This window comes from Streptomyces sp. NPDC001532 (assembly GCF_040298625.1).
Classification (GTDB): Bacteria; Actinomycetota; Actinomycetes; order Streptomycetales; family Streptomycetaceae; genus Streptomyces.
In genome coordinates this window covers 57,123-113,932 of the sequence record NZ_JBEPAL010000008.1, presented here as the reverse complement: position 1 = coordinate 113,932, position 56,810 = coordinate 57,123, and the positions used below count along the sequence as shown (strand labels likewise).

Here is a 56,810-nt window from a genome sequence, read left to right as displayed (position 1 = left end):
GCGGTGGCCTGCGTGTTGTAGCGGCGGCCGCGGATCAGCTGGGCGTAGAGCGTGCGCAGCAGCTCGGGGTCGGCCTTGGCCGCCGCCTCGGTGCCGAGGACGCGGTACGGCTCCGCGTCGGGCAGCAGCGGCGCGGGGTCGGTACGGGGCTGCCAGGCGGGCGGCGGTGTGGGCCGGTACGCGCTCCGCTGCTCCATGACCGTCATGACGGCACCTCCTCGTGGGAGTGGCTTGGAGAGGCGCGGCATCTGTGATGCGCCTCACCTACCGATTGTTCGGTCGTCGGCACATTTTGGCTACAGGCGGCACGAGGCTGTGGACAAACGGTTCTGCACAGCCTGAGATGGACGCAGTACGTCCATGGTAGGGAGGCGGGGGGACATGGCACCTGAACAAATGGCCGAGGCCGTCGAAACCGGTGTCCCGCTGCCGCCGCCCCGGCCGCTCGACGCGATCGACCAGGACATCCTGCGGATGCTCCAGGCGGACGGCCGCGCCTCGATACGGTCGGTCGCCGAACGGGTGCACGTCTCACGCGCCAACGCCTACGCGCGCATCAACCGGCTCGTCGAGGACGGCGTGATCCGCGGCTTCGGGGCGCGCGTCGACCATGAACGCGCCGGGCAGGGCACCTCGGCCTACATCACGCTGAAGATCGTCCAGAACTCCTGGCGCACGGTACGCGAACAGCTCAGGCAGCTGCCCGGCGCCTCGCACATCGCCCTGGTGGGCGGCGACTTCGACGTCCTGCTGCTGGTGCACACCCCGGACAACCGGGCGCTGCGCGAGCTGGTGCTCACCCGGCTCCAGGCGATCCCCGAGGTGCTCTCCTCACGGACGCTGCTGGTGTTCGAGGAGGAGGACCTGGAGCCGCAGGGCTGACGGCGTGCCGACGCCGCGCGGGGCGTCAGCCCGCGGCCGTCGCCGCGCCGAGCAGGATCGCGAACAGCACCGGGAGCAGCGCGCACCCGAGCCCCGTGCAGCCCGCCGCGATCCGCACGCTCCGCAGGGACCGCCGGTGCGGCACCAGCCAGGCGACCGCCAGGAAACCGGTCGCCCAGTAGAGGATGCCGCCGAACGCGCCCGGCCCGTCGTTCGCGGCGAACCAGGCGTACTCCCACACGAGGAGCGGCAGTCCGATCAGGGAGACCACCAGGGGCGCCCGCCACCACGTGCGGTGGGCGTCGGAGGAGGTCGGCGCGTCGTTCTCAGGCATGCCCCCACCCCATCAGTCCCGGCCGGCCGGGACATCGGGGCGCGTACTCACCCCCGCCACGCGCGCGTACTCACGCCACCGGGACGTCTCAGGCCCGCCGCAGCCCCTCGAACACCAGCCGCGCCACCGCGTCGGCCACCTCGCGCTCCCCGGCGCCGCGCCCGTCCGGCCGGTACCACTCCACAATGGAGTTGATCATCCCGAAGACCAGCCGGGTCGCCAGGCGCACCTCCACGTCGCCGCGCACGTCCCCGTCGGCCGCCGCCGCCTTCAGCAGCTCGGCGACCCGGTGGTCGAAGTCGCGGCGGCGCTCCAGGGCCCACCGCTCGGTGTCCGTGTTGCCGCGCACCCGCAGCAGCAGGGTCACGTACGGCAGTTCGGTGATCAGCACCTCGACCATCCGCCGGACCACGTACTGGAGCCGGTCGGCGGCGCCCCCCACGCACGCGTGCTCCTCGTCGAGGATCCCGAAGAGCCCGTCCAGCGCCCGGCTGACGGCGCGGCGCAGCAGCTCCTCCTTGCCGGCGACATGGTGGTAGATCGACGACTTGGAGATGCCCGCCGCCTTGGACAGGTGCTCCATGGAGGTCCCGTCGTAGCCGCGCTCGTTGAAGACCCGCACGGCGACCGACAGCAGGGTCTCCGGGGTGTACGTGTCGCGCTTGGCGGTGGTCATGACGTGCTGCCCTCCCGCTTGTCGGTGGCGTACGCGTGGCGGTACAGCGCGAGGGACGGCGCGTAGCGGCCGCTGGGGTCGCGCAGGTGCAGGTCGTCGAGGAGGCCGTAGGCCCAGGTGCGGCCGAGCCGGCGGCTCCATTCGAAGGGGCCCAGCGGGTAGTTGACACCCAGGCGCATCGCGGTGTCGATGTCCTCCTCGGTGGCCACGCCCTTGGCGACCGCGTCGTGCGCCAGGTCGACGATCCTGGCCACCGCGCGGGCCACGATCATGCCCGGGACGTCGCCGAGGACGCTGACCTTCTTGCCGAGCGCCTGGAACAGGCCGATGGCCTCGGCGAGCGTCCTCGGGGAGGTGTCCTGGGAGGCCGACAGGGCGATCCGGGTCGCCTTGCGGTAGTCGAGGGCGAGGTCGAAGTAGACGACGTCGCGGAACTCCACCGAGGTCTGGCCGTCGGCGAGCACCAGCTGGCCGCCGCTCGGCAGCACCAGGCGGGTGCCGTGGTCCTCGTCCTCCGCGCGGACCTCGATGCCCGCCTCGCGGAGCATCGGCAGCAGCTCGGCGGCGGGGCCGAGGCCGCCTTCGGCGACGACGTACGCGGGCGGCTCGGCGGCCTCCGCGGTGTGCGGCTCGGGGCGCTCGGCGCCGTCGCGGTAGTCGTACCAGCCGTGCCCGCTCTTGCGGCCGAGCCGGCCGGACTCGACCAGGCGGCGCTGGGCGAGCGACGGGGTGAAGCGCACGTCCTGGAAGAAGGACTGCCACACGGAGCGGGTGACGGACTCGTTGACGTCCTGCCCGATCAGGTCGGTCAGTTCGAAGGCGCCCATCCTGAACCCGCCCGACTCGCGCAGCACCGCGTCGATGGTGGCGGGATCGGCGCCCTGGGCCTCGTAGACCGCGAAGGCCTCGGCGTAGAAGGGCCGGGCGATGCGGTTGACGATGAAGCCGGGGGTGTCCGCGCAGGCGACCGGCGTCTTGCCCCAGGCGCGGGCCGTCTCGTACGCGCGCGTGGCGGAGGTGACGTCGGTGGCGAACCCGGAGACCACCTCGACCAGCGGCAGCAGCGGGGCCGGGTTGAAGAAGTGCAGGCCCACGAAGCGGCCCGGCAGCCGCAGGGCGCCGCCGATCGCCGTCACCGACAGGGAGGAGGTGTTGGTGGCGAGCAGACAGTCGTCGGCGACGACGTCCTCCAGTTCGCCGAAGAGCGCCTGCTTGACGTCCAGTCGCTCCACGATCGCCTCCACGACCAGCGCGCAGTCCGCGAGGTCGGCGAGGCTGTCCGCGGGCCGCAGCCGGGAGCGGGCGGCGTCCCGGTCGGCAGCGGTGAGCCGGTCCTTCTCGACGAGCCGGTCGAGGCGGGCGCCGATCGCGGCGGCGGCGTCCTGGGCGCGCCCGGGAACGGCGTCGTACAGCCGTACGGGATGCCCCGCGACCAGCGCCACCTGGGCGATGCCCTGGCCCATGGTGCCGGTTCCGACGACGGCCACGGGGCTGCTGAGGTCGAGTGCTGTCATGGACGCGATCCTCCCGCACGGAGTTTTCCACAGATGCGGCGGACCCCCTTGTCCCGACCGATCGTTCGGTTACTCTAACTCTGTCTGCCTGTTCCTGCCCATGTCTTTGTCCAGGTCATGAGCTCAACGGAGAGCTCTAGAGACGAGGAGTTGGTCCCGCATGGCCGCCGAACTCACCGCGCACCAGCTGATCGCCCAGCATCGGCCCACCCTCGACCAGGCGCTCGAGGCGATCCGCACCCGCGCGTACTGGTCGCCGCATCCCGAACATCCCAAGGCCTACGGGGAGAACGGCAGCCTGGACGCGGCGGCGGGCAAGGCCGCCTTCGACGCTGTCCTCGGCACCCGCCTCGACCTCGGCCAGCCCGGCACCGACGACTGGGTGGGCGGCGAGGTCTCGCCGTACGGCATCGAGCTGGGCGTCGAGTACCCGCACGCCGACCTCGACGTGCTGCTGCCCGCCATGAAGGCCGGCCAGCGCGCCTGGCGCGACGCGGGCGCGGAGCTGCGCGCGGTGGTGTGCCTGGAGATCCTCAAGCGCATCAGCGACCGGACGCACGAGTTCGCGCACGCCGTCATGCACACCTCCGGCCAGGCCTTCATGATGGCGCTCCAGGCCGGCGGCCCGCACGCCCAGGACCGCGGCCTCGAAGCGGTGGCCTACGCGTACGTGGAGCAGGCCCGCACCCCCGACACCGCCGAGTGGACCAAGCCGCAGGGCAAGCGCGACCCGCTCGCCCTCACCAAGCGGTTCACGCCGGTCCCGCGCGGCATCGGGCTGGTCATCGGCTGCAACACCTTCCCGACCTGGAACGGCTACCCGGGCCTGTTCGCCTCCCTCGCCACCGGCAACGCGGTCCTGGTCAAGCCGCACCCCCGCGCGGTGCTGCCGCTCGCGCTCACCGTGCAGATCGCCCGCCAGGTGCTCACCGAGGCGGGTCACGACCCGAACCTGGTCGCGCTCGCCGCCGAGCGGCCCGGCGAGGGCATCGCGAAGACCCTCGCCACCCGCCCCGAGATCCGGATCATCGACTACACCGGCTCCACGGCCTTCGGCGACTGGCTGGAGGCCAACGCCCGCCAGGCGCAGGTCTACACCGAGAAGGCCGGCGTCAACACCGTCCTGGTGGAGTCGACCGACGACTACAAGGGCATGCTGTCCAACCTGGCGTTCTCGCTGTCGCTGTACAGCGGCCAGATGTGCACCACCCCGCAGAACCTGCTCGTCCCGCGCGACGGCATCGGCACCGACGAGGGCCCGAAGACCTACGACGAGGTGGTCGCCGACCTCGCCCGCGCGGTGGACGGCCTGCTCGGCGACGACGCCCGCGCGAACGCCCTGCTCGGCGCCATCGTCAACCCGGACGTCAAGGCCCGCCTGGAGGCCGCCGCCGGTCTCGGCGAGGTGGCGCTGGCGTCCCGCGAGGTCAGCCACCCGGAGTTCCCGGCCGCCGTCGTACGCACTCCCGTCATCGTGAAGCTGGACGGCGCGCGCAAGTACTGGGAAGGCGCGGACGACGAGCCCGCCTACCTGAGCGAGTGCTTCGGCCCGGTCTCCTTCGCGGTCGCCGTCGACTCGCCGGCCGACGCGGCGGAGCTGCTGCGCCGCACCATCCGCGAGAAGGGCGCCATGACGGTCGGCGCCTACACCACCGACGAGGAGGTCGAGCGGACCGTCCAGGAGGTCTGCCTGGAGGAGGCCGCCCAGCTGTCCCTCAACCTCACCGGCGGGGTGTACGTCAACCAGACCGCCGCGTTCTCCGACTTCCACGGCTCGGGCGGCAACCCGGCGGCCAACGCCGCCCTCACCGACGGGGCGTTCGTGGCGAACCGCTTCCGCGTGGTGGAGATCCGGCGCGAGTCCTAGAGAGTGCCGTAGCCGGTGCCGTCCTGGACGGCACCGGTGCCTGCGCCTCCGGTGAGGCTCCAGTGGTACAGCGTCATGGCCACACTGGTCGCGAGGTTGTAGCTGGAGACCTGGGGCCGCATCGGCAGCGCCAGCAGCCGGTCGGCCCGCGCGCGCAGCTCGGCGGACAGCCCGCTGCGCTCGGAGCCGAAGGCGAGGACCGCGTCGTCCGGGAGCTTCACGCCCCGCAGATCGTCGCCCTCCGGGTCCAGCGCGAACAGCGGCCCCGGCGGCAGCTCCGGCACCGTCAGCCGCTCCACGGCGGTCGCGAAGTGCAGCCCCGCTCCGCCACGCAGCACCGTCGGGTGCCAGGGGTCGAGGGTGCCGGTGGTGACCACGCCGGTCGCCCCGAAACCGGCGGCCAGCCGGATCACGGCGCCCGCGTTGCCGAGGTTGCGCGGGTTGTCGAGGACCACCACGGGCGCGGTGCGCGGGATGCGGCCCAGCCTGTCGAGGTGGGCCGCGCGGGAGGGCCGTACGGCGAGCGCGGCCACCGCCGTGGGATGCGGGCGCGGCACCAGCGAGGCGTACGCCGTCTCCGGCACCTCGGTGAGCAGCGCCTCCAGCGTCCCGCGTACGTCCGGGGCCAGCTCGTCGGCCAGGGCGAGCGTGGCCCGTCGGTCGGTGGTGACCGCCACCGGTACCTCGGCGCCGAACCGCACGGCGTGCTTGAGGGCGTGGAAGCCGTCCAGCAGCACCCCCGTGCCGGCGAGCCGCCGCCAGGCGGTCACGGCGTCGTCGGCGGAGCCGGCCACGGCCTGGCTCACGATGGCCTGGCTCCCGGCGGGGTGGCTCACGGCGGCGTGGCTCAGGGCAGGCCCGCTCACGGGGTCGTTCATGCCGTGAAGCCTACGTGGCCGGCGGCGGCCTGCTCCGGCGTGCGCTGCCCGGGCAGCGGTACCGGCTCGCGGCGCCGGACCAGGCGGCCCCGCGCGCGTGCCGCCCAGCCACCCAGCCTGCGCAGGAACGACGTCGGCAGGAAGACCGCGTCCGCCGCGATCATCGCCAGCGAGAAGAACGGCAGCCCGAGCACCACCGCGATCACCGCATGCTCGACGATCATGACGGCGAGCAGGACGTTCTTCACCCTGCGGTGGAACAGCGTGAACGGGAAGGCGACCTGCACCATGACGGTCCCGTAGGTCACCAGCATCACCATGGTGCCGCTGCTCGCCAGCAGCTCGGCGAGAGCGGGCCAGGGGGAGAAGTAGTCCAGCTGCAGCGGGTAGTAGACGGCGGTCCCGTCCTGCCAGCGTGAGCCCTGGATCTTGTACCAGCCGGCCGTGGCGTAGATCAGACAGGCCTCCGCCATGATCACCAGCAGAGCGCCGTTGTGCAGGATGTTGGTGATCAGATCGAGCATGACCCGCGGCTGCCCGGTCCGCGCGTAGCGCCCCACGGCCCACCACAGCGCCTGCGCCAGCAGCGCGCCCCACAGCAGTGCCGGCACCAGCGGATCGCCGTCCAGCCGGCCCGCCGCGGTGGCCGCGGCCAGCGCCAGGCCCAGCACGGCCCACAGCGCGGGCCCGGCACGGTCGACGGACCGCTCGCCCCGCGCGGACGCCTCCTCGGCCCGCCGGGCACGCCGCGCGTCCAGCGACCACACCCGGCCGCACCGCGTGAGGACCAGGTAGACGGCCATCAGATGCACGACGTTGTCACCGCCGTCGCCCACGAAGACGCTGCGGTTCTGCAAGGACAGCACGCCCACCATGAACAGCACGGACATCGTCCGCGTCCGCCAGCCCACCATCAGCAGCAGGCTGGACAGGACGGCGACCACGTAGACGATCTCGAACCAGACGCGGCCGCCGGACCACATCAGCGCGGTGAAGGCGCCGTTCTGCGCGATCAGCTGATCGGCGAGGTTCCAGCTCCACGGCCCGTCCGGGCCGTACATCTCATGGCGGTGCGGGAACTCGCGCAGCAGGAACAGCAGCCAGGTCGCGGCGAACCCGATCCGGACCACCGCCGTCTGGTACGGGCCGAGCGCGGACTCCGTGACACGGGCGATCGCGCCGGAGAACGCGAGGGCGAAGCGATTCACCCGACACCTCCCGCGGCCTCGTCCGCCGGCACCGTCCACCACGGCAGCACCCGGTCGACCGGTTTCAGCGAGATCCGCTCCTCGCTCCACTCCGGCGGACGCACCGGCGTGGTGCGGGCCCGGACCTGGACGCGCTCGACGACACCGCCGGACCCGGCCGCGTCCGCGCGCTCCAGACGCAGCACGACGATGCGGCGCAGATACGTCTCGGCGAGCGCCGCACGCTGGTTGGTCGACCGGCTGTCACCGCTGTGCGTGGCGTGGAAGAAGTCCCAGGCGCGCCGCAGCTCGTTCTGCTGCGTGTGGCTGGGCAGGAGGTTGCCGTCGATGGCCCGGCCGTCCTCGGCGGACAGGTCGTACCAGCCGGTGGTGCGGCTGCCGCCGTCCGCGGTGCGCACCTGGGCACGCACCTGGACGGCGATGTTCTGCTGGAGCGGGTTCGGCGCGAACAGCTTCCAGTTCTGCTCGAACTCCGGGTACACCCACTCGTCGATCGCCTCGCCGTGCGCCTTGGTCACCGTGTTCGACGGCGCGACGTGCAGGAAGACCATCCCGATGTGCACACAGACGGCGACCGCGACGACCGCGAGAGCCAGCGCGACGCCGACCTGATAGCGCGGGGAGAGCGCGGCGACGCCGGTGCGGGGGTCGCTGGGTGGGGGTGGGGGTGGGCTGACTGGTGGGGCTGTGGTGGCTGGGGGGACTGGGGTGGCCGGTTGAACTGGGATGGCCGGTGAGATCGGGGTGGCTGGTGTGGCCGGGATGACCGGTGCGGCTGGGTGCCCTGCCGAGGCCGACGATGCTGCCGCGCCCGCCTGTATTGCCTGCTCGCCCGTCCGTCCTGCCTGCTCGTCCGTCCGTCCTGCCTGCTCGTCCGGACCGTCCAGGCCGTCCGGAGCGACCAGGCCGTCCCGACCGTCCGGGGTTTCTCGTGGGGCTGGGACAGCCGGAACAGCCGCGCCTGCCTCGTACGCGTTCCCTGCGCCGTGCGCGTCCATCCCGCTCCGCCCCCGTTCCCCGATGTCCGGTCCGTCCGTCGCCCGCCCGTCCGCGAAGCCCCGCATCCGCTGTGCCGCACTTGCCGCTCGTGCCGCATTTACCGCTCAGGCCGCACGTGCCGCGGAAGCCGTCGTGGAGCCGTCCCCACCGCCGTGCGCACCGCTCCGCGGCCCCCGCAGGCGAACGCTACTCAGACCGGCCCCCCGGGCACAGCCCCCCAGGGCCGATGGCAGCGGTTGTCCACAGCCGCCGCCCGCAGGTTATCCACAGCGGTTGACACCTTACGGCGCCCGTCCCACCATGGAATCGCACGAACCGAACGATCGGTCGGGAGCCTGCTCCGGACGGAGCACTAGGTCGAGGGGGCCTCATGGCGACAGCAGCCGCACACGAGACGCACCGCACCGCGCCGTACGGCGCACGGGACGCCACCGCGGACGCGACCGCCACCGAGGCGCACCAGCACGCCTTCGACACCGCCGTCACCGCCGACGAGCGCATCGAACCCCGCGACTGGATGCCCGACGCCTACCGGGCGACACTCGTCCGGCAGATCGCCCAGCACGCCCACTCCGAGATCATCGGCATGCAGCCGGAGGCCAACTGGATCACGCGAGCGCCCTCACTGCGCCGCAAGGCCATCCTCATGGCCAAGGTCCAGGACGAGGCCGGCCACGGCCTGTACCTCTACAGCGCCGCCGAAACCCTCGGCACCAGCCGCGACGAACTGCTGGACAAGCTCCACGCGGGTCGCCAGAAATACTCGTCGATCTTCAACTACCCCACCCTGACCTGGGCCGACGTCGGCGCCATCGGCTGGCTCGTGGACGGCGCCGCGATCACCAACCAGGTCCCCCTCTGCCGCTGCTCCTACGGCCCGTACGCCCGCGCGATGGTCCGCATCTGCAAGGAGGAGTCCTTCCACCAGCGCCAGGGCTACGAACTGCTGCTCGCACTCAGCCGAGGCACCCCCGAGCAGCACGCCATGGCGCAGGACGCGGTGGACCGCTGGTGGTGGCCGTCCCTGATGATGTTCGGCCCGCCCGACGACGAGTCACAGCACTCCGCGCAGTCCATGGCCTGGAAGATCAAGCGGCACTCCAACGACGAACTGCGCCAGCGCTTCGTCGACATCTGCGTCCCCCAGGCCGAGTCCCTGGGCCTCACCCTCCCCGACCCCGACCTGAAGTGGAACGAGGAACGGGGACACCACGACTTCGGCCCGATCGACTGGACGGAGTTCTGGGAGGTCCTGAAGGGCAACGGACCGTGCAACGACCAACGCCTGACCCAGCGCCGCCGCGCCCACGACGAGGGCGCCTGGGTCCGGGAAGCAGCCGCGGCCCACGCGGCCAAGCACAGCGAGACGGGAGCGACACGCGCATGACGAACACCGACTGGCCCTTGTGGGAGGTCTTCGTACGCTCCCGCCGCGGCCTCTCGCACACCCACGCCGGCAGCCTGCACGCACCCGACGCGGAACTCGCCCTGCGCAACGCCCGCGACCTGTACACCCGCCGCGGCGAAGGCATCTCCATCTGGGTCGTCCCGTCCACGGCGATCACCGCCTCCTCGCCCGACGAGAAGGACCCGTTCTTCGAACCGGCCGCCGACAAGCCGTACCGGCACCCCACGTTCTACGAGATCCCGGAGGGGGTGAAGCACCTGTGACCACGACTCCCACGACCGTGCCCACCGCGGCGGCCCTCGCCCTCGGCGACGACGCCCTGGTGCTCTCCCACCGACTCGGCGAATGGGCCGGCCACGCCCCCGTCCTGGAGGAGGAGGTCGCCCTCGCCAACATCGCCCTCGACCTGCTCGGCCAGGCCCGGGTACTGCTGTCGATGGTCGGCGACGAGGACGAACTGGCCTACCTCCGCGAGGAACGCGCCTTCCGCAACCTCCAGCTGGTGGAACAGCCCAACGGCGACTTCGCCCACACCATCGCCCGCCAGCTGTACTTCTCCACCTACCAGCACCTGCTGTACGACCGCCTGGCCACCACGGACGGCCCCTTCGCGGGCCTCGCCGCCAAGGCCGTCAAGGAGGTCGCCTACCACCGCGACCACGCCGAGCAGTGGACACTGCGGCTCGGCGACGGCACCGACACCAGCCACGAACGCATGCAGCGGGCCTGCACCACGCTGTGGCGCTACACCGGCGAGATGTTCCAGCCCCTGGAAGGCCTCGACAACGACCTCGCCGCACTCGACACGGCCTGGCAGCAGTCCGTCGGCGAAGTCCTGCGCCACGCCACCCTGACCGTCCCCGAAGGGCCGCGGACCGGGGCATGGCAGGCCGGAGCGGGCCGACAGGGCCTGCACACCGAGTCGTTCGGACGGATGCTCGCCGAGATGCAGCACCTGCACCGCAGCCACCCGGGGGCGTCATGGTGACCCTCACCCCGCTGGAAACGGAACTCCTCGCGGTCGCCGGCGCCGTCCCCGACCCCGAACTGCCCGTGCTCACCCTCCAGGAACTGGGCGTACTGCGCGCGGTACGCCTGCGCGACGCCGACACGGCCGAGGTCGACCTGACCCCGACCTACACCGGCTGCCCCGCCATCGAGGCGATGTCGCTGGACATAGAGCACGCACTCCACCGACACGGCATCCGCGAGGTCACCGTCCGCACCGTGCTCAGCCCCGCCTGGTCGACCGACGACATCACCCCCGAAGGCCGCCGCAAACTCCAGGAGTTCGGCATCGCCCCACCACGCGTCCGCCAGGACTCCGGACCGGTGACGGTGACCCTCGGCCCCACCCGCACCCACGGCACCGACGACACCACGGCAGCCCCCGTCACCTGCCCGCACTGCGGCTCCGCCGACACCGAACTGCTCAGCCGCTTCTCCTCCACCGCGTGCAAGGCACTGCGCCGCTGCCTCGCCTGCCGCGAACCGTTCGACCACTTCAAGGAGTTGTGATGGCCCGCTTCCACACACTCCCGGTGGCCGCGGTCGACCGGCTCACCGACGACTCCGTCGCCCTGACCCTCACCGTGCCCCCGGAACTGCGCGAGGAGTACCGGCACGCCCCCGGCCAACACCTCGCCCTGCGCCGCAGAACGGAGAACGGCACGGAGATCCGGCGCACCTACTCCATCTGCTCCCCGGCCCCCGCCCCCGACGAGAGCGGCCCGCACACCCTGCGGGTCGGAGTGCGGCTGGTCGAGGACGGCGCGTTCTCGACCTACGCGCTGAAGGAGATCAACGTCGGCGACGAACTGGAGGTGATGACCCCGGCGGGCCGCTTCACCCTCGAACCCGCACCCGGCCTGTACGCGGCCATCGTCGGCGGCAGCGGCATCACCCCGGTGCTGTCGATCGTCTCCACCCTGCTCGCCCGCGCGCCCGAAGCACGGTTCTGCCTGATCCGCGGCGACCGCACAGCGGCCTCGACGATGTTCCTCGAAGAGGTCGCCGACCTGAAGGACCGCTACCCCGAACGGCTGCAACTGGTCACCGTGCTCTCCCGAGAGGAACAGCAGGCAGGCCTGCCGTCCGGCCGACTCGACCAGGAACGGCTCACCGAGCTGCTCCCGGCCCTGCTGCCGGTCACCGAGGTCGCCGGATGGTTCCTGTGCGGACCGTACGGACTGGTGCAAGGGGCCGAACGAGCCCTGCGCGACCTAGCGGTGCCCCGCGCCCGCATCCACCAGGAGATCTTCCACGTCGACGCGGGCACCTCCACCGCCCCCGCCACCACGGCGCCCGCACACAGCACCGTGACGGCCCGGCTCGACGGCCGCGGCGGCACCTGGCCGGTCCAGGCCGGCGAATCACTGCTGGACACGGTGCTGCGCAACCGTCCCGACGCCCCCTACGCCTGCAAGGGCGGCGTCTGCGGAACCTGCCGGGCCTTCCTGGTCGACGGCGAGGTCCGCATGGACCGCAACTTCGCACTGGAAGCGGAGGAGACCGAAGCCGGATACGTCCTGGCATGCCAGTCGCATCCGGTGACGGAGCGGGTGGAGCTGGACTTCGACCGCTGAGCCGAGGCCCTCCGGCGTCGGCACACCGGCTACAGCACGAAGCCGGGCTGCCCCTCGTCGGTGACGACGGGGCGGCCCACCGCTTCCCAGGCCTGCATCCCACCGTCGACGTTCACCGCGTCGATGCCCTGCTGGGCGAGGTACATGGTCACCTGGGCCGAGCGCCCGCCCGAGCGGCAGATCACATGGACGCGGCCGTCCCGAGGCGCCGCCTCGGTCAGCTCGCCGTACCGTGCCACGAACTCACTGATGGGAATGTGCAGCGCCCGCTCGGCATGACCCGCCCGCCACTCGTCGTCCTCGCGCACGTCCAGCAGGAAGTCGTCGTCCTTCAGGTCGGTGACCTGAACCGTGGGCACCCCAGCTCCGAAATTCATGCTCCCGACGCTACCCGACGCACCCCCGGCCGAGCCCGCTCAGCCCAGAGCCCGCCCGGCACAGCCCCGCGCCGGCACAGCCCTGGGCCTGCTCAGCCCTGGGCCTGCCTAGCCCCGCGGCGGCTCAGCCCTGGGCCTGCAACGCCGACAGCTCCGACTCCCGCTGCGACACCTCGGCCAGCAGCTGCTCGGCTATCTCGTCGAGCAGACGGTCGGGATCGTCCGGGGCCAGCTTCAGCATGGACCCGATCGCGCCCTCCTCCAGATCCCGAGCGACGACCGCGAGCATCTCCTTGCGCCGGGCCAGCCAGTCCAGGCGGGCATAGAGCTCCTCGCTGGGGCTCGGCACCCGCTCCTCCGGCACCGGACCGGCCGCCCACTCCTCGGCGAGCTCCCTCAGCAGAGCCTCGTCACCACGGCCGTAGGCGGCGTTGACACGGGTGATGAACTCCTCGCGCCGCGTCCGCTCGCCCTCTTCCTGCGCGAGATCGGGATGGGCCTTGCGGGCCAGCTCGCGATACAGCCGCCGAGCCTCCTCGCTGGGCCGCACCCGCTGCGGGGGCCGCACCGGCTGATCGGTGAGCATCGCGGACGCCTCCGGGAACAGACCGCCGCCATCCATCCAGCCGTGGAACAGCTCCTCCACGGACGGCATCGGCATCACCCGGGCTCGCAGCTCCTGCGCCCTGCGCAGATCCTCGGCATCACCGGTCCGCGCGGCCTTGATCTCGGCGATCTCGGCGTCCAGCTCCTCCAGGCGCGCGTACATCGGGCCGAGCCGCTGATGGTGCAGCCGGGAGAAGTTCTCCACCTCGACGCGGAAGGTCTCCACCGCGATCTCGAACTCGATCAGCGCCTGCTCAGCCGCCCGCACGGCCCGCTCCAGCCGCTCCTCGGGACGGGGCTCAGCACCGTCGGACACGGACTGTGGCTGCTCAGCTTCCGGGGTGGTCACCCGACCAGCGTAGGCCACGGCTTGGGGGGCTGGTCTCCTCGGCTGGAGGACTGCCCGGGGCGGGGCTGGAGGAGGGGCCGGGTCGGGGCTGGAGCGTCGGGCGTGGGCAGGAGCGCCGGGCGCGGGCCGGAGCGCCGGGCCGGCGTGGGCCGGAGCACCAGGCCGGCGTGGGCCGGAGCGCCGGGCGTGGACCAAGACGCCGGACCTGAGCCGAAGCACCGGGCGTGGACCGAAGCCCTGGGGGGCTTCCCCCCTCCCCCTCCCCCCGCCCCGCCCCCCATCCCCTAACCCCCTCAAACCCCCACTTCCGCAGCAACCCTCCCCGCCCGCACCGCGGCCACCAGTTCCGCGTGGTCCGCCTCGGTGCGGTCGGCGTAGGTGACCGCGAATGTGGCCATCGCCTCGTCCAGTTCCTCGTTCTTGCCGCAGTACCCGGCGATCAGGCGCGGGTCCGCGCTGTGTGCGTGGGCGCGGGCGAGCAGGGCGCCGGTCATGCGGGCGTAGTCGTCTACCTGGTCGGCGGCGAGGGCGGCGGGGTCGACGCTGCCCTTGCGGTTACGGAACTGGCGGACCTGGAAGGGCCGACCGTCGACCGTCGTCCAGCCCAGCAGGATGTCGCTGACGACCTGCATCCGCTTCTGCCCGAGCACGACCCGTCGGCCTTCGTGGTCCTCGGTCGGCGCCTCGAAGCCGGCGGTCAGCAGATGTGGCACGAGTGCCGATGCCCGCGCCTCCTTCACCTGGAGCACCAGCGGCTCTCCGCGGTGGTCCAGCAGCAGCACGACGTACGACCGGGTGCCGACGCTGCCGGTGCCGACGACGCGGAACGCCACATCGTGCACGGCGTGCCGGGCGAGCAGCGGCAGGCGGTCCTCGGACAGTGTCGTCAGGTAGTCCTCGAGTGCCGCCGCGACTGCCGCCGCCTCGGCGTCCGGTACGCGGCGCAGTACGGGTGGCGCGTCCACGAACCGGCGTCCGCCGTCCGGTGTCGGTTCGGTCGACTTGGCCGCGAACCGTCCGCTGGTGTTGGCCCGTGCCTTCTCGGAGACCCGTTCGAGGGTGCCGAGCAGGTCGTGGGCGTCGGTGTGGGAGACGAGTTCCTCGTCCGCGATGGCGTTCCACGCGTCGAGCACGGGGAGCTTGGCCAGCAGCCGCATGGTGCGGCGGTAGGCGCCCACGCTGTCGTGTGCGGCCGCGCGGCAGGTGTCCTCGTCGGCGCCCGCCTCCCGGCCGGCCAGTACCAGGGAGGCGGCGAGCCGTTTGAGGTCCCATTCCCAGGGGCCGTGCACGGTCTCGTCGAAGTCGTTGAGGTCGATGACGAGGCCGCCGCGGGCGTCGCCGTAGAGGCCGAAGTTGGCCGCGTGCGCGTCGCCGCATATCTGGGCGCGGATCCGGGTCATGGGGGTGCGTGCCAGGTCGTACGCCATGAGTCCCGCGGTGCCGCGCAGGAAGGCGAAGGGTGTGGCGGCCATGCGGCCGACTCGTATGGGTGCCAGCTCGGGTATGCGGTCGCGGTTGGACTCCTCGACGGCGGTCACGGCGTCCGGGCGGGAGTCGTCGAGGTCGAGCGTGGCGTGCGCGCTGCGCGGCACCCGGTCCCGCAGGGCCTTGCCCTCGTGCTTGGGCGAGCCGGGGCCCTGCACGGGCCACTCGGCGAATCCCCGCACCCGCGGCAGCCGCCCGTCGCCGGACCGCACTCCGCCCTCCGTCCGCGCACCGACCTCCGTCCGCGCTCCGCGCTCCGCCTGCACGCCGCTCTCCGTCCGCGCACCGGCCTCCGTCCGCGCACCGACCTCCGTCCGCGCTCCGCGCTCCGCCTGCACGCCGCTCTCCGTCCGCGCACCGGCCTCCGTCCGCGCACCGCTCTCCGTCCGCGCGCCGGCCTCCGTCTGCGCTTCGACCTCGGTCACTTCGACCGCCTCCCCCGTGCTTTCGCCGGCCGCTCCATCAGCAGCTCGTGCCGACCGTACAGCCGCTCAGCGGCTCGGCGTCAGCCCCTGTGGACAACTCCACAGGTGTGGAAAACTCACGCCCGCAGGAACGCCAGCACGGCCAGGACCCGCCGGTGTGTCTCCTCGGCGGGCGGCAGGTCCAGCTTGGTCAGGATGTTCCCGATGTGCTTGCCGACCGCCGCGTCGGACACCACCAGCTCGCGGGCGATGGCCCCGTTCGATTTGCCTTGCGCGACGAGGGCCAGGACCTCCCGCTCCCGGGGGCTCAGCCGCTCCAGCGGATCGCGCCGTCGGCGCAGCAGCTGCCGTACAACCTCGGGGTCGACGACCGTGCCGCCGTCCGCCACCTCGGCCAGCGCGTCGACGAACTCTTGGACCTGCCCGACGCGGTCCTTCAGCAGGTAGCCGACGCCGGTGCCGTCGCCGGAGTCCAGCAGTTCGGCGGCGTAGGCCCGTTGCACGTACTGGCTGAGCACGAGCACCGGCAGTCCGGGCCGGGTGCCGCGCAGCCGGACGGCGGCGTGCAGCCCTTCGTCCTGGAAGCCGGGCGGCATACGGACGTCCGTCACGACGATGTCGGGGGCGTGCTCTCCGACCGCGGTGACCAGCGCTTCCGCGTCCCCGACGGCCGCCACCACGGTGTGTCCGAAGCGGGTGAGCAGTCCGGCCAGGCCCTCCCGCAGGAGGACGCTGTCCTCGGCCAGCACTACGCGCAGGGGGCGGTCGGCTCGCTCAGCTCGCACGGGATCTCCACACGCAACAGGGTCGGCCCACCGGGCGGGCTGGACAGCACGAGTCTGCCATCGAGCACGGAGACCCGGTCAGCGAGCCCGGTCAGCCCACTGCCGCCAGGCGACCCGTCACGGCGAGCCCTGCCACCACCATCACCACCACCCGCAACAGCCCACCCCGCACCCCGCACTCCACCCGCAACAACCCACCCCGCACCCCGCTCGCCACCTGCCACAGCCCACCCCGCGCCCTGCACCCCGTCCGCCGCCTCCCACTCCCCGGCCCCACCACACCCGTCATCCCGCACCTCCAGCCACAACCGCCCTTCCCGGTACCCGCCCCGCACCACCGCCCGCTCGGCCCCGCTGTGCTTGTCGACGTTGGCCAGCGCCTCGCACACGACGAAGTACCCGGCGGCCTCCACCGCCTGCGGTGGCCGTCCGGGCAGCTCGAGTTCGACGTCGACCGGCACGGCGGACCGGTCGGCGGCGTCGGCGACGGCGGCGCTCAGGCCGTAGTCGGCCAGCACCTTGGGGTGGATGCCGTGGATCAGTTCGCGCAGCTCGGCCAGCGCCTCTCCCGCCTCGTCGTGAGCCTTGGCGAGCTGGTCGGCGAGCGGTCCGGGCGGAGCGTCCAGCCGGGCCAGCCCGAGGGTCATCGTCAAGGCCACCAGCCGCTGTTGGGCGCCGTCGTGCAGATCCCGCTCGATCCGCCGGCGTTCCGCCTCGAAGGCGTCCACCAACCGCACCCGGGACCGCGTCAGTTCCCCCACCCGGTCGTCCAACTCGCCCTCCCGCGAGGTGAGCAGCAACCGGGTGAGCCCGGCCCGCGCCCCGGCGCCGAGCCCCAGCGCGTACGCGCCCGCGGCCATCAGCAGCAACCCCAGGGCGGCGGCCGCGAACGCCGTCGGCCAGGTGGTCACCGTCCACAGCTTGACCACCTTCGCCTCCCGCCCGTCCCCGACGGTGGCCATCAGCACCGGTGTGGCGACGACGGCCAGCGGTATCAGCAGTCCCACGGTGAGCAGCAGTGCGTCCAGCGGCCACAGCAGTGTGGCGAACAGCAGTGCGTGTCCCAGTTCCTGCCAGGTCGACCGCTCCCGCAACCGCGTCGTCAGCCAGGCCCACAGCCCGGCGGCGCCCGGCTCGCGGTGCCACCGGGGCAGCGGCTCCCGGTCGACCAGCCGCAGCCGCCACCGCTCCGCCGACGCCACCGGCAGCCCGGCGAGCGCCAGTCCGACGAGCAGCGGCAGTCCGACCAGGACGACGGTCAGCACGCCACCGGCGACGGCCAGACTCACCAGTGCCACCAGCACGGCGGCACCGGTCACCGCACCGCTCGCCAGATATCCGGCCGCCCTCCAAGGCCACGCGGAAAGCGCGAAGCGCGGTCGGGACATGGCCTGCCACAGGTTGCCGGGCTGAAGGGGACGCATGCCCGCCACCGTAGGAGCCGCCGCCGTCCGGCCACCATCCGTCCAGCGGGCGTACGCGGGGTATGGCCGGCCCTACCCCGGTTCTCGCCCCTGCCGCACTGCGCCCGACACCCCCCGGGCGATTGGCTGAAGCCCTCCAGCTCACCGACCTCCCGGGGGACCCATGACCCATCACGCCACAGCTCAGCGCACCGCAGAAAAGCTGACCACTACGCCCACCACGTCCACCACCCCCGCCATCCGCCTCCGCTCCCTCACCAGAACCCACAGCACCGGCAACCACACAGTCGCCGCCCTGGACAACGTCTCCCTCGACTTCCCCCAGGGCACGTTCACCGCGGTGATGGGCCCCTCCGGTTCCGGCAAGTCGACGCTGCTCCAGTGCGCGGCGGGTCTGGACCGGCCGACGTCCGGCTCGGTCAGCCTCGGCGGCACCGAGCTGACGGGGCTCAGCGAGCGGCGGCTGACCCTGCTGCGCCGTGAGCGCATCGGCTTCGTGTTCCAGGCGTTCAACCTGCTGCCGTCGCTCACCGCGGAGCAGAACGTCGCCCTGCCCCTACGCCTGGCCGGCCGACGGGTGCCCAGGGCACGGATCCGTGAGGCGCTGGCACAGGTCGGCCTCGGCGACCGCGTCCGGCACCGGCCCGGTGAGCTCTCCGGCGGCCAGCAGCAACGCGTCGCCCTGGCCCGCGCCCTGATCACCCGCCCCGAGGTGCTCTTCGGCGACGAGCCCACCGGCGCCCTGGACTCGCAGACCGGCCGCGAGGTGCTGACCCTGCTGCGCGACATGGTCGACCGGGAGGGCCGTACAACCGTCATGGTCACCCACGACCCGGTGGCCGCGTCCTATGCCGACCGCGTCGTCTTCCTGGTCGACGGCCGGGTGCACGGCGAACTGACGGGAGCGACCGCCGACGCCATCGCCACCCGCATGACCACACTCGGATCACCCACCCCCAAGCCCCCGCCAACCCCGACCCTCACACCCACCCCCAAGCCCCCGCCCACCCCAAACCTCACAACCACAACCACAACCACACCGACACCCGCACCCGCACCCGCACCCGCACCCGCACCCGCACCCGCACCCAAGCCCACCCCCACCCCCACCCCCACCCCGGAGACCCCGCCGTGCTGACCACCGCTCTGCGCACCCTGCGCGCCCGCTGGGTCACCTTCGTGGGCAGCTTCGTCGCCCTCGCGCTCGGCGTCTCCCTGCTGACCGTGATGGGCCTGGCCCTCGCCGCCTCCGCCGACGTCCCCGACCGCGCGCCGGAACGGTTCGCCGCGGCCCCGGTCGTCGTCAAGGGCCAGGACACCCTCCGCGTGCCCACTCCCATCGGCGACCGCACCCACCGCCTCGCCCACCCCCGCCCGCTCCCAACCGAGGCGATCGCCCGGCTGGAGCGCCTGGGCCCGGTGGTGCCGGACCGCGCGTTCCCGGTCCGCGCGGGCAGTGCACAACTCGTCGGCCACCCGTGGTCGATCGCCGCCTTCACGCCGTACGACCTGACCGCCGGCCGCGCCCCGACGGCACCGCACGAGGTCGTCGTCACCAGCTCCGGTGCCAGCCCCGGTGCCAGCCCCGACGCCCGCCCCGGCGACAAGCTGCGCACGAACGTCGGCACCCTCCACGTGGTGGGCACAGCCCGACCCACCAGCACCGCCACCACCACAGCCGGCGACACCCGCCGCCCCTTCGAGACGGCCCTCTTCTTCACCGACGCCCGCGCCGCCGAGTTCTCCCCGGCCGCCCCGACCCAGGCCGTCGTGGACGCCGACCCGGCGGCGGTCCGCGCGGCGTTGGCGGACCGGCCCGGGATCCAGGTCCTCACGGGAGACGCGCGCCGCCTCGCCGACGCCGACCCGGACAGCGACACCGAGGCTGTGACCGCGCTGAACGCCCTGTTCGGGACGGCGGGCGGCGTGACCGCCTTCGTCTCGGTGTTCGTGGTCGCCTCCACCTTCGCCTTCGCCGTGGCGCAGCGCCGCCGCGAGTTCGGGCTGCTGCGCACCGCCGGGGCGACGCCCGGTCAGATCCGCCGCATGGTCGCCGCGGAGGCGCTGCTGGTCGGTGTGCTGGCCTCGGCCGCAGGCTGCGTTCTCGGCGGTTACGGCGCCCCGTGGCTCGGGGACCGCGTGGTCGAGGCCGGTCTCGCGCCCTCCTGGTTCACGATCGGTGCCCGGTCCGCCCCGGCCTGGCCGTACCACCTGGCGTTCTGGACGGGGCTGCTGGTGGCGCTGCTCGGGGTGGTGGCCGCGTCCTGGCGGGCCGGCCGGACCGGTCCGACGCAGGCGCTGCGCGAGGCGTCCGTGGACGCCGGCGCGCTGACCCGGGGCCGGCTGCTGTGCGGTACGGGCCTGCTGCTGACGGCGGCCGTGACGCTGGCCCTGGCTCTCGTCGGCGACCCTGGCGAGCTGCTGCACCGCAAGACCTACATCAGCCGTCCGATGCTGCTGATCACGGCGGTCGCGCTGCTGTCCCCGGCGGTGGTGCCGCCGCTGACCCGGCTGCTGGTCCGGCTGCCCGGTGTGACCGGCATGCTGGTGCGGGAGAACGCGACCGCCGCGGTCCGCCGTACCGCCGCCGTGGCGGCACCGGTCCTGGTCACCGTCGGCCTCGCCGGTTCCCTCCTCGGCGCCACCGAGACCCTGGACGCGGCGAAGTCCGCGGAGACCCGCGCACGCGTCACCGCGGACTTCGTCGTCACACCGCGCGGTTACGCCGTTCTCGCCCCGGAAACCCGCTCCCGCCTCCGCGCGGTGCCCGGCGTCGCCAAGGTCTCGGCGACCGCGTCCACCGCGGTGTACGTGCTGGAGGAGGGCGTGGCGCTGATCAGTTCGGAAGCGCGCGCGGCGGAGCCCGGTCCGCTCGCCGCGACCGCTCGGCTGCCGCTGGCCGCCGGACGCGTCGCGGACCTCGACGACGACTCGATCATCGTCAACGAGGAGTGGGAGCGGCACCGCGTGGGCGACACCGTGCGGGTGTGGCTCGGCGACGGGACCAGGCGTTCCCTGCGTATCGCCGCGGTGCTGCGCACCGGCACCGGCGACAACGGCGTCTACGTCACCCCGGCCAACGCTCCGGGCGCCCGCGTGGACCGTATCGACGTACGGCTCGCCGAAGGCGCCTCCGCGGCCTCGGCCGCCGCGGCCCTGAGGACGGCGGCGGGAGAGTCCGCGCGGTTGCTGACCACCACCGAAGCCCCCGCAACCACCCGCGCCACCGAAGCCACCACAACCACCCGCGCCACCGAAACCGCCACAACCACCGCAACCACCACCCCGAACACCACCACCCCGGACACCACCCGCCTCGGCCTCCTCCTGGTCCTCGGCATTGCCCTGCTCTACACGGCGATCTCGCTGGTCAACACCATGGTCATGGCGACCTCCGACCGGGTGGGCGAGCTGGCGGCGCTCCGGCTGGCCGGGGCGACGCGCGCGCAGACGCTGCGTCTGGTCGCGGTGGAGGCGCTGACGGTGGTGGCGGTCGGCGGGGTGCTGGGTCTGCTGGTCGCGGTGCTGAACCTGCTCGGTATGCGTGCCGCGCTCGCGCTGCTGGAGGTCCCGGCCGCCGTCCGGCTCCCTTGGCCGGAACTCGCCGTGACCGTCGTCGGGTGTGCGGTGCTGGCCGTGATCGCCTCCGTGGCACCGGCCGCGCTGGCCCTGCGCCGGGGGGCCGCGGCGCACGGCGCCGTGACCTGAGACATCCGTCACACCATCCGTCACACCGCCCGCCGCACAGCACCGGGATACGCGAAAGCCCCGCAGGTCCGAGACCTGCGGGGCTTCCAGCTGGTGCGCGAGGGGGGAGTTGAACCCCCACGCCCTTGCGGGCACTGGAACCTGAATCCAGCGCGTCTGCCTATTCCGCCACCCGCGCATTGGGTGTGTCTTCCGGCTCCGTTCCTTTCGGCCCGGCGCCTTCCGACACGCAGAACATTAGCACGCTGCGTGGGGTGGCTTCACATCCCTTCCCTGCGGCCCCCGCCGTGGTCGTCCACGTATCAACCTCGTACCGGTCGCGGCCGTCTGCCCAGGAGCAGGGCGGAGTCCACAGTCTGGTGCGGGACACTTGTTTGTGGCCGCCTCTACGATCCTTGGCAGGAGTTCGAAGGGGGGCTCGGCAGGGAACCTCGGAGGCGTCGGCACGCGTTCGACACCCGTCGGCCGGGCGCCCAGGGGGAACCAGCCGATTCACGGGCGCGTGGATACGATCAGTAAGCAGTACCGGGTAAGCAGTACGCAGGGCGGCACGCCCAGCAGTACACAGGGCAGCACGCAAGGCAGTAGACAGGGCAGTAGACAGAAGAGCACGCACGGCAGCACGCACAGCGGTACGCAGGACGGCAACGACGGAGGAGGTGCCCCATGGGAGTCCTGAAGAAGTTCGAGCAGCGACTCGAAGGCCTGGTCAACGGCACCTTCGCCAAGGTCTTCAAGTCCGAGGTGCAGCCCGTGGAGATCGCGGGCGCGCTCCAGCGCGAGTGCGACAACAACGCCACCATCTGGAACCGTGACCGGACCGTCGTCCCGAACGACTTCATCGTCGAGCTGAGCACCCCCGACTTCGAGCGGCTGAGCCCGTACTCGGGGCAGCTCGGGGACGAGCTGGCCGGCATGGTGCGCGACTACGCCAAGCAGCAGCGCTACACCTTCATGGGCCCGATCAAGGTCCATCTGGAGAAGGCCGACGACCTCGACACCGGCCTGTACCGGGTGCGCAGCCGTACGCTCGCCTCCTCCAGCAGCCAGCAGCCGCCCGCCTCCGCCCCGCCCGCCGGCCGCCCCGGCGGTTACGGCTACCCGCCCGCCGCCGGCCCCGCCGGCGCGCCCCCCATGCCTTCCGCCCCACCGCCCGGCTCGCGCCCCGGCGGTTACGGTTATCCGCCGGCCTCGGCCGGTCAGCGTCCCGGTGCCGCCCCGGCGGCCGGCGGACGCACCCGCCACTGGATCGAGATCAACGGCACCCGCCATCAGATCTCCCGCGCCACGCTCGTGCTGGGCCGCAGCACCGATGCCGACGTGCGGATCGACGACCCCGGCGTGAGCCGCCGGCACTGCGAGATCCGGACCGGAACGCCCTCGACGATCCAGGATCTCGGCTCCACCAACGGCATCGTGGTGGACGGGCAGCACACCACCCGCGCTACGCTCCGCGACGGCTCGCGGATCGTCGTGGGCAGCACCACCGTTATCTATAGGCAAGCCGAAGGGTGATCCGGGGGCAATGTCAGAGCTGACCCTCACGGTCATGCGGCTGGGTTTCCTGGCCGTACTGTGGCTGTTCGTGATCGTGGCCGTGCAGGTCATCCGCAGCGACCTGTTCGGAACGCGCGTCACTCAGCGCGGGTCCCGGCGGGAGGCCGCGCGGCCGCAGCAGGCCGCGCGTCAGGCGCCACCGCAGCAGCGCCAGCAGCCCGCGGGCGGCCGGGCGCGCCGTAACGCCCCTACGAAACTGGTCGTGACCGAGGGCACCCTCACCGGCACCACCGTCGCGCTGCAGGGCCAGACCATCACCCTGGGCCGGGCGCACGACAGCACGATCGTGCTGGACGACGACTACGCCTCCAGCCGGCACGCCAGGATCTACCCGGACCGGGACGGCCAGTGGATCGTCGAGGACCTCGGGTCGACGAACGGCACGTACCTGGACCGGAACCGCCTCACGACTCCGACGCCGATCTCGCTGGGTGCGCCGATCCGCATCGGCAAGACCGTCATCGAGCTGCGGAAGTAGTGCTACGTCATGAATGAGCGCGAGCGGAGCGAGCACGCAGCGGCGGTCCACACCCGGGGCCCCGGCGCGCTCCCGACCGGAGGGTGGGCAGTGTGGCTCGACACGATCGGCTGTACCCGGAGCCGACGGGCGAGGTGCGCATGAGTCTGTCACTGCGCTTCGCCGCCGGTTCGCACAAAGGCATGATCCGGGAGGGCAACGAGGACTCCGGTTACGCCGGTCCGCGGCTGCTCGCGATCGCCGACGGCATGGGCGGCGCCGCCGCGGGTGAGGTGGCCTCCTCCGAGGCGATCTCCACGATCGTCGCCCTCGACGACGACATCCCGGGCTCCGACGTCCTGACCTCGCTCGGCGCGGCCGTGCAGCGGGCCAACGACCAGCTGCGGCAGATGGTCGAGGAGGACCCGTCGCTGGAGGGCATGGGCACCACGCTCACCGCCCTGCTGTGGACCGGCCAGCGGCTCGGTCTGGTGCACGTCGGCGACTCGCGCGCGTATCTGCTGCGCGACGGCGTCCTCACGCAGATCACCCAGGACCACACCTGGGTGCAGCGGCTGGTCGACGAGGGCCGGATCACCGAGGAAGAGGCCACCACCCACCCTCAGCGCTCCCTGCTGATGCGCGCGCTGGGCAGCGGCGACCACGTGGAGCCCGATCTGTCGATCCGCGAGGTGCGGGCCGGCGACCGCTATCTGATCTGCTCCGACGGACTGTCCGGGGTCGTCTCCCACCAGACGATGGAGGACACCCTCGCGAGCTACCAGGGCCCGCAGGAGACCGTGCAGGAGCTGATCCAGCTCGCGCTGCGCGGCGGCGGCCCCGACAACATCACGGTCATCGTCGCCGACGTCCTCGACCTGGACACCGGTGACACCCTCGCCGGACAGCTGTCCGACACCCCGGTCGTGGTCGGTGCGGTCGCCGAGAACCAGCACCAGCTGTCCGACAACGGGATCATGCAGACCCCGGCGGGCCGCGCCTCCGGCCTCGGCCGCCAGGTGCCCGGACAGGGCGGCGGCGAGTTCGGCCCGCCCGGCTCCGGCGACACCACCGGTTTCATCCCGACCGGCGGCTTCGGCGGCTACGACGAGGACGACTTCGTCAAGGAACGCAAGGGCCGCAGGTGGCTGAAGCGCTCCTTCTACGGGGTGCTCGCGCTGGCCGTGGTCGGCGGCGGTCTGTACGGCGGCTACCGCTGGACGCAGACCCAGTACTACGTCGGCACCAACGGCGAGCACGTCGCCCTGTACCGCGGCATCAGCCAGGACCTGGCCTGGGTGTCGCTGTCCGAGGTGGAGAAGGACTACCCGGAGATCGAACTCAAGTACCTGCCTCCCTACCAGCAGAAGTCGGTCGAGGGGACGATCACCGAGGGCAGCCTGAAGAACGCCCAGTCGAAGATCGACGAGCTGGCCGTGCAGGCCTCCGCGTGCAAGAAGCAGTCGGAGCAGCGTGCCGCCGAGCGCGAGAACAACGCGCGGACCGGTGAGGGCGAGGCGGGCGGTACCACGGGAACCACCAGAACCTCCGTCACGTCCAAGGCGTCGCCGAGCCCTTCGGTGTCCCCGAACCCGTCCGCGTCCGCGACCCCGACCGCCACTCCCCAGCCCGGCCCCAGCCTCTCGGAGGAAGAGCAGAAGGTCGTCTCGCTGTGCGGTAAGCAGTAGGCAAGCCGTGAGAGGCCCTGTCAGATCATGAGCAGTACTACGAACACGCCGACGCACCACACGTCCACGATCGGCTCCATCGGCACGCCGAGCCGCCGCAACACCGAGCTGGCCCTGCTGGTCTTCGCGGTGATCATCCCGGTCTTCGCGTACGCCAACGTAGGGCTCGCGATCAACGAGGAGGTGCCGTCCGGGCTGCTGAGCTACGGCCTGGGCCTCGGTCTGCTGGCCGGCATCTCGCATCTCGTCGTACGGAAGTTCGCGCCGTACGCGGATCCGCTGCTGCTGCCGCTGGCCACGCTGCTGAACGGGCTGGGTCTGGTCGCGATCTGGCGGCTGGACCAGTCGGAGCTGCTGCAGTCGATCGGGCAGGCCGGCAGTGCCGCGCCGCGGCAGCTGATGTACACGGCGATGGGCATCGCGCTGTTCGTGGCGGTGATGGTGTTCCTGAAGGACCACCGCGTTCTTCAGCGCTACACCTACATCTCGATGGTCGGCGCGCTGCTGCTCCTGCTGCTGCCGCTGGTGCCGGGCCTCGGCAAGGACCTGTACGGCGCCAAGATCTGGATCCAGATCGCCGGGTTCTCCATCCAGCCCGGTGAGTTCGCGAAGATCGTCCTCGCGGTGTTCTTCGCCGGCTACCTGATGGTCAAGCGGGACGCGCTGGCGCTCGCCAGCCGCCGCTTCATGGGGCTCTACCTGCCGCGTGGCCGCGACCTCGGGCCGATCGTGGTGGTCTGGGCGATCTCGATCCTCATCCTGGTCTTCGAGACCGACCTCGGTACCTCTCTGCTGTTCTTCGGCATGTTCGTGATCATGCTGTACGTCGCCACCGAGCGGACCAGCTGGATCGTCTTCGGTCTGCTGATGTCCGCGGCCGGCGCGGTCGGCGTGGCCTCGTTCGAGCACCACATCCAGCAGCGTGTGGACGCCTGGCTCGACCCGATGCGCGAGTACATGCTCTCCCGCCAGGGCGTCGAGGGCCACTCCGAGCAGGCCATGCAGGCGCTGTGGGCGTTCGGCTCCGGCGGCACCCTCGGCACCGGCTGGGGCCAGGGCCACTCCGAGCTGATCCGGTTCGCCGCCAACTCCGACTTCATCCTCGCCACCTTCGGCGAGGAGCTGGGCCTGGCCGGCGTGATGGCGATCCTGCTGGTCTACGCCCTGATCGTGGAACGCGGTGTGCGCACCGCCCTCGCCGCCCGCGACCCCTTCGGCAAGCTGCTGGCCGTCGGTCTCTCCGGCGCCTTCGCGCTCCAGGTGTTCGTCGTCGCCGGCGGCGTCATGGGCCTGATCCCGCTGACCGGTATGACCATGCCGTTCCTGGCGTCCGGCGGCTCGTCCGTGATCGCCAACTGGGCCCTCATCGCGATCCTGCTGAGAATCAGCGACACCGCGCGCCGCCCGGCGCCGTCCCCCGCCCCCAACCCCGACGCCGAGATGACCCAGGTGGTCCGCCCGTGAACAAGCCCCTGCGAAGGATCGCGATCTTCTGCGGGCTGCTGGTCCTGACCCTGCTGATCCGTGACAACTGGCTCCAGTACGTCCGCGCGGACGAGCTGGCCACGGACACCGACAACCGCCGGGTCGCCATCGAGCGCTACGCCACCCCGCGCGGCGACATCATCGTCGACGGCAAGGCCATCACCGGGTCCAAGGAAGCCTCCAGCGGCGACTTCGAGTACGTGCGGACCTACAAGGACGGCCCCATGTGGGCGCCCGTCACCGGCTACGCCTCCCAGGCCTTCGGCACCAACCAGCTGGAGAACCTGGAGGACTCGATCCTCACCGGCAACGACGACCGGCTGTTCTTCCGGAACACCCTCGACATGGTCACCGGCAAGGCCAAGGAGGGCGGCAACGTCGTCACCACCCTCAACGCCGCCGCGCAGAAGGCCGCGTACGAGGGTCTGAAGGGCCGCGGCAAGGGTGCCGTCGCCGCGATCGAGCCGTCCACCGGCAAGATCCTGGCGCTGGCGTCGTACCCGTCGTACGACCCGTCGACGATCGCCGGCTACTCCGACGAGGACGCGAAGGCCTGGAACAAGCTCCAGAAGAAGGCCAACCCCGACGACCCGATGCTCAACCGGGCGCTGCGCGAGACCTACCCGCCGGGCTCCACCTTCAAGGTCGTCACCGCGGCCGCCGCGCTGGAGAACGGGCTGTACACGGACGCGGACCAGAAGACGAAGACGCCGCTGCCGTGGACCATGCCGGGCACCACGACCGTGCTGAAGAACGAGGGGAACATCCCCTGCGAGAACGCGACCCTGCGCGTCGCGCTGCGGTACTCCTGCAACACCGTCTTCGGCAAGGTCGGCTCCGACCTCGGCAACGACAAGATGCTGGAGCAGGCCAAGAAGTTCGGCTTCACCAGCGAGCACTTCACGCCGGTCCGCGCCAACGCCTCCGTCTTCTCCGAGGACATGGCCCCGTCCGAGGTGGCGCTGTCCTCCATCGGCCAGTTCAACACCGCCGCGACCCCGCTCCAGATGGCCATGGTCGCCTCCGCGGTCGCCAACGACGGCAAGCTGATGAAGCCGTACATGGTCGACAAGCTCCAGGCGCCCAACGTCGACACCATCGAGCAGACCGACCCGGAGGAGCTGAGCCGGCCGCTGTCGGAGGACAACGCCCAGATCCTCCAGTCGATGATGGAGACCGTCGTCAACGAGGGCACCGGCAAGAACGCGCAGATCCCGGGCGTCACGGTCGGCGGCAAGACCGGTACCGCTCAGCACGGTGTCGACAACAGCGAGAAGCCGTACGCCTGGTTCATCTCCTACGCCAAGCTCAGCGACGGCAGCTCGCCGGTGGCTGTCGCCGTGGTCGTCGAGGACGAGGCCGCCGACCGCGGAGACATCTCCGGTGGCGGTCTCGCGGCGCCCATCGCCAAGAGCGTGATGGAGGCGATCATCGGCGACCGGAAGTGACCCCGATCACGTCCCCCTCACATCGGTGCACGTTGCGATACCGGTCCTGTATCGGGTGACGGGCTTGGCCAGGTCACAGAGAGCGAGCCGGGTACGGTAGGCCCGGACGGCAGCCTCCGACCGCCCCAGTGCGGCGGTCGGGACCGACGGAGAGGGCTGGTAGGAAGCTATGGAAGAGCCGCGTCGCCTAGGCGGCCGGTACGAGCTGGGCCCGGTGCTCGGCCGTGGTGGCATGGCGGAGGTTTACCACGCGCATGACACCCGGCTCGGACGCCAGGTGGCGGTGAAGACGCTGCGCGCGGACCTCGCGCGCGACCCGTCCTTCCAGGCCCGGTTCCGCCGGGAGGCCCAGTCGGCCGCCTCGCTCAACCATCCCGCGATCGTCGCGGTCTACGACACGGGCGAGGACTACATCGACGGGGTCTCGATCCCGTACATCGTCATGGAGTACGTCGACGGCTCCACGCTCCGCGAGCTGCTGCACTCCGGCCGCAAGCTGCTGCCGGAGCGCGCCATGGAGATGACCATCGGCATCCTCCAGGGCCTGGAGTACGCCCACCGCAACGGCATCGTGCACCGCGACATCAAGCCGGCGAACGTCATGCTGACGCGCAACGGCCAGGTCAAGGTCATGGACTTCGGCATCGCGCGCGCCATGGGCGACTCCGGGATGACGATGACGCAGACCGCGGCCGTCATCGGCACCGCCCAGTACCTCTCCCCGGAGCAGGCCAAGGGCGAGCAGGTGGACGCGCGGTCCGACCTCTACTCCACCGGCTGCCTGCTCTACGAGCTGCTGACCGTGCGCCCGCCGTTCGTCGGCGACTCGCCGGTCGCGGTCGCGTACCAGCATGTGCGCGAGGAGCCGCAGCCGCCGTCGGTGTTCGACCCGGAGATCACGCCGGAGATGGACGCCATCGTCCTCAAGGCGCTGACCAAGGACCCGAACTACCGCTACCAGTCGGCCGACGAGATGCGCGCCGACATCGAGGCCTGCCTCGACGGCGCCCCGGTCGCGGCCACCGCCGCGATGGGCTCCGTGGGCTACGGCGGCTACCCCGACGACCAGCCGACCACGGCCCTGCGTCCCACCGACGCCGGCGCCACCTCGATGCTGCCCCCGATGAACCCGGACGACGGCGGCTACGGCTACGACGACCGCCCCGACCGGCGCCGCCAGAAGAAGTCCAGCACCTCGACGATCCTGCTGGTCGTCGCGGCGGTCCTGGTCCTCGTCGGCGCGATCCTGATCGGCAAGTGGGCGTTCGGCGGCGGCGGAGTCGGCAACGACACCGTGAAGGTGCCGAACTTCGTCGGACAGACGGAGGCCGACGCCAAGCAACTGGGCGTCAACGCCGACCTGGAACTGACCTTCACCTCCAAGCCGTGCGAGGAGCAGCCGAAGGGCAAGGTCTGCTCGCAGAACCCGGACGTGGACACCGAGGTCAAGAAGAACTCCACGGTCGAGCTGGTGCTCTCCACGGGCGCGCCCAAGGTCGCGGTGCCGAGTGTGATCGGCGACGCCCTGGAGGACGCCAAGGCGACGCTGGAGAGCGACAAGTACGACCTCGTGGTGAAGACGGAGACCAAGGAGTCGCCGGAGGAGCCCGGCACCGTCCTGGAGCAGGACCCGGTGTCCGGCCAGGAAGTGGAGAAGGGCTCCACCGTCACCCTGGTCGTCGCCAAGGAAGAGGCGAAGTCGATCGTCCCGTCCGTCACCGGTCAGACCTGTGAGGCGGCGCAGCAGCAGATGCAGGCCAACGGCCTCACCGGTACCTGCACCGAGGTCGAGACGACGGACGCGAACCAGGCGGACAAGGTCATCGACACCAGCCCGGCGGCGGGCCAGTCGGTCGACAAGGGCTCCACGGTGACCATCCGGGTCGGCAAGCTGAAGAAGCAGGAGGTCCAGGTTCCGGACGTCCGCGGTCGTTCGGTCGGCGAGGCCAAGCAGATCCTGAACCAGGCCGGCTTCACGAACATCCAGTTCGCGAACGGCAGCGACCAGAGCGACGCCGCGCTGGTGACGGACCAGGACCCGAAGAGCGACAAGAAGACCGACAACCCGGCCGGCACGCAGATCACGCTCACCACGGTCGGCTTCGGCGGCAACAACAACGGCGGCAACAACGGCGGCCTCTTCGGAGGCAACGGCTAGACCGCCGCACCGGCACCAGGCGAAAGGCCCGGCCACCCCTTCAGGGGCGGCCGGGCCTTCGGCTTCATCCGGGTCTCGGCTTCGATGCGCGGGTCAGCGCAGTTCCTTCGGCGGCGTGCGGTCCGCGTCCACCTTCTCGACCCGCTCCAGCTCGCCCCAGACGACGTAGCGGTAGCGGCTGGTGTAGATCGGGGTGCAGGTGGTGAGGGTGATGTACTTGCCGGCCTTCTTCCGGCCGGACTCCTTGGGGATCGCTTCGAGGACCTTCACGTTGTACTTCGAGGTCTCGGCGAGGGTGGCATAGACCTTGTAGACGTACCACTTGTCCTTCGTCTCGAAGACGATCGCGTCGCCCTTCTCAAGCTTGTGGATGTTGTGGAACTCGGCTCCGTGCCCGTCGCGGTGGGCGGCGAGGGTGAAGTTGCCGTTCTTGCCGCTGGTCGGCAGGGTCGCCTTGACCGGGTCGGTGTAGTAGCCGGCCACACCGTTGTTGAGGATCTTGGTCGCGGTGCCCTTCTTGACCAGGATCTCTTCCTTGTTCATCTGCGGGACGTGCAGGAAGCCGATGCCGTCCTTGGTGTCCAGCGCGCCGGGGCCGCCGCTGCCCTCATGGGCCCAGGTGTCGCGGACCTTGTCACCCTCCTGCTCCGCCTTGCGGTCGGCGAGGACGTTCGTCCACCACAGCGAGTAGACGACGAACAGGCCGAGGACCAGCCCCGCCGTGATCAGGAGTTCTCCGAAGACGCTGACCGCCGCCGCGATCCGCCCAGGGCGGCGGCGCGGCCGCGCGGGCGCGGTCCCGGGCGCCGTGGTCTGCTCTTCGGTGTCGTCGGTGGTCGCTGCCACGTTTCATCTGCCCTTAACTGACGAGCGCATCCGGCTTGCCCTTGCTGCGCGGCCGTTCCTCGACCATCTTGCCCCAGACGATCAACCGGTACTTGCTGGTGAACTCCGGCGTGCATGTCGTCAGGGTGATGTAGCGGCCGGGCGCCGTGAACCCGGAGCCCTTGGGGACCGGATCGAGGACGCTCACATTGCTGGGCGAGGTCACCGGAAGGACCGACGCCATCTTGTACACGTAGTAGGTGTCCTGCGTCTCGACGACGATCGGGTCGCCGGGCTGGAGCCGGTTGATGTAGCGGAACGGTTCGCCATGGGTGTTCCGGTGGCCGGCGAGCCCGAAGTTGCCGGTCTTGGCGTCGGGCATGGCCGTCTTCAGCGCGCCCTCGGCGTAGTGGCCGACCATGCCCCGGTCGAGGACCTTCTTGTTGCTGGTGCCCTCGGCTATCGGCACGACGACGTCCAGCTTGGGGATGTGCAGGAGGGCGAAGCCCTGTCCGGGCTCGAAGCTGCCGGGGTTGCGTTTGCCGCTCGCCCAGTCGTCCTGGAGCTGGCTCGCCTCGCTGCCGGCCTGGGCGTGCGCCCGGACGTTGGTCCACCACAGCTGGTAGGTGACGAACAGCAGCATCAGCACGCCGGTGGTGATGAACACCTCGCCGATCACCCGGCTGGCGATCACACCGGCGCTGGGTCTGCGGGCCTTCGCCAGTCGGCGGGCCTCGACACGGGAGAGCGGGGCCCGCTGAGCCCGCTGCTCCCGTTCCTCTGCGGGCGGCGGTGCCGCACCCTTGCGGCGGCGCCCGTGGCGGCCCTTGGCGGCCTTTCTGCGGGCCGCACGGCCGCCTGGCGGGGCTCCGGTGCCCGCGGCACCTCCGGTGCCAGGAGAGGCCGTTGAGGCCCTTGAGTCCGCCGAGGTCCTCGAGTCCACTGAGGCTTCTGCGGCCGGTGGTATCGGCTTGGCGAGCGGATCCGCTATCCGCAGCGCCACCGTCTCGTCGTCCGCGGGCGGCACATACGCCGGCTCCGCGTACCCGTACCCGTCCCCGAGCGCGCCGGACTCCTCGTAGGGCTGATGCCCGTACGAGGAGCTCTCGCGCTCGGGGCGCAGTGCGGTCACGCCGTGGCCCTGCCCACCACCGGGGCGAGCCCCGCGGACCTGGCCACCGCTCCGTGGTCGCCGCACTCCACCAGCCAGTTGGCCAGCATCCGGTGCCCGTGCTCGGTGAGGACCGACTCCGGGTGGAACTGCACGCCCTCGACGGGCAGTTCCCGGTGACGCAGGCCCATCACGATGCCGTCGTGGGTGCGCGCGGTGACCTCCAGCTCGTCCGGCACGGTCGCCGGCTCGGCGGCCAGCGAGTGGTACCGGGTCGCCGTGAACGGCGTCGGCAGGCCCGCGAAGACGCCCTTGCCCTCGTGCTCGACCAGCGAGGTCTTGCCGTGCAGCAGCTCGGGCGCGCGGTCGACGACACCGCCGTAGGCCACCTGCATCGACTGCATGCCGAGGCACACGCCGAAGACCGGCACTCCGGTCGTCGCGCAGTGGCGGACCATGTCGATGCAGACACCGGCCTGCTCGGGGGCGCCGGGGCCGGGCGACAGCAGGACACCGTCGAATCCGTCCTGGGCGTGCGCCGTGGACACCTCGTCGTTGCGCAGGACCTCGCACTCGGCGCCCAGCTGGTACAGGTACTGGACCAGGTTGAAGACGAAGCTGTCGTAGTTGTCGACGACGAGAATGCGCGCGCTCACTGGTTGTCCACCGTCACATCGTTGAAGGGAAGCAGCGGTTCGGCCCATGGGAAGACGTACTGGAAGAGGACGTAGACCACGGCAAGCGCCAGTACCAGTGAGATCAGCGCCTTGACCCACGCGTTCCCCGGCAGATGCCGCCAGATCCAGCCGTACATGCCGTCCCTTCCGTCGTACCACGGCACCAGACTCACGCCGTACGGCACCAGACTAACGGCGTAGGGCCTCAGGTTCGCCTGCCTCCACAGGCTGTGTGGAGTCCAGATGCGCCCAGACGATCAGCCGGTGACTGTGACCCCACTCCGGCTCGCAGGTGGTCAGGGTCAGATAGCGGCCGGGGCGGGTGTAGCCGGAGGCGCGGGGGACCGGATCGACCACCGCGACATCACTGGGGACCGTCTTGTAGGGGCCCTTGTCGATCCGGTACGTGAACCAGGTCGTGCCGTCGGTCAGCACCACCGCGTCCCCGCGGCGCAGCTCGGGGAAGTCCTTGAAGGGGTCGCCGTGGGTGCGGCGGTGGCCGGCGACGGCGAAGTTTCCGGGCTGTCCGAGCCGGGCGGTGGCCGGGTAGTGGCCGAGGCCCTTCTCGAGGGTGCCAGGGGTGGTGCCTTCGAGTACCGGCTTGTTCCACGTGAAACCAAGACGCGGGATGTACATGATCGCGAAGGGCTTGCCGGCGCGGTACGGGCTCGGCTTCGGGGTGCTCGGGGAGCTCGGGGAGCTCGGGGAACGGGGGGAGCGCGAGGAGCTCGCGGAGGCATCGGAGGTCGAAGCGGCTCCCGGTGCGCCGGGGCGCGCGCTTTCCCGCGCCCACTGCTCCCGAAGCTCGTCGATCTGCGCGTCCATGACGTTCTCGGCGCGCACGCCGGTCCAGAACAGCACGTAGACGACGAAGAGCACGATGACGGTGCCGAGGGTGACGCACAGCTCGCTGACGGTCCTGACGATCACGCGCACCGGCGGCTCCTGGGCGGGCTCTACTCCACGGGCTTCGCGTAGTGCAGGTCCACTGTGCCCGAGTAGCCGGGAAGAGTCACCGTCCCGTTCTCCTCGACCTTCCAGCCCAGGCCGTAGACGTTGACGTACACCATGTAGTTCTGGATCGCCGGGCTCTCGGAGAGCGCCTGCTGGAGCTTCTCCGGATCACCGACCGCCTGGATCTTGTACGGCGGTGAGTAGACGCGGCCCTGGAGGATCAGGGTGTTGCCCACGCAGCGGACGGCGCTGGTGGAGATCAGCCGCTGGTCCATGACCTTGATGCCCTCGGCGCCGCCCTGCCACAGGGCGTTCACCACGGCCTGGAGGTCCTGCTGGTGGATGACCAGGTAGTCGGGCTGCGGCTCGGGATAGCCGGGGAGCTTGGCGGTGGCGTTCGGCGGGGCGTCGTTCAGGGTGACGGTCAGGGCCTCGCCGGTGACCTTCTGGGTGCCCGCCTTCTTCTCCAGGGCCGCCAGTTTCCGGTCCTCGGCCTCGGTGCTGCCGTCGTCGCGCTCGGCGAGGGCCTCGACCTGGTCGCGCAGCGTCGCGTTGGACTCGTCCAGTTCGCCGTTGTTGTGGCTGCGTTCCTGAATGAGGTCGGAAAGCTTCAGCAAGGACGCATCCGTGCGGATATTGGTGCCCTTGGCCGTGTGGAAACTGGTGAAGAAAATGAGCCCCGCGAGAGCGAAGACGGCCACCGTGAGCAGCCGTACCGGCCGGAAGGATCCACGCCGGGCAGCACTGGATCCCGACTGGGGGGAGTCGGCAGAATTGCTCAACGTACCCTTATCTCCTTCGGCGCCGCGGAAGCACTACGCTAACGGACGCCCGGGGGAGCACTAAGAGTCCCCTTGTACGCTGCCCCGAGCCTGACCCAGTTCCCTGCGCGGCCACGCAGCGCATCGACAGGAGAGACCCTCGTGCCGAAGTCACGTATCCGCAAGAAGGCCGACTACACGCCGCCGCCGGCGAAGCAGGCGACCGCGATCAAGCTGAACAGCCGCGCCTGGGTCGCGCCCGTGATGCTGGCGATGTTCCTCATCGGGCTGGCCTGGATCGTCGTCTTCTATGTGACCGACGGTTCACTGCCGATCGACGCGCTCGGCAACTGGAACATCGTCGTCGGCTTCGGGTTCATCGCGGCCGGATTCGGCGTCTCGACCCAGTGGAAGTAGCCGGCTGCCGGGCAGTGAACACAGCTCTGCCCAGGGCTATCCACTGAGTTATCCACAGCGGTTTTCCACAGTGGGGAAAAAGAAAGACGATCTGTGGATAACTCACTGAGGGTTGACGCCGGTGTGACGGAACTACCGGCACCCGAATGTTTGTTCGCCCCCTGCCTGACCTGCGAAAACACGGGTCGGTGACAGGGGGCACACCTGTTCCCGCACCCTGTGCACAAGATCCGGCACACGCTGTGGACAACTCGCGCTCAGGGGTCGAGGAGGGGTGCTCAGGTGAGCTGGGCCGTCCGCAGCAAGGTCATGCCGACGACCACGGCCAGCACCAGCGCACAGGTGCCGTACTGCAGGACGGTCCGCCGCTCGCGCGGGGCGTTCACCATGGCGTAGCCGACGGCCACACCGCCGATCAGGCCGCCGATATGGGCCTGCCAGGAGATGTTGAACGCCGGGTTGAAGGTGACCAGCAGATTGATCACCAGCAGGATGATCAGCGGGCGCATGTCGTAGTTGCGCCGGCGCATCAGGACGGCGGTGGCGCCGAAGAGGCCGAAGATCGCGCCGGAGGCGCCGAGCGAGGCCGTGGTCGTCGGCTGGAGCAGATACGCCAGGCCGCTGCCCACCAGCCCCGAGATCAGATAGAGCGCGAGATAGCGGACCCGGCCCAGCGCCTCCTCCAGCGGACCGCCGAGCCACCACAGGCTCAGCATGTTGAAGAGGATGTGCCAGACCGCCTCGTGCGTGAACATCGCCGTGACCAGGCGGTACCACTCGCCCTGGGCGACACCCTCGGTCGCCTGCCAGGGCGCCGGCGGCCACTCGGCGATCAGCACCAGATCACCGAGGAGCGGCGCGGAGAACTGGACGGCGACGAACACCGCCAGGTTGAGCAGGACGAGGATCTTGGTGACCAGACGGGGATCACGGGCCACGGGCGCCCCGGCGAGCGTGCGGGGCCGGGCGGCGCCAGGAGCGTGCCCGGTGCCCGAGTCACCGCGGGCGCACTGCGGGCACTGGAAGCCGACGGAGGCGCTGACCATGCATTCGGGGCAGATCGGGCGGTCGCAGCGGGTGCAGCTCACACCGGTCTCGACGTCCGGGTGGCGGTAGCAGCCGGGCAGCTTGTGCGCTTCCTGCGGACTTTCCGACACCTGGTCCATGAGGTCCCCTACGTCGTCGTAAGCGAGAAACGCCCCTTCCATCCTTACGGACGGAAGGGGCGTTTGGTTCCCTCAGGACGCTTCGGACCTCGCGGCGCGTCGGCCGCCGTGGCCCCGCGGCGGTCTCAGCCCTCGCGGGTCTCGATGACGACCGACTCGATGACGACGTCCTTGAGCGGACGGTCGGTGCGCGGGTTGGTCTGAGTGCTCGCGATGCTGTCCACGACCTTCTGGCCGGCCGCGTCGGCGACCTCACCGAAGATGGTGTGCTTGCGGTTCAGCCACGCCGTCGGGGAGACGGTGATGAAGAACTGCGAGCCGTTGGTGCCCGGGCCGGCGTTGGCCATGGCCAGCAGATACGGCTTGTCGAACCGCAGGTCCGGGTGGAACTCGTCCTTGAACTGGTAACCCGGACCGCCCGTGCCGTTGCCCAGCGGGTCGCCGCCCTGAATCATGAAACCGCTGATGACCCGGTGGAACACCGTGCCGTCGTACAGCTTGGCCGTGGACTTCTCACCGGTGGCCGGGTTGGTCCACTCACGCTCGCCCTGCGCGAGCTCCACGAAGTTCTTGACCGTGATGGGCGCGTGGTCCGGGAAGAGCCGGACCTCGATGTCGCCGTGGTTGGTCTTCAGGGTGGCGTAAAGCTGCTCAGCCACGATCTGCCTTCCGTTGTCTTCTTTTTGCTCCCCGATCCTCGCACGGACCGCACCGAGCGGCGATCCGTGGCATTGTCGACGACAAGCTCCCGTTACGCCGGATTCGTCCCGCATTGCGCTCCTCGTGTGGCGGGAGTGACCCGGATGCCCGTCCTCGCATGCCGTACCTCGCTCGGACAGGCATGATCCGTAAAAGGGTGGAAAGTCGAAATACCGTACGCCACCGAGGAGGAGGAACCCGTGACCCGCATCGACAGCGTGCGCGCCGCGACCGGCTCGGCGAAGGACAGCGTGCTGCACGCCGCGGAAGTGGTGGCGCCTTACGCCGACACGGCCAAGGACAGGGCCGCGCACTACGCGCAAGAGGCACGCACGCGCCTCGCGCCCAAGGTTTCGCAGGCCGCCGGGCAGGCCCGCACCCAGTACGCGGTGCTTGTGGCACCACGTCTGGAGCAGGCCCGCTCGCATGTGCCGCCGAAGGTCGACCACGCCGCCCATGAGGCCGCCTACCGCACGCGCACGGTCGCGCGGCAGGCAGCCGAATACTCCCGGCCGAGGATCGAGCAGGCAGTGGCCGTGGCCGGGCCCGTCAAGGACGAGGCGACGGCGCGAGGCGTTGCCGCACTGGCCGCACTGCGCGGCCAGATCTCGCCCCAGGAGATCCAGAAACTGGTCCGCAAGCACGAACGCCGCGCCAAGGCCGGACGCGCCTTCAAGGTCCTGGCCGTGGCGGGCATCGTGGCGGCCGGCGCCGTCGCCGCCTGGAAGTGGTGGGACAAGCAGGCCAACCCCGACTGGCTGGTCGAGCCGCCCGCCGCGACCGAGGTGCCCGAGTCCGGTCGGCTGACGTCGGTGGACGGCAGCCCGGCCGTACTGGACCCCGAGGTCCAGGCCAAGGAAGCCGAGGAGGCCGCCGACCGGGACGAGCGTGGCTGACTACGGCGTCTGCACGATGAATGCCGTGGTGGGGCAGAGGAGTTCACACTCTTCTGCCCCACAGTCGTGTGTGGGTGTTTCACGTGGAACCGGTCGGGGCGGACACAGCTCAGGGAACGTTCGCTAAAGCCAAGTACGGGCGCAGCGTGGGTTGCGTCATAGCGCGTTTGGTTCGACCAGGCAAACGTAACCCGATTGCATCTGCGAGCCGGGGTCGGGGAGGGAATCCGGGCGGGGCCGCCGGACGGTGAGGGTGGCCCCGGCGGCCGAGTGGACCGACCATGACCTGCTGCTTCGCGGGGAGCCGGAGGAAGCCGGAGGGGGCCGGGAGGAGCGGGCAGCGCCGGTCGGTGCGCCGGGGATCGGGCCCGCGGGCGGAGCGGGCGGGCGGCGCGGGCAGGCGGCGCCGACGGCCGGCCGTCGCGGGGATCGGTGTGGACACCATCCACCCGATTCCGGGAGTGCAGACCCACGCCCGCCGCTCACGCGAAAGCCCCTCCTCCTTGCGTTGCCGCAAGGAGGAGGGGCTTTCCTGCTGTGGAGCCTAGGGGAGTCGAACCCCTGACATCCGCCATGCAAAGACGGCGCTCTACCAACTGAGCTAAGGCCCCGTAAGGGAGACGCCCGGCCGACGGAACATCGCACCGGCAGGCGCCGCAGACCAGAGTAGCGGGTCGCCCCCGGTATCTCGCAAAAAGATTGGGGGGTCCCCGTGAACGACCACTCTCCGTAAGATGCTCGGCGTGGTTCGCTACAGCGAACCACGGTTTTTGGGGAAGCGATGGGGAGACGCAATGGACGCCGCACAGCAGGAAGCCACCGCAAGAGCGCGGGAACTGCAGCGGAACTGGTACGGGGAGCCTTTGGGGGCGCTCTTCCGTAAGCTCATCGACGATCTTGGTCTCAACCAGGCTCGTCTCGCGGGGGTGCTGGGACTGTCCGCTCCGATGCTGTCGCAGCTGATGAGCGGTCAGCGGGCGAAGATCGGCAATCCGGCCGTGGTGCAGCGGGTTCAGCTGCTTCAGGAGCTGGCGGCGCAGGTCGCGGACGGCAGCGTGAGCGCGGCGGAGGCCACCGAGCGCATGGAAGAGATCAAGAAGTCACAGGGGGGCTCGGTGCTCAGCAACACCACGCAGACGACGACCAGTTCGGGGGCGCCCACGGTCAAGCGGGTGGTCCGCGAGATCCAGTCACTGCTGCGCTCGGTGGCGGCCGCCGGCGACATCATCGATGCCGCGGAGACCCTCGCCCCGACCCACCCGGAGCTGGCAGAGTTCCTCCGGGTCTACGGCGCGGGCCGCACCTCCGACGCGGTCACGCACTACCAGTCCCACCAGAACTGAGCCGTCGGCCCGGTCGCCGAGGGGTGCGGCAGCCGGGCCCGGGGACAGCACGGGGGAGCACGGACCCGACGGCGAGGGCACGGGGGAGCGCCGGACGTCGGGGGAACGCGACGGGGGAGCACCACAGGGGTATCCGAGGAGCAGCGCACCAGGGGGATCGACGGGGAGGAGCGACGCAGAGCGATGGGTGAGGTCTTCGCCGGTCGGTACGAACTGGTCGACCCGATCGGGCGCGGAGGGACCGGCGCCGTCTGGCGCGCCTGGGACCACCGGCGCCGCCGCTACGTCGCCGCCAAGGTCCTCCAGCAGAGCGACGCGCACTCGCTGCTCCGCTTCGTACGTGAGCAGGCGCTGCGGATCGACCACCCGCATGTGCTGGCACCCGCCAGCTGGGCCGCCGACGACGACAAAGTGCTGTTCACCATGGACCTGGTGCGCGGTGGCTCGCTGGTTCATCTGGTGGGCGACTACGGCCCGCTGCCGCCGGCGTTCGTCTGCACCCTGATCGACCAGCTGCTGTCCGGGCTCTCCGCCGTGCACGCCGAAGGTGTGGTGCACCGGGACATCAAGCCCGCGAATGTGCTGCTGGAGGCCACCGGCACCGCTCGGCCGAAGCTGCGGCTGTCCGACTTCGGCATCGCCATGCGGTTCGGCGAACCCCGCCTGACCGAGACCAACCTCGTCGTGGGGACGCCCGGTTATCTGGCGCCCGAGCAGATGATGGGCGCCGAGCCCGACTTCCCGGCGGACCTGTTCGCCGTGGGACTGGTCGCGCTGTACCTGCTGGAGGGCGCCAAGCCCGACGCCAAGGCGCTGGTGGAGTACTTCGCCGAGCACGGGACGCCTGGAGCGCCCAAGGGGGTTCCCGAGCCGTTGTGGCAGGTCGTCGCGACGCTGCTGCAACCGGATCCGCAGGCCCGCTTCCGCACGGCCACCGGGGCGCGCAAGGCGCTGGCCTCCGCCGTGGAGCTCCTGCCGGAACCAGGTCCTGACGACGAGCTGATCGAGATCTTCGACCAACTCGGCCCGCTGCCGGACGGATTCGGCCCCGAGGGCCCACTGAGGGTGGCACCGGGGTTGCGGAGGGCCGGCGAGACGACCACGCGGACACCGGGCGGCGGGTTCCCGGCCGGAGACGAACCTGCCGGGACCTCGGCAGGCGCCGCGCCGACCGGCGAGGACTCCCACAGAGATCCCCGGCAGCAGGCCCCACAAGCTCCCCAGCCTGTCCACACGCCATCCCACAAACCGCAGACGCCCCAGGCACCCCAGACGCCCCAGGCACCTCCTCCGCCGCAGATGCTCGAGCTGCCCCGGCAGCCCCAACGTCCCGGAAGCCCTCTCGCGCCTCTGACGCCCCACCAACAAGCCCAGCACCACGGCCAGGAGGCCCAGCAAGCCTTCGAGCAGCCCACTCCCCCGCAGCCCCTGAGCATGTCGGACACCGGGAGCTTCCACCTGCCGCCCCCTCAGGCGTCCCACGAGCCCACCCATGTCCTCTCCCCCCGATCACACACCCCGCACACCCCGCACACCCCGTACGCCCAGCACGCCCAGCACGCCCAGCAGCCGGACGCCACTCCCACCCCCACTCCCACTCCGCCGCCCCCCGAGTTCCGCCCGCGGTTCGACGACGCCTCTACTGCTTCGTACACCGCTCGCGACCCGCAGGTTCCACTCCCCGCGCAACGAGTTTCCCGGCGCCGCTCGCACGCCGCGGTCCGCCGCCCCGGCCGGCCGTCCTCCAAGGTGGCGATCCCGCTGCTCCTGCTCGCGCTGGCCTGCTACGCGGCAGGGTTCTGGGCGCTCAGCCAGATGTGAGGCGAGCACGCATCCCGCTCTCCCTCATCCGGTGCGCCCGCTACCGGGTTCCGCCCGGCCAACTGCGGGCCGCTCGCCTCCCCCGCACCGTCCACACCCCGAGCCCCATCAGAATCAGCGTCCCCACCCCGAACCCGCCCACCGCGACCGCCGTCAACACCGCGCCGTTCTCCCCGGTGCCGCCCGCGCCGCCCGTCCCGCCCGCCGCCGAGGCCTCCCGTTCGCCCTCGGTGACCTCGAAGATGCCCTCGGGCACGGACCGGCCGGAGTACAGCGGACCTTCCTGCGCGGCACCCTCCACCCGCACGCGCAGGGTCAGGCCGAACGGCCCGGCGCCGAGCTCGTCCGCGACCTGGGCGGCGAGGTGCACGACGAGGTAGTAGGAGCCCGCGAACCGCATGCCGCTCACGCGGTCGGCGGTGGCGTACCGGTTGGTGAAGTCGACCGGAGGCAGCGGATCGAGCTCGGCGGACTTCTGTCTGCCGTCGTAGCCGGTGCCCGCGTCGTCGACCAGGGCGCGCACGGGATTGTGGAGGGCCAGGTTCAGCGCGGCGACCGTGAAGCCGCGGTCGGCGCCGCTCGCACTGCCCAGTTCGGCGGTCGCGTACAGCTGTTGGCCCCAGTCGACCGGGACCTCGTAGAACAGCGTCTGGCCGGGTTCGATGTCGGCGGTCCACACGCCATGACCGACCGGGACCGCCGCGTCGAACCCTGAGCCGCCGGGCCGCTTGCGGGGCTTGTCGGTGGGCGGTGCGGGGGTGGCGGAGTCCCAGGCCTCGGGGGCGCTGGTGGCGTCGGTCCGCGCGGGGCGTGGTTCGGTGGCGACGGCCAGCTCCAGCTCCCAGGGCCGCGGCGCCGCCGCCGCGGTGGAGCCGCCGACGCGTTCGACGACCACGTAGTACGTCCCGGCGTCCGCGCACCGGGGCCGGGTTCCGTCCGTCTCGCGCGCTCCCCACGCGGTGAGCGGACGCGGGCTGCGGGCGGCGCCGATGGTGGCGTTGTCGAAGGAGGAGCAGGAGCGGCCGTCGGTGTCCTGGACGGACACTCTGATGCCTTCGGAGGCCGTGACGGGAACGGCGGGATCCGGAACGGCGGTGGCGGAGACGTACGCGCCGGCGTCGGCGTCCAGATCGAGCCGGTAGTAGGCGGACCCGCTCGCGGGGAGGGTGCTCGTGTAGGTGCCGCCCGGCTCCAGAGGCGCGGCGTCGGTGGTGTCGGGGGCTCCTGGCACCGGGCGGGCGGTCTGCGCGAAGCCGTAGGGATGCCCGTCGTCATCGGCGGCGCGGGCCGTGCCGACAGAACCGGCCGACCGGGCGGAACCGGCGGCGTCGGCGAGCCCCGACGGCCCCGTCAGAGCCACCGCCGCCGCGAGTATCGCCGCCCAACCCGTCGTACGCCACCTCATCACGCGCCCCCCTTACCCACGCGCCCTCACCCGTCACACACGAAACCCCGACCGCAATGGCGGCCGGGGTCGGTTCAGACTGTTCCGAGTGCTCGGAAGGGTAAGTCGGTGATCACGAACCCGTGGGCACGGAGTCAGTCGCCTCCGTCCACAGGTCCTGCTCGGCGCGATCCGCCTGGATCTGGCGGTACACGAGGAGCCCGCCGATGGCGGCCAGTGCGACCAGGAGAAGCTTCTTCACCGCGCGACCTCGTCTTTCGTTGACGTAGGGGACCTCTGGCGCCCGACTATACACACCGTCCGATATCGATCGGTGACCTGCGCCCCGGGGTCAACTCCCCTCCGGCACAGCCCTTTAGATGCGGACCAGCCCGTTCCGATCGGAGGGTGATCACACCTTCACGACGGGTGACATAGGCCCCACTTTCTTCCTGTTTCGGCGCTTTTCTCAGCGCTTGCGGCCATTCGAGTGGTGTTCATCCGACGATCGACGCGACATGGGCGTCGGTCCATCACTTTGCGGCGCTCATACACATCATGAGGAAAGTACGCAAATCGCCCAACCCGAAAGTGAGGGGCCCATGGCCCGGAACAAGGTCATGAACTTGTGGACCGCCTTCGTCACCGCCTTCCTCGCGCTGTGCACGGCGCTCGGACTCGTCACCACGAACGCCGCCGCGGCGGTAACCCAGACCGAGACCGCCCGCAACACGGGCGCCGGCACCGACACCGACACGGACACCGACTCCAAGGGGCGGACCCCATCGGTCACGACACCGGCGACGTCCCCCGGAGCCTGGTCCCACGCCAGGTCCCTGCCCCCCACGATGAAGCAGCGGATCCGGGCCGAGGCCCACGGCAAGTCCCCGAGCTGCCGCCACCACCAGCTCGACGACGCGGCCTCCGCGACCACCGACTGCGCTCCCCTGGCCGACGCCGCCCTCACGGACTCCGCCTTGACGGACGCCACCCTCACCGACGCCGCACCGGACGAGCCGGCCGAACCGTTCGCCACGCCCCTGCAGCGCTGAGCATCACCAGCGGGACCCGCACCGCCCGCAACAGCCGCACCACCCGCGTCGTCCACCACACCCCGCGGCGCCCACCACACCCGCGACGCCCGCGACGCCCGCTCTCCCGAAACACCTGATCCCATGATCTCCTGATCTCCTCTGATCCCGTGACCCTCCGGTCTCGTGATCCCTCATCGCCGATGCGCGATCCCCGCACCACTCGAGCCACCACGGCGAACTGCGTACCCGCCTTCACGAAGCGGCCCGGCCCTTGACGGCCGGGCCTTCGTGCGTCCGGCCCCGCGATGCACGGCTCGGAGAAAGCCATCAGGCGTGGGCCGAGGTAGGCCAGGCCCGCCTGGCGAGCACCGAGGGCAGCCAGGGGTGGCGCAGGGCGGTCGCCCGGAAGGACCCGGCGGCCTCGCTCGCGGCGGCCCGCCAGTCGGGGCTATCGGCGGGCGGTACGTGGATCACACGGCGACCTCGTCGACGGACGGCTCCATCAGCTCGTCCTTGGTGGCGACGTGCCGGTGCAGCGGGGTCGCGCCGGCGTCGAGACGGGCGCGAGCTTGCGCATGCTGAGCACCTCGGCACCCTCGGCGTCCAGCATCGCCATGGCCTCCCGGACGATCGCCGCCCGGCTGAGCGGGCTGGTCGGGTTAGCGCCGGCCGCGGGCCCAGGGAGGATGTCAGAGGCTTCTGGCACGCTGATCGCCATGACGGACGATCTGATCGGCACGCAGAGACCGGTGCGGCGCGTCACGGAACCCGAAGAGGCGACCGCGGCGCTGGAGCGCGCTGTTCCTGAACTGGTCGAACACCGCCGGCCGGTGCCCGCCGTGCTCGACTGGGCTTTGCTCGAGGACGGCCTGGGCACCGCGCTGCCCGCCGATTACAAGTACCTCGCCGAGTGGTACGCCACCTTCGCCCTCGGAGACTTCCTTCTCGTCGGCCTTCCGGAGCCGGGTGAGGAGCGCTCCTGGCTCCGCGGTGTCCGTGGCGACCTCGAAGGGGTCATCCAGGACTGGTGGGACGCCGGCATGTCCATCGGCCTGCGTCCGCATCCGGCACCGGGTGGTCTCCTGCCGTGGGCGGAGTCCAACGAGGGCGACAAGTTCCTCTGGAGCGCGACCGGTGACGACCCGCAGGGGTGGCTTGTCACCATCGCCTCTCGAAACGGTGGCTGGTGGCACTATGAAGGCGGCGCCGTCCAGTTCCTCGCCGAGTACTGCGACGGCACGCTGGAGCCCTGGGCTCTGCCTCCGGTCGGCCCCGACGTCACTCGCTGCTGAGCGCTTCGCCGGAACACCTGCGGCACCAACACCTGCGGGCCCCTGCGCGCGGTCCGCCGTCGCGACGCTCGCCGAACCTCCGAAAGATCCGGCTCATCGGCTGATGTCACCCATGGACGCCGAAGACCCCCGATCCATCCGGACCGGGGGTCTTCGTACAAGTGGGGCTAACAGGATTTGAACCTGTGGCCTCATCCTTATCAGGGATGCGCTCTAACCAACTGAGCTATAGCCCCGCCGCGCTCTGCGGTGTGTGTCCCGCGCGCTGACTCCTGAAGATTAGCGCACGACCGGGGCAGTCCCAAAATCGATGGCCGCCGGGGGTTGGGACCCCACCGAGCCGGCCGCTACTCGTCCTCGGCGAGCGTCAGCTCCACGCCGCCCACGAAGCCCGCGGAGAGGTTGTAGATGAAGGCTCCGAGGGTGGCCAGGGCCGTCGCGAGGACGACGTCGATGACTGCGATGATCGACGTGAACAGCAGCACGTTGGGCAGCGACAGGAACGCCTGGAGGTCGAAGCCGTTCGACTCGTTGGAGCCGGTCGCCTCGGAGATGGTGCCGCCGACGGTCGAGAAGACGCCCATCGCGTCCATGACCATCCACAGCACGGCCGCCGCCACGATCGTGCAGATGCCCAGCGCGATCGAGAGCAGGAAGCTGACCTTCATCACCGACCACGGGTCGGCCTTGGCCACCCGCAGCCGTGCCTTGCGCACCCGCGGGGTGGTGCGCGCCCCGGTGCGCGGGCGGCGTACCGCGCCGGTCGCCTGCCCCTGGGCCGCCGGCCCCTGCGCCGGGTAGGCCTGCGGCGGGTGGTACGGCCCGGAGGGCTGCTGCGGCTGCCGTTCTCCCGGCAGCGGCGAGGCCCCCGGCTGCTGAGTCTGCGGGCCTCGGGTTTCCGTCACAGTTCCCCCCTGGGATCCATGCCTGTCAGGCGAGGGCGAGTGCTTCGGCGACTTGATCGCCTGCAGATTGGTCGTCTGCGGGTCCGTCGCCTGCGCGGCGGAGCCACGGCCGCCGCCGTCCGTTGCCTCACCGGTCGTACGACCCGTCGAGGTACCGGCCGGTCCGGCGCCCGTGGCTCCGCTCACGCTGACTCACTCCTCGTGCTACTCGGCCGAGGGCGCCTCACCCTCGTCCGTGCCGGTGGTCGCGACGTCCTCGGCGGTCTCGTCGACGGCCACGTCGCCGTCGACCTCCTCCGCCTCGCGTCCCGCCTCGGCGTTACGTGCGATGCCGACCACGGCATCGCGCTTGCCCAGATTGATCAGTTGGACGCCCATGGTGTCACGGCCCGTCTCCCTGACCTCGTTGACTCGCGTACGAATCACACCGCCGGACAGCGTGATGGCGAGGATCTCGTCGGTCTCCTCGACCACCAGCGCACCGACGAGAGATCCGCGGTCCTCGACGATCTTGGCGGCCTTGATACCGAGGCCGCCGCGTCCCTGGACGCGGTACTCGTCGACAGCGGTCCGCTTCGCGTACCCGCCGTCTGTGGCAGTGAACACGAACGTACCGGGTCGAACAACATTCATCGAGAGCAGTTCGTCTCCCTCACGGAAACTCATGCCCTTGACACCCGAGGTCGCACGGCCCATCGGACGCAGTGAATCGTCCGTGGCGGTGAATCGGATCGACTGCGCCTTCTTGCTGATCAGCAGAAGATCGTCGTCGGCCGAGACGAGTTCGGCTCCGATCAGTTCGTCGTCGGATCCGTCCTCGCGCTCGCGGAGATTGATGGCGATGACGCCACCCGAGCGAGGCGAGTCGTAGTCCTTCAGCGAGGTCTTCTTGACCAGGCCCGCCTTGGTGGCCAGGACCAGGTAGGGCGCCGCGTCGTAGTCGCGGATCGCCAGGATCTCGGCGATCGCCTCGTCCGGCTGGAAGGCCAGCAGGTTGGCGACGTGCTGGCCGCGCGCGTCCCGGCCGGCGTCGGGCAGCTCGTAGGCCTTGGCGCGGTAGACCCGGCCCTTGTTGGTGAAGAACAGCAGCCAGTGGTGGGTGGTGGAGACGAAGAAGTGGTCGACGATGTCGTCTTCCTTCAGCTTCGCGCCGCGCACGCCCTTGCCGCCGCGCTTCTGGGCGCGGTAGTCGTCCGTCTTGGTCCGCTTGACGTAGCCGCCGCGGGTGACCGTGACGACGATGTCCTCCTCGGCGATCAGGTCCTCGATGGACATGTCACCGTCGTAGGGCACCAGCTGGGTCTTGCGGTCGTCGCCGAACTTCTCGACGATCGCGGCCAGCTCCTCGCTGACGATGCCGCGCTGGCGGACCGGCGAGGCGAGGATCTCGTTGTACTCGGCGATCTTCGCCTGAAGCTCGTCGTGCTCCTGGACGATCTTCTGCCGCTCCAGGGCCGCGAGGCGCCGCAGCTGCATCTCCAGGATGGCGTTGGCCTGGATCTCGTCGATCTCCAGGAGCTCCATCAGGCCGGTGCGCGCGATGTCGACGGTGTCGCTGCGCCGGATCAGCGCGATGACCTCGTCGATGGCGTCCAGGGCCTTGAGCAGACCGCGCAGGATGTGCGCCCGCTCCTCGGCCTTGCGCAGCCGGAAGCGCGTACGGCGGACGATGACCTCGATCTGGTGCGTCACCCAGTGGCGGATGAACGCGTCCAGGGAGAGGGTGCGCGGCACGCCGTCGACCAGCGCCAGCATGTTGGCGCCGAAGTTGGTCTGGAGGTCGGTGTGCTTGTACAGGTTGTTCAGCACGACCTTGGCGACCGCGTCCCGCTTGAGCACGATCACCAGGCGCTGGCCGGTACGCGAGGACGTCTCGTCGCGGACGTCGGCGATGCCGCCGATCTTGCCGTCCTTCACCAGGTCGGCGATCTTCTGCGCGAGGTTGTCGGGGTTGGTCTGGTATGGCAGCTCCGTGACCACCAGGCACTGGCGGTTCTGGATCTCCTCGACCTCGACGACCGCGCGCATGGTGATCGAGCCGCGGCCGGTGCGGTACGCCTCCTCGATGCCCTTGCGGCCGACGACGAGCGCGCCGGTCGGGAAGTCCGGGCCCTTGATGCGCTCGATGAGGGCGTCGAGCAGCTCCTCGTGCGAGGCGTCGGGGTTCTCCAGGTACCACTGGGCGCCGGCCGCGACCTCGCGCAGGTTGTGCGGCGGGATGTTGGTCGCCATGCCGACCGCGATACCGGCGGAGCCGTTGATCAGCAGGTTCGGGAAGCGGGACGGCAGGACGGTCGGCTCCTGGGAGCGGCCGTCGTAGTTGTCCGTGAAGTCGACGGTCTCCTCGTCGATGTCGCGGACCATCTCCATCGACAGCGGCGCCATCTTGCACTCGGTGTACCGCATGGCCGCGGCCGGGTCGTTGCCCGGGGAACCGAAGTTGCCGTTGGAGTCGACGAGCGGCATCCGCATCGCCCAGGGCTGGGCGAGGCGGACCAGGGCGTCGTAGATGGAGCTGTCGCCGTGGGGGTGGTAGTTGCCCATGACGTCGCCGACCACGCGGGCGCACTTGTAGAAGCCGCGCTCGGGGCGGTAGCCGCCGTCGTACATCGCGTACAGCACGCGCCGGTGGACGGGCTTGAGGCCGTCCCGGACGTCCGGCAGCGCACGCGAGACGATGACGGACATCGCGTAGTCGAGATACGAGCGCTGCATCTCCGTCTCGAGCCCGACGGGCTCGATCCGCAGGACCGTCTCGCCGCTTTCTTCAGGCGTGACAGGAGTGTTCTCGTCGGCCATTGCTGGTGAAGATCCTTCCTGGTGCGGTCAGCTGAGACCGACTCAGATGTCGAGGAACCGGACGTCCTTGGCGTTGCGCTGGATGAACTGCCGGCGGGCCTCGACGTCCTCGCCCATGAGGACCGAGAACAGCTCGTCGGCCTGGGCGGCGTCGTCGAGGGTGACCTGGCCGAGGACGCGGTGCTCCTGGTCCATGGTCGTCACGCGCAGCTCCTCGGCGTTCATCTCGCCGAGGCCCTTGAAGCGCTGGATCGAGTCCTCGCGCACGCGCTTGCCACGCTGGCGGCCCATCTCGAGCAGGGCGTCGCGCTCGCGGTCCGAGTACGCGTACTCGACGTCCTCCCGGCCCCACTTGATCTTGTAGAGCGGCGGGCGGGACAGGAACACGTGGCCCGCCTCGACCAGCGGCCGCATGAAGCGGAACAGGAAGGTCAGCAGCAGGGTGTTGATGTGCTGGCCGTCGACGTCGGCGTCCGCCATCAGGATGATCTTGTGATAGCGGAGCTTCTCGATGTCGAAGTCCTCGTGGACCCCGGTGCCGAACGCGGAGATCAGCGCCTGGATCTCCTGGTTCTGCAGGATCTTGTCGATCCGCGCCTTCTCGACGTTGAGGATCTTGCCGCGGATCGGCAGGATCGCCTGGTACTCCGGGTTGCGGCCGGACTTGGCCGAGCCGCCGGCGGAGTCACCCTCGACGATGAAGATCTCGCACTTGATCGGGTCGTTCGACTGGCAGTCGGACAGCTTGCCCGGCAGGGACGCCGACTCCAGCAGGCCCTTGCGCCGGGTGAGGTCACGGGCCTTGCGGGCCGCCACGCGCGCGGTGGCCGCCTGGATGCCCTTGCGGATGATGTCCGCGGCCTCGTTGGGGTTGCGGTCCAGCCAGTCGTTGAGGTGCTCGTAGACCGCCTTCTGGACGAAGGTCTTCGCCTCCGTGTTGCCCAGCTTGGTCTTGGTCTGGCCCTCGAACTGCGGCTCGCTCAGCTTGACCGAGATGATCGCGGTCAGACCCTCGCGGATGTCGTCACCCGTGAGGTTGTCGTCCTTCTCGCGAAGCAGCTTCTTGTCGCGCGCGTACTTGTTGATCAGGTTCGTCAGCGCCGCGCGGAAGCCCTCTTCGTGGGTGCCGCCCTCATGGGTGTGGATGATGTTGGCGAAGGAGTAGACGCCCTCGCTGTAACCGCTGTTCCACTGCATCGCGATCTCGAGGGACAGGCTCTTGTCCTTGTCCTCCGCCTCGAGGTCGATGACGGTGGGGTGCACGACCTCTCCCTTGCGGGAGTTGAGGTACTTCACGAAGTCGACGATGCCGCCCTCGTAGTGGTACGTGACGGTCTTCGGCTCGTCCTTCTCGTCCGCGCCCGCCTCGTCCGCGCCGGCCGTGGCCTTGGCCGACTCGCGCTCGTCGGTGAGCTTGATGGTCAGTCCCTTGTTCAGGAACGCCATCTCCTGGAAGCGCCGCGAGAGCGTCTCGAACGAGTACTCGGTGGTCTCGAAGATGTCGGCGTCGGCCCAGAAGGTGACCGAGGTGCCGGTCTCGTCCGTCGCCTCGTGCTGGGCGAGGGCGGCCGTCGGAACGCCCATCTTGTAGTCCTGCGTCCAGCGGTGGCCGTCGGTTTTCACCTCGACGGAGACCCGGCTGGACAGGGCGTTCACGACCGAGACGCCGACGCCGTGCAGACCACCGGAGACCGCGTAGCCGCCGCCGCCGAACTTGCCGCCCGCGTGGAGCACGGTCAGGACGACCTCGACGGCCGGCTTGCCCTCGGACGGGACGATGCCCACCGGGATGCCGCGGCCGTTGTCGACGACACGGACGCCGCCGTCGGCGAGGACCGTCACCTCGATCGTGTCCGCGTGTCCTGCCAGCGCCTCGTCGACGGAGTTGTCCACGACCTCGTACACGAGGTGGTGCAGACCGCGCTCGCCGGTGGAGCCGATGTACATACCGGGTCGCTTGCGGACCGCGTCCAGACCCTCGAGGACGGTGATGGCACTGGCGTCGTAGGAGGCGGCGACGGAGGCCTCGGCGCCTGCGGCCGTGGCCTCGGTGGACGGGATGTTCTCGTTGGGGTTGCCGGAATCGGCCACGAAGCGCCCTTTCTGGCACAGCACGAGCCAGGCTCGTCGGCGGGTTGCCGGAGCGGCTGCGGCATGTTGCGTTGGTAAGCCTTGATCAGCGTTGCTCAGCTTTTCCCGGACGGTCCCCACGTTCGGGGCGGGATTGTCTTCCAGTCTACCGGTAGCACTGACAGTGATGGGGGTTTGCCGGTACCTGAGTCCGCATGTGCCGCCCTGAACCGTCCTCGGCCGGGTCCCGATATACGGAAGGGGGCTCCAAGAGGCTCACAGAGGCACCCAGCGCTTTGAGGTGTCAACCCTTAGCTACTCCTGGGTCAGCTCCGAATTCGCATACGCGTGCGGTTGTACGACTGCGCAGCGGCTGTAGCGGAAAACGGGACCAGTGGGACGCGTTGACGTGATCTCGGTCACGTAGGCCCGGTGAACGGCCGCGAAGGATCGCGAAGGGGCGAGAAGGGGCTCGAAGGGCCGGCGCGGGTCGGCGAAGGGGCGGCGAACGAGCCGCGAGGCCGCGAGGAGCCGCGAGGCCGCAAGGGGTCGCGGGGGACGGTCGTGGGATGCGTACGGCTTCGGAGGCGGCCCGCGCTCACCCGTAGGTGTCGCCGGGCCCGGTGCTGCCCGGAGCGCGCAGGGGGCCGTAGCGGCGGGCGGGGCCGCCGGGGCCCAGCACCTTGATCATCCGGACCGCGCCATGGCCCAGGTCCTCGTTGAGGCGGGCCACCAGCTGCGGGGCGAGCAGGCGCAGGTTCGTCGCCCAGGCCGTGGAGTCGCAGCGCACGATCAGCACCCGCTCCTCCTCGTCGTACCGCTCGGGGACGCAGTGCTTGGCCAGGTCCTCACCGACGATTTCCGGCCAGCGGCCCATCACGCCGCCGACCGCGGCCGGCGCCTCCCAGCCGCGCTCGGTGAGCAGCCGGTTGATCGCGGCGCCGAGCGCCATGGGGTCGCGGCCGTCGGCGCGCGCACCGGAGCGCAGACCGCCGCCGCGCCGCGCCTGCTTCTTCTGCTGCGTGGCGTCCCCGCGCGCGCGTGCCGCCTCCTTCGCCGCGCGCAGCGCCACCCGCGCGAGGTCGACACCGGACGGCTCGGGGGTCCGCTTCTCGGGCTCGCTCATACGCGCTCCACCGTCCCGCCGGCCACCGCGTACCGCGCTCCGGCCAGCACATGCGGTACGTCGTCGTCGACCGCGGCGGTCACCAGCACCTGCTCGCCGGGCGCCACCAGCTCGGCCAGCCGCTCCCGGCGGCGGGCGTCCAGTTCGGCGAAGACGTCGTCCAGGATCAGCACCGGCTCGTTGCCCTCGGCACGCAGCAGGTCGTAGGAGGCCAGGCGCAGTGCCAGCGCGTAGGACCAGGACTCGCCGTGCGAGGCGTATCCCTTGGCGGGCAGTTCGCCGAGCTTGAGCAGCAGGTCGTCGCGGTGCGGGCCGATCAGGGTGACGCCGCGCTCGATCTCCTGCTTGCGGGCCTCGGCGAGCGCGGCCATCAGCTGCTCGAACAGGGCCTCGCGGGTGTGCGCCTCGCCCGGCGCGGACGGCTTGTAGTCCAGGGAGATCGGGCCGCCGCCGGGTGCCAGCTGCTCGTACGCCTTGTCGGCGAGTGGCTGGATCGCGTTGATCAGATCGAGGCGCTGGGCGAGCAGTTCGGCGCCCGCGCGGGCCAGGTGCTGGTCCCAGACGTCGAGGGTGGACAGGTCCATGGAGCGGCCGCCGTGGCGGCGGGCCAGCGCGGCCGTCTTCAGCAGGGTGTTGCGCTGCTTGAGGACCCGGTCGTAGTCCGAGCGCACTCCGGCCATCCGCGGTGAGCGGGCGGTGATCAGCTCGTCGAGGAAGCGGCGCCGCTCGCCGGGGTCGCCCTTCACCAGCGCCAGGTCCTCCGGTGCGAACAGCACCGTCCGCAGGATGCCGAGCACGTCGCGTGGCTTGCCCTGCGAGGACCGGTTGATGCGGGCGCGGTTGGCCTTGCCGGGGTTCAGCTCCAGCTCGATCAGCTGCTGCCGCTCGCCCTGCCGGACCTGTGCCCGGACGATCGCCCGCTCGGCGCCCATGCGGACCAGGGGCGCGTCGGAGGAGACGCGGTGGCTGCCGAGGGTGGCGAGATAGCCGACGGCCTCGACGAGGTTCGTCTTGCCCTGGCCGTTGGGGCCGACGAACGCGGTGACGCCCGGGTCGAGCGGGACCTCGGCCCGGGCGTACGAGCGGAAGTCGGCCAGCGACAGATGCGTGACGTGCATGTCGTTCGCCGACCTCCCCCGGCGTGGTGTCCCCGGCTTCTCCTCCGGGGGTCCCCGGGTTTCCCCAGGGTGTGGATTACTTCTTCTCGACCGCGTGGCCGCCGAACTGGTTGCGCAGCGCGGCGATCATCTTCATCTGCGGCGAGTCGTCCTGACGCGAGGCGAACCGCGCGAACAGGGAGGCCGTGATCGCGGGCAGCGGCACGGCGTTGTCGATGGCGGCCTCCACGGTCCAGCGGCCCTCGCCGGAGTCCTGTGCGTAGCCGCGCAGCTGCTCCAGGTGCTCGTCCTCGTCGAGGGCGTTGACCGCGAGGTCCAGCAGCCAGGAGCGGATGACGGTGCCTTCCTGCCAGGAGCGGAAGACCTCGCGGACGTCGGTGACCGAGTCGACCTTCTCCAGCAGCTCCCAGCCCTCGGCGTAGGCCTGCATCATGGCGTACTCGATGCCGTTGTGGACCATCTTCGCGAAGTGGCCCGCGCCGACCTTGCCGGCGTGCACCGAACCGAAGTCGCCCTCCGGCTTGAGCGCGTCGAAGATCGGCTGCACCTTGGCGACGTTCTCCTGGTCGCCGCCGTACATCAGCGCGTAGCCGTTCTCCAGGCCCCAGACGCCACCGGAGACACCGCAGTCGACGAAGCCGATGCCCTTGGCCGCCAGCTCCTCGGCGTGCTTCTCGTCGTCCGTCCAGCGGGAGTTGCCGCCGTCCACGACGACGTCGCCGGGCTCCAGGAGCTCGGCGAGCTCGTCGATGGTCGACTGGGTGGCGGCACCGGCCGGCACCATCACCCACACGACGCGCGGGCCGCTGAGCCGGTCCACAAGCTCCTTGAGGCTGTGGACATCGGCGAGGTCCGCGTTGCGGTCGTATCCGACGACGGTGTGGCCCGCGCGGCGGATCCGCTCGCGCATGTTGCCGCCCATCTTGCCGAGGCCGACGAGACCGAGCTCCATCAGTTGTGTTCCTTAGGTGTCCGAGGTGGCGTGACGGTACGGCGGTGCCGGGCGGTTTCCCGCCCCGGCACTGTCGCATCTGTGTCCGAGCCTAAACCCGGACGGTCATGCACACCTGTGGGCATGGGCGCTCATCCGCACATGCCACCTGACCTGCGGTTTTCCACTCCGTAGGAGGGTCAGCCGCTGAGCCGCACCGGCATGATCAGGTACTTGTAGGCCTCGTCCGCCTCGGCGTCCAGCGCCGGCTTGCCGCTGAGCAGCGCGGGCTTGGTCGAGGTGGTGAAGGAGAGCTGGGCGACCGGGGAGTCGATGGCGCTCAGACCGTCCAGCAGGAAGGTCGGGTTGAAGGCGATGGAGATGTCGTCGCCCTCCAGCTGGGCGTCGACCCTTTCCACAGCCTGTGCGTCGTCGCTGGAGCCGGCCTCCAGGATGAGCACGCCCTGCTCGAAGCTCAGCCGCACCGGGGTGTTGCGCTCGGCGACCAGGGCCACACGCTTGACGGCCTCCACGAAGGGGGCGGTCTCGATCACGGCGACGCTGTTGAACTCCGTCGGGAACAGCGTGCGGTACTTCGGGAGGTCGCCCTCCAGCAGGCGGGTGGTGGTCCGCCGGCCGGCGCCCTCGAAGCCGATCAGGCCTTCGCCCGCGCCGGAGCCGGACAGCGCCAGAATGACGCTGTCACCGCTGGTGAGCGCCTTGGCGGTGTCCAGGAGCGTCTTGGCGGGCACCAGGGCGACCGCGGAGGCGTCCGGGTTCTCCGGCTTCCACAGGAACTCGCGGACCGCGAAGCGGTAGCGGTCGGTGGAGGCCAGCGTGACCGTGTCGCCCTCGATCTCGATGCGCACACCGGTGAGGACGGGCAGCGTGTCGTCACGGCCCGCGGCGATCGCGACCTGCTGCACGGCGGAGGCGAAGACCTCGCCCGGGACCGTGCCGGTGGCGTTCGGCATCTGCGGCAGCGACGGGTACTCCTCCACCGGCAGGGTGTGGAGGGTGAAGCGGGAGGAGCCGCAGACCACCGTCGCCCGTACACCGTCTGTGGAAATCTCCACCGGCCGGTTGGGGAGGGCGCGGGAGATGTCGGCCAGCAGCCGGCCGGAGACGAGGACCGTGCCCTCCTCCTCGACCTCGGCCTCGACGGACACCCGCGCGGAGACTTCGTAGTCGAAGCTCGACAGGCTCAGCTGCCCGTCCTCGGCCTTCAGCAGCAGGCCCGCGAGGACAGGCGCCGGCGGCCGGGCCGGGAGGCTGCGCGCCGCCCAGGCCACTGCCTCCGCGAGTACGTCGCGTTCCACCCGGATCTTCACCGTAAGCCGCCTCCTGCTGTTGCCGGCGCTTCTCGCCCTGCTTCGCCTTCGTCGTCTGTCCCGGTGTCACCGGCCCCTGCTGAGGGAAGGACACCGGGGAACAGTCTGACGCACCGCACTGACAGTAGGTGCCTCTCGGGGTCAAGTCGTGCCGAGGGGCAGCCGGGCGCCGGAGAGCGAGTTGTGCACAGGGCCCTCTTCGAAACGGATTCCGGGCTCTCTCTAGTCGTTGGTAGTAGTAGGGCCTGTGGATACCGTGGATAACCACGTTTGCCCAGCTCAGCGCGGAAATTTTGTCCACTGCCCCTGTGGGTGACGCCCGTGGACAACCGAGGTGTTCTGTGGAGAACCGAAAGTTCTGCACACCCCGTGCACAGGCCGGGGCGAGTTCTCCCCAGCGCCGTCCCCAGCTTTACCCGTCTTTCCCACAGCCCAACCCGGCACCTTTGTGTGACGCCTTTCACTCGACGCGGTGAGGAGGCGCGCGAGGTTGCCGAACAGTGGACAGGGGTGTGGAGAAGCTGGGGATCGCTGGGGACAACCGGGTCCAGCCTGTGGGTTCCCCGTGGACAACTTCGTGCACAGGGTGTGGACCGCCAAGTTGTCCACAGTCTGTGGAGATCGTTCGTCCACCAATCCACAACCGGCTGACCTGGTCTGATGGTCTTTCAACAGGGTTGCCTGTGGACACGACCTGGACAACTTCGCAGTCCCCAGTGTGTGGACGGAAGAAAGTCACCGAATCTGTGGAGAGTGGCCGTAACCCGGCAGGTAATCGAACAAGAGGTGACCGACGGGCGGGCTCGTGGACGCTGCGGAAACTGCCGCCGGCCCGACGGGACGCGCGCCCGGGACCGCCGGAAGGGGCCTCCGTGGCTGCCGGAAGGGCGTCCGGGGCGTCGGAGGGAGCGCCCGAAGCCGCCGGAGAGAGAGGGCCCGGGCCCGCGGAGAGGGCGTCCGAGGCCGCCGGAGAGAGCGCCCAGAGCCGCCGCAGAGGCCGTGCAGGCACGGCGAAAGGCGCCCCCGGATCTCCTCCGGAGGCGCCTTCAGGGCCGCGGGACGGCGGTGTCAGCCGTTCTTGATGCGGTTCGTCAGCTCGGTCACCTGGTTGTAGATGGAGCGCCGCTCGGCCATCAGATTGCGGATCTTCCGGTCGGCGTGCATCACCGTGGTGTGGTCACGGCCGCCGAACAGCGCGCCGATCTTCGGCAGCGACAGATCCGTCAGCTCGCGGCACAGGTACATGGCGATCTGCCGGGCGGTGACCAGCGCACGGCCGCGCGAGGTGCCGCACAGGTCCTCGACCGTCAGGCCGAAGTAGTCGGCGGTCGCGCCCATGATCGCCGTCGAGGTGATCTCGGGCGCGGAGTCCTCGCCGCCGGGGATCAGATCCTTCAGGACGATCTCCGTCAGCCCCAGGTCCACCGGCTGCCGGTTGAGCGAGGCGAACGCCGTCACCCGGATCAGCGCGCCCTCCAGCTCGCGGATGTTCCGCGAGATCCGGGAGGCGATGAACTCCAGCACCTCCGGCGGGGCGTTCAGCTGCTCCTGCACCGCCTTCTTGCGCAGGATCGCGATCCGGGTCTCCAGCTCGGGTGGCTGGACGTCGGTGATCAGACCCCACTCGAAACGGTTCCGCAGCCGGTCCTCCAGGGTCACCAGCTGCTTGGGCGGCCGGTCGCTGGACAGCACGATCTGCTTGTTGGCGTTGTGGAGGGTGTTGAAGGTGTGGAAGAACTCCTCCTGCGTCGACTCCTTGTCCGCCAGGAACTGGATGTCGTCGACGAGCAGGATGTCCATCTCGCGGTAGCGCTTGCGAAAGCTGTCGCCCTTGCCGTCGCGGATGG

At 70.7% G+C, this 56,810-nt stretch carries 51 protein-coding genes, 3 tRNA genes and 1 pseudogene (2 of these 55 cut by a window edge); 21 read left to right on the top strand and 34 right to left on the bottom strand.

Annotated elements, in window-relative coordinates; translation table 11 throughout:
* Positions 1 to 206: the beginning of a pyruvate dehydrogenase (acetyl-transferring) E1 component subunit alpha gene (pdhA, locus tag ABT232_RS10520; RefSeq protein ID WP_351838693.1), read on the bottom strand. 931 nt of this gene lie to the left of the window's left edge; the window shows 206 of its 1,137 coding nt (coding positions 1-206); the start codon lies at positions 204 to 206; its stop codon lies beyond the left edge, outside the window.
* 175 nt (positions 207 to 381) lie between these two features.
* Here pdhA and ABT232_RS10515 point away from each other — a divergent pair, with 175 nt between their 5' ends.
* Complete coding sequence (locus ABT232_RS10515; RefSeq protein WP_450871696.1) at positions 382 to 882, top strand: Lrp/AsnC family transcriptional regulator; 501 nt, start codon at positions 382 to 384, stop codon at positions 880 to 882.
* 25 nt (positions 883 to 907) lie between these two features.
* On the opposite strand, the gene ABT232_RS10510 is transcribed toward ABT232_RS10515, so the two are convergent.
* From ABT232_RS10510 to ABT232_RS10500, 3 genes are all read right to left on the bottom strand, one after another.
* Entirely contained in the window at positions 908 to 1,216 is a 309-nt protein-coding gene (locus ABT232_RS10510) for a hypothetical protein (RefSeq protein WP_351838690.1), read from the bottom strand.
* Positions 1,217 to 1,304: 88 nt separating this feature from the next.
* Positions 1,305 to 1,892: a TetR/AcrR family transcriptional regulator gene (locus ABT232_RS10505; protein WP_351838687.1), complete on the bottom strand. Its 588-nt coding sequence runs from the start codon at positions 1,890 to 1,892 to the stop codon at positions 1,305 to 1,307.
* Complete coding sequence (locus ABT232_RS10500) at positions 1,889 to 3,406, bottom strand: 3-hydroxyacyl-CoA dehydrogenase (RefSeq protein WP_351838684.1); 1,518 nt, start codon at positions 3,404 to 3,406, stop codon at positions 1,889 to 1,891. Before ABT232_RS10500 ends, ABT232_RS10505 begins: the two co-directional genes overlap by 4 nt.
* 160 nt (positions 3,407 to 3,566) lie before the next feature.
* On the opposite strand from ABT232_RS10500, the gene paaN reads away from it, so the two are divergent.
* Entirely contained in the window at positions 3,567 to 5,273 is a 1,707-nt protein-coding gene (paaN, locus tag ABT232_RS10495; RefSeq protein ID WP_351838682.1) for a phenylacetic acid degradation protein PaaN, read from the top strand.
* On the opposite strand, the gene ABT232_RS10490 is transcribed toward paaN, so the two are convergent.
* The 3 genes from ABT232_RS10490 to ABT232_RS10480 are packed head-to-tail and all read right to left on the bottom strand — an operon-like array spanning position 5,270 to position 8,357.
* Positions 5,270 to 6,151: a TrmH family RNA methyltransferase gene (locus tag ABT232_RS10490; RefSeq protein WP_351838679.1), complete on the bottom strand. Its 882-nt coding sequence runs from the start codon at positions 6,149 to 6,151 to the stop codon at positions 5,270 to 5,272. The genes paaN and ABT232_RS10490 overlap by 4 nt on opposite strands.
* Entirely contained in the window at positions 6,148 to 7,359 is a 1,212-nt protein-coding gene (locus tag ABT232_RS10485; RefSeq protein WP_351838676.1) for an HTTM domain-containing protein, read from the bottom strand. The genes ABT232_RS10490 and ABT232_RS10485 overlap by 4 nt, the downstream gene beginning before the upstream one ends.
* Positions 7,356 to 8,357 carry a DUF5819 family protein gene (locus ABT232_RS10480; protein WP_450871697.1) on the bottom strand — a complete coding sequence of 334 codons (1,002 nt, stop codon included), beginning with the start codon at positions 8,355 to 8,357 and terminating at the stop codon, positions 7,356 to 7,358. Before ABT232_RS10480 ends, ABT232_RS10485 begins: the two co-directional genes overlap by 4 nt.
* 371 nt (positions 8,358 to 8,728) lie before the next feature.
* Here ABT232_RS10480 and paaA point away from each other — a divergent pair, with 371 nt between their 5' ends.
* Genes paaA through ABT232_RS10455 form a run of 5 tightly spaced genes read left to right on the top strand, consistent with a single transcriptional unit; the run spans position 8,729 to position 12,351 of the window.
* Positions 8,729 to 9,745 carry a 1,2-phenylacetyl-CoA epoxidase subunit PaaA gene (paaA, locus tag ABT232_RS10475; protein ID WP_351838673.1) on the top strand — a complete coding sequence of 339 codons (1,017 nt, stop codon included), beginning with the start codon at positions 8,729 to 8,731 and terminating at the stop codon, positions 9,743 to 9,745.
* Positions 9,742 to 10,029, top strand: a complete 288-nt coding sequence (gene paaB / locus ABT232_RS10470) for a 1,2-phenylacetyl-CoA epoxidase subunit PaaB (protein ID WP_351838670.1) — start codon at positions 9,742 to 9,744, stop codon at positions 10,027 to 10,029. The genes paaA and paaB overlap by 4 nt, the downstream gene beginning before the upstream one ends.
* Positions 10,026 to 10,754, top strand: coding sequence for a 1,2-phenylacetyl-CoA epoxidase subunit PaaC (gene paaC / locus ABT232_RS10465; protein ID WP_351838667.1), 729 nt, complete (start codon positions 10,026 to 10,028; stop codon positions 10,752 to 10,754). Before paaB ends, paaC begins: the two co-directional genes overlap by 4 nt.
* Positions 10,748 to 11,284 (top strand): 1,2-phenylacetyl-CoA epoxidase subunit PaaD, encoded by a 537-nt coding sequence (gene paaD, locus ABT232_RS10460; RefSeq protein ID WP_351838664.1) that lies wholly within the window; start codon positions 10,748 to 10,750, stop codon positions 11,282 to 11,284. Before paaC ends, paaD begins: the two co-directional genes overlap by 7 nt.
* A complete protein-coding gene (locus ABT232_RS10455; RefSeq protein WP_351838662.1) occupies positions 11,284 to 12,351 on the top strand; it encodes a 2Fe-2S iron-sulfur cluster-binding protein in 1,068 nt (355 codons plus the stop codon). The genes paaD and ABT232_RS10455 overlap by 1 nt, the downstream gene beginning before the upstream one ends.
* A 29-nt stretch (positions 12,352 to 12,380) precedes the next feature.
* On the opposite strand, the gene ABT232_RS10450 is transcribed toward ABT232_RS10455, so the two are convergent.
* From ABT232_RS10450 to ABT232_RS10430, 5 genes are all read right to left on the bottom strand, one after another.
* Positions 12,381 to 12,710 carry a rhodanese-like domain-containing protein gene (locus ABT232_RS10450; protein WP_351838899.1) on the bottom strand — a complete coding sequence of 110 codons (330 nt, stop codon included), beginning with the start codon at positions 12,708 to 12,710 and terminating at the stop codon, positions 12,381 to 12,383.
* A gap of 142 nt (positions 12,711 to 12,852) precedes the next feature.
* Positions 12,853 to 13,683 carry a hypothetical protein gene (locus tag ABT232_RS10445; protein ID WP_351838659.1) on the bottom strand — a complete coding sequence of 277 codons (831 nt, stop codon included), beginning with the start codon at positions 13,681 to 13,683 and terminating at the stop codon, positions 12,853 to 12,855.
* 293 nt (positions 13,684 to 13,976) lie between these two features.
* Positions 13,977 to 15,380 carry a DUF2252 domain-containing protein gene (locus ABT232_RS10440; protein ID WP_351838897.1) on the bottom strand — a complete coding sequence of 468 codons (1,404 nt, stop codon included), beginning with the start codon at positions 15,378 to 15,380 and terminating at the stop codon, positions 13,977 to 13,979.
* Positions 15,381 to 15,709: 329 nt separating this feature from the next.
* The gene (locus ABT232_RS10435) at positions 15,710 to 16,342 is read right to left on the bottom strand and encodes a response regulator (RefSeq protein WP_351838896.1); all 633 of its coding nucleotides are present in this window, start codon (positions 16,340 to 16,342) and stop codon (positions 15,710 to 15,712) included.
* The gene (locus ABT232_RS10430; RefSeq protein ID WP_351838656.1) at positions 16,342 to 17,802 is read right to left on the bottom strand and encodes a sensor histidine kinase; all 1,461 of its coding nucleotides are present in this window, start codon (positions 17,800 to 17,802) and stop codon (positions 16,342 to 16,344) included. The genes ABT232_RS10435 and ABT232_RS10430 overlap by 1 nt, the downstream gene beginning before the upstream one ends.
* A gap of 163 nt (positions 17,803 to 17,965) precedes the next feature.
* Here ABT232_RS10430 and ABT232_RS10425 point away from each other — a divergent pair.
* Positions 17,966 to 18,745 (top strand): annotated as a pseudogene (locus ABT232_RS10425) (ABC transporter ATP-binding protein); the annotation flags it as partial.
* A 188-nt stretch (positions 18,746 to 18,933) separates the two neighbouring features.
* Positions 18,934 to 21,510, top strand: a complete 2,577-nt coding sequence (locus tag ABT232_RS10420; protein ID WP_351838651.1) for an ABC transporter permease — start codon at positions 18,934 to 18,936, stop codon at positions 21,508 to 21,510.
* Positions 21,511 to 21,601: 91 nt separating this feature from the next.
* Here the strand turns inward: ABT232_RS10420 and ABT232_RS10415 are convergent.
* A tRNA-Leu gene (locus tag ABT232_RS10415) sits at positions 21,602 to 21,688 on the bottom strand.
* 488 nt (positions 21,689 to 22,176) lie between these two features.
* On the opposite strand from ABT232_RS10415, the gene ABT232_RS10410 reads away from it, so the two are divergent.
* The 6 genes from ABT232_RS10410 to pknB all read left to right on the top strand — a co-directional run bounded on the left by ABT232_RS10410 (position 22,177) and on the right by pknB (position 30,303).
* On the top strand, positions 22,177 to 23,025 hold the full coding sequence (locus tag ABT232_RS10410) for an FHA domain-containing protein (protein WP_351838648.1): 849 nt from the start codon (positions 22,177 to 22,179) through the stop codon (positions 23,023 to 23,025).
* A 10-nt stretch (positions 23,026 to 23,035) separates the two neighbouring features.
* Entirely contained in the window at positions 23,036 to 23,545 is a 510-nt protein-coding gene (locus ABT232_RS10405; RefSeq protein WP_351838645.1) for an FHA domain-containing protein FhaB/FipA, read from the top strand.
* 140 nt (positions 23,546 to 23,685) lie between these two features.
* Positions 23,686 to 25,212 carry a Stp1/IreP family PP2C-type Ser/Thr phosphatase gene (locus ABT232_RS10400; RefSeq protein ID WP_351838642.1) on the top strand — a complete coding sequence of 509 codons (1,527 nt, stop codon included), beginning with the start codon at positions 23,686 to 23,688 and terminating at the stop codon, positions 25,210 to 25,212.
* Positions 25,213 to 25,239: 27 nt separating this feature from the next.
* Complete coding sequence (locus tag ABT232_RS10395) at positions 25,240 to 26,676, top strand: FtsW/RodA/SpoVE family cell cycle protein (protein WP_351838640.1); 1,437 nt, start codon at positions 25,240 to 25,242, stop codon at positions 26,674 to 26,676.
* On the top strand, positions 26,673 to 28,145 hold the full coding sequence (locus tag ABT232_RS10390) for a peptidoglycan D,D-transpeptidase FtsI family protein (protein WP_351838637.1): 1,473 nt from the start codon (positions 26,673 to 26,675) through the stop codon (positions 28,143 to 28,145). The genes ABT232_RS10395 and ABT232_RS10390 overlap by 4 nt, the downstream gene beginning before the upstream one ends.
* A 169-nt stretch (positions 28,146 to 28,314) precedes the next feature.
* Positions 28,315 to 30,303 (top strand): Stk1 family PASTA domain-containing Ser/Thr kinase, encoded by a 1,989-nt coding sequence (pknB, locus tag ABT232_RS10385; protein ID WP_351838634.1) that lies wholly within the window; start codon positions 28,315 to 28,317, stop codon positions 30,301 to 30,303.
* A gap of 93 nt (positions 30,304 to 30,396) precedes the next feature.
* On the opposite strand, the gene ABT232_RS10380 is transcribed toward pknB, so the two are convergent.
* The 6 genes from ABT232_RS10380 to ABT232_RS10355 are packed head-to-tail and all read right to left on the bottom strand — an operon-like array spanning position 30,397 to position 34,652.
* Positions 30,397 to 31,149: a class E sortase gene (locus ABT232_RS10380; RefSeq protein WP_351838632.1), complete on the bottom strand. Its 753-nt coding sequence runs from the start codon at positions 31,147 to 31,149 to the stop codon at positions 30,397 to 30,399.
* 13 nt (positions 31,150 to 31,162) lie between these two features.
* Positions 31,163 to 32,260, bottom strand: a complete 1,098-nt coding sequence (locus tag ABT232_RS10375; RefSeq protein ID WP_351838629.1) for a class E sortase — start codon at positions 32,258 to 32,260, stop codon at positions 31,163 to 31,165.
* Positions 32,257 to 32,895, bottom strand: a complete 639-nt coding sequence (locus ABT232_RS10370) for an aminodeoxychorismate/anthranilate synthase component II (protein ID WP_351838626.1) — start codon at positions 32,893 to 32,895, stop codon at positions 32,257 to 32,259. Before ABT232_RS10370 ends, ABT232_RS10375 begins: the two co-directional genes overlap by 4 nt.
* On the bottom strand, positions 32,892 to 33,089 hold the full coding sequence (locus ABT232_RS10365; protein WP_351838919.1) for a hypothetical protein: 198 nt from the start codon (positions 33,087 to 33,089) through the stop codon (positions 32,892 to 32,894). Before ABT232_RS10365 ends, ABT232_RS10370 begins: the two co-directional genes overlap by 4 nt.
* A 16-nt stretch (positions 33,090 to 33,105) precedes the next feature.
* Positions 33,106 to 33,852: a class E sortase gene (locus ABT232_RS10360; protein ID WP_351838623.1), complete on the bottom strand. Its 747-nt coding sequence runs from the start codon at positions 33,850 to 33,852 to the stop codon at positions 33,106 to 33,108.
* Between the two features lie 20 nt (positions 33,853 to 33,872).
* Positions 33,873 to 34,652: a DUF881 domain-containing protein gene (locus tag ABT232_RS10355; RefSeq protein ID WP_351838620.1), complete on the bottom strand. Its 780-nt coding sequence runs from the start codon at positions 34,650 to 34,652 to the stop codon at positions 33,873 to 33,875.
* Positions 34,653 to 34,793: 141 nt separating this feature from the next.
* Here ABT232_RS10355 and crgA point away from each other — a divergent pair, with 141 nt between their 5' ends.
* Positions 34,794 to 35,048 (top strand): cell division protein CrgA, encoded by a 255-nt coding sequence (crgA, locus tag ABT232_RS10350; RefSeq protein ID WP_086767093.1) that lies wholly within the window; start codon positions 34,794 to 34,796, stop codon positions 35,046 to 35,048.
* Between the two features lie 278 nt (positions 35,049 to 35,326).
* Here the strand turns inward: crgA and ABT232_RS10345 are convergent, their stop codons facing one another.
* Together ABT232_RS10345 and ABT232_RS10340 are read right to left on the bottom strand one after the other, a co-directional pair.
* A complete protein-coding gene (locus ABT232_RS10345) occupies positions 35,327 to 36,214 on the bottom strand; it encodes a rhomboid family intramembrane serine protease (RefSeq protein ID WP_351838617.1) in 888 nt (295 codons plus the stop codon).
* Positions 36,215 to 36,339: 125 nt separating this feature from the next.
* Positions 36,340 to 36,873, bottom strand: coding sequence for a peptidylprolyl isomerase (locus ABT232_RS10340; RefSeq protein WP_351838614.1), 534 nt, complete (start codon positions 36,871 to 36,873; stop codon positions 36,340 to 36,342).
* A gap of 240 nt (positions 36,874 to 37,113) precedes the next feature.
* Between ABT232_RS10340 and ABT232_RS10335 the strand changes: the two genes are divergently transcribed.
* Positions 37,114 to 37,809 (top strand): DUF5324 family protein, encoded by a 696-nt coding sequence (locus ABT232_RS10335; protein ID WP_351838611.1) that lies wholly within the window; start codon positions 37,114 to 37,116, stop codon positions 37,807 to 37,809.
* A 538-nt stretch (positions 37,810 to 38,347) separates the two neighbouring features.
* On the opposite strand, the gene ABT232_RS10330 is transcribed toward ABT232_RS10335, so the two are convergent.
* Positions 38,348 to 38,420 (bottom strand) — tRNA-Ala (locus ABT232_RS10330).
* Positions 38,421 to 38,603: 183 nt separating this feature from the next.
* Between ABT232_RS10330 and ABT232_RS10325 the strand changes: the two genes are divergently transcribed.
* Positions 38,604 to 39,152: a helix-turn-helix domain-containing protein gene (locus ABT232_RS10325; protein WP_351838608.1), complete on the top strand. Its 549-nt coding sequence runs from the start codon at positions 38,604 to 38,606 to the stop codon at positions 39,150 to 39,152.
* A 183-nt stretch (positions 39,153 to 39,335) separates the two neighbouring features.
* On the top strand, positions 39,336 to 40,973 hold the full coding sequence (locus ABT232_RS10320) for a serine/threonine-protein kinase (RefSeq protein WP_351838605.1): 1,638 nt from the start codon (positions 39,336 to 39,338) through the stop codon (positions 40,971 to 40,973).
* Between the two features lie 40 nt (positions 40,974 to 41,013).
* Here ABT232_RS10320 and ABT232_RS10315 read toward each other — a convergent pair whose 3' ends face one another.
* Entirely contained in the window at positions 41,014 to 42,378 is a 1,365-nt protein-coding gene (locus ABT232_RS10315; protein WP_351838603.1) for a hypothetical protein, read from the bottom strand.
* Positions 42,379 to 42,490: 112 nt separating this feature from the next.
* Positions 42,491 to 42,619, bottom strand: a complete 129-nt coding sequence (locus tag ABT232_RS10310; protein ID WP_003999697.1) for a DLW-39 family protein — start codon at positions 42,617 to 42,619, stop codon at positions 42,491 to 42,493.
* A 340-nt stretch (positions 42,620 to 42,959) separates the two neighbouring features.
* Here ABT232_RS10310 and ABT232_RS10305 point away from each other — a divergent pair, with 340 nt between their 5' ends.
* Positions 42,960 to 43,409: a DUF6344 domain-containing protein gene (locus ABT232_RS10305; protein ID WP_351838600.1), complete on the top strand. Its 450-nt coding sequence runs from the start codon at positions 42,960 to 42,962 to the stop codon at positions 43,407 to 43,409.
* Between the two features lie 309 nt (positions 43,410 to 43,718).
* Here ABT232_RS10305 and ABT232_RS10300 read toward each other — a convergent pair whose 3' ends face one another.
* Positions 43,719 to 43,865, bottom strand: coding sequence for a TetR/AcrR family transcriptional regulator C-terminal domain-containing protein (locus ABT232_RS10300; protein ID WP_351838597.1), 147 nt, complete (start codon positions 43,863 to 43,865; stop codon positions 43,719 to 43,721).
* Between the two features lie 50 nt (positions 43,866 to 43,915).
* Here ABT232_RS10300 and ABT232_RS10295 point away from each other — a divergent pair, with 50 nt between their 5' ends.
* The gene (locus ABT232_RS10295; RefSeq protein ID WP_351838594.1) at positions 43,916 to 44,683 is read left to right on the top strand and encodes an SMI1/KNR4 family protein; all 768 of its coding nucleotides are present in this window, start codon (positions 43,916 to 43,918) and stop codon (positions 44,681 to 44,683) included.
* A 162-nt stretch (positions 44,684 to 44,845) separates the two neighbouring features.
* Here the strand turns inward: ABT232_RS10295 and ABT232_RS10290 are convergent.
* The 9 genes from ABT232_RS10290 to dnaA all read right to left on the bottom strand — a co-directional run.
* A tRNA-Ile gene (locus tag ABT232_RS10290) sits at positions 44,846 to 44,919 on the bottom strand.
* Between the two features lie 111 nt (positions 44,920 to 45,030).
* Positions 45,031 to 45,774, bottom strand: coding sequence for a DUF3566 domain-containing protein (locus ABT232_RS10285; protein ID WP_351838591.1), 744 nt, complete (start codon positions 45,772 to 45,774; stop codon positions 45,031 to 45,033).
* An 18-nt stretch (positions 45,775 to 45,792) separates the two neighbouring features.
* A complete protein-coding gene (gene gyrA, locus ABT232_RS10280) occupies positions 45,793 to 48,387 on the bottom strand; it encodes a DNA gyrase subunit A (RefSeq protein ID WP_351838588.1) in 2,595 nt (864 codons plus the stop codon).
* Positions 48,388 to 48,429: 42 nt separating this feature from the next.
* The gene (gene gyrB, locus ABT232_RS10275) at positions 48,430 to 50,502 is read right to left on the bottom strand and encodes a DNA topoisomerase (ATP-hydrolyzing) subunit B (protein ID WP_351838585.1); all 2,073 of its coding nucleotides are present in this window, start codon (positions 50,500 to 50,502) and stop codon (positions 48,430 to 48,432) included.
* Positions 50,503 to 51,055: 553 nt separating this feature from the next.
* Positions 51,056 to 51,583 carry a DciA family protein gene (locus ABT232_RS10270; RefSeq protein ID WP_351838582.1) on the bottom strand — a complete coding sequence of 176 codons (528 nt, stop codon included), beginning with the start codon at positions 51,581 to 51,583 and terminating at the stop codon, positions 51,056 to 51,058.
* Entirely contained in the window at positions 51,580 to 52,701 is a 1,122-nt protein-coding gene (gene recF, locus ABT232_RS10265) for a DNA replication/repair protein RecF (protein WP_351838580.1), read from the bottom strand. Before recF ends, ABT232_RS10270 begins: the two co-directional genes overlap by 4 nt.
* A 76-nt stretch (positions 52,702 to 52,777) precedes the next feature.
* Positions 52,778 to 53,653: a phosphogluconate dehydrogenase (NAD(+)-dependent, decarboxylating) gene (gene gnd / locus ABT232_RS10260; protein ID WP_351838577.1), complete on the bottom strand. Its 876-nt coding sequence runs from the start codon at positions 53,651 to 53,653 to the stop codon at positions 52,778 to 52,780.
* Between the two features lie 179 nt (positions 53,654 to 53,832).
* Positions 53,833 to 54,963: a DNA polymerase III subunit beta gene (gene dnaN / locus ABT232_RS10255; protein WP_073944715.1), complete on the bottom strand. Its 1,131-nt coding sequence runs from the start codon at positions 54,961 to 54,963 to the stop codon at positions 53,833 to 53,835.
* Positions 54,964 to 56,031: 1,068 nt separating this feature from the next.
* Positions 56,032 to 56,810, bottom strand: the final stretch of a protein-coding gene (gene dnaA, locus ABT232_RS10250; RefSeq protein ID WP_351838574.1) for a chromosomal replication initiator protein DnaA. Its footprint extends 1,201 nt past the window's final position; 779 of the gene's 1,980 nt are visible here — the last part of the coding sequence; the start codon falls outside the window, past its right edge; it ends in the stop codon at positions 56,032 to 56,034.

What these genes read in the sequence shown, in the direction of transcription:
- ABT232_RS10410 (WP_351838648.1), top strand. Translation starts at nt 22,177, where the DNA reads ATGGGAGTCCTGAAGAAGTTCGAGCAGCGACTCGAAGGCCTGGTCAAC.
- ABT232_RS10325 (WP_351838608.1), top strand. Translation starts at nt 38,604, where the DNA reads ATGGACGCCGCACAGCAGGAAGCCACCGCAAGAGCGCGGGAACTGCAG.
- paaN (WP_351838682.1), top strand. Translation starts at nt 3,567, where the DNA reads ATGGCCGCCGAACTCACCGCGCACCAGCTGATCGCCCAGCATCGGCCC.
- ABT232_RS10480 (WP_450871697.1), bottom strand. Translation starts at nt 8,357, where the DNA reads ATGGACGCGCACGGCGCAGGGAACGCGTACGAGGCAGGCGCGGCTGTT.
- ABT232_RS10430 (WP_351838656.1), bottom strand. Translation starts at nt 17,802, where the DNA reads ATGCGTCCCCTTCAGCCCGGCAACCTGTGGCAGGCCATGTCCCGACCG.
- gnd (WP_351838577.1), bottom strand. Translation starts at nt 53,653, where the DNA reads ATGGAGCTCGGTCTCGTCGGCCTCGGCAAGATGGGCGGCAACATGCGC.
- ABT232_RS10515 (WP_450871696.1), top strand. Translation starts at nt 382, where the DNA reads ATGGCACCTGAACAAATGGCCGAGGCCGTCGAAACCGGTGTCCCGCTG.
- paaB (WP_351838670.1), top strand. Translation starts at nt 9,742, where the DNA reads ATGACGAACACCGACTGGCCCTTGTGGGAGGTCTTCGTACGCTCCCGC.
- recF (WP_351838580.1), bottom strand. Translation starts at nt 52,701, where the DNA reads ATGCACGTCACGCATCTGTCGCTGGCCGACTTCCGCTCGTACGCCCGG.
- ABT232_RS10400 (WP_351838642.1), top strand. Translation starts at nt 23,686, where the DNA reads ATGAGTCTGTCACTGCGCTTCGCCGCCGGTTCGCACAAAGGCATGATC.
- ABT232_RS10500 (WP_351838684.1), bottom strand. Translation starts at nt 3,406, where the DNA reads ATGACAGCACTCGACCTCAGCAGCCCCGTGGCCGTCGTCGGAACCGGC.
- paaD (WP_351838664.1), top strand. Translation starts at nt 10,748, where the DNA reads ATGGTGACCCTCACCCCGCTGGAAACGGAACTCCTCGCGGTCGCCGGC.
- ABT232_RS10510 (WP_351838690.1), bottom strand. Translation starts at nt 1,216, where the DNA reads ATGCCTGAGAACGACGCGCCGACCTCCTCCGACGCCCACCGCACGTGG.
- ABT232_RS10270 (WP_351838582.1), bottom strand. Translation starts at nt 51,583, where the DNA reads ATGAGCGAGCCCGAGAAGCGGACCCCCGAGCCGTCCGGTGTCGACCTC.
- ABT232_RS10505 (WP_351838687.1), bottom strand. Translation starts at nt 1,892, where the DNA reads ATGACCACCGCCAAGCGCGACACGTACACCCCGGAGACCCTGCTGTCG.
- ABT232_RS10490 (WP_351838679.1), bottom strand. Translation starts at nt 6,151, where the DNA reads ATGAACGACCCCGTGAGCGGGCCTGCCCTGAGCCACGCCGCCGTGAGC.
- ABT232_RS10315 (WP_351838603.1), bottom strand. Translation starts at nt 42,378, where the DNA reads ATGAGGTGGCGTACGACGGGTTGGGCGGCGATACTCGCGGCGGCGGTG.
- pknB (WP_351838634.1), top strand. Translation starts at nt 28,315, where the DNA reads ATGGAAGAGCCGCGTCGCCTAGGCGGCCGGTACGAGCTGGGCCCGGTG.
- gyrA (WP_351838588.1), bottom strand. Translation starts at nt 48,387, where the DNA reads ATGGCCGACGAGAACACTCCTGTCACGCCTGAAGAAAGCGGCGAGACG.
- ABT232_RS10305 (WP_351838600.1), top strand. Translation starts at nt 42,960, where the DNA reads ATGGCCCGGAACAAGGTCATGAACTTGTGGACCGCCTTCGTCACCGCC.
- ABT232_RS10405 (WP_351838645.1), top strand. Translation starts at nt 23,036, where the DNA reads ATGTCAGAGCTGACCCTCACGGTCATGCGGCTGGGTTTCCTGGCCGTA.
- ABT232_RS10345 (WP_351838617.1), bottom strand. Translation starts at nt 36,214, where the DNA reads ATGGACCAGGTGTCGGAAAGTCCGCAGGAAGCGCACAAGCTGCCCGGC.
- paaA (WP_351838673.1), top strand. Translation starts at nt 8,729, where the DNA reads ATGGCGACAGCAGCCGCACACGAGACGCACCGCACCGCGCCGTACGGC.
- ABT232_RS10320 (WP_351838605.1), top strand. Translation starts at nt 39,336, where the DNA reads ATGGGTGAGGTCTTCGCCGGTCGGTACGAACTGGTCGACCCGATCGGG.
- ABT232_RS10395 (WP_351838640.1), top strand. Translation starts at nt 25,240, where the DNA reads ATGAGCAGTACTACGAACACGCCGACGCACCACACGTCCACGATCGGC.
- ABT232_RS10455 (WP_351838662.1), top strand. Translation starts at nt 11,284, where the DNA reads ATGGCCCGCTTCCACACACTCCCGGTGGCCGCGGTCGACCGGCTCACC.